Origin of the sequence: Xylophilus ampelinus (assembly GCF_003217575.1) — a bacterium.
Lineage (GTDB): Bacteria > Pseudomonadota > Gammaproteobacteria > Burkholderiales > Burkholderiaceae_C > Xylophilus > Xylophilus ampelinus.
On sequence record NZ_QJTC01000013.1, the window covers coordinates 55,649 to 108,885 of the forward strand.

Genomic DNA, 53,237 nt, shown 5'->3' on the forward strand with positions numbered 1-53,237 from the left:
TTTCAAAGCCAAGCGATCCTGGGTGATCAGCACCGCAGCAGAGATGACGCCAGCTTCGTGCCATGCCCGGTAGGCAGACAGATCGCGGTCAAGGTTTCCGTCTTTGGCATTCCATTCGACATCAAGCGCAACGCGCCCTTTGAAGTTGTCTACCAGGTAGCCCTCTTGTACAAGAGGCGGCAACTGCTCGATCACTTCCAGAGTGCGGGAGCGAAGCACGCCTTGCGTCACTAGGTCAACCCGGGTTTCGCGCCAACCACGCACCCCGAACATATGGTCGATGTCCTTAGCTATATCGCCACGATTGCCGCCCTTTTTGAGCCACCGTCCCGGATCGAGCGTAAACGAGGCCAGTACGTTGGTGATGTCGTCCCACTCCACAGGACATACCGACCGAAGTACCGCCGCCGCCGAACTGGTTTCAAGGAACGCCCACCGCGCGCGAACAGCGGGCGAAAGTACGACGGGATCCTGGTAAGTGTGGGTCTCGAACATGCTGAGAGCTTATGTGCTTAAGGGACCGACGCAGCTTCAGCTACTACACCAGCGCCACTGCTTAAACCGCGCCTCGCGCGTTCGAATTGCTATGAATCAAACCTGCTCCCGATAAAACAGTTCACGCACCGGCATCGCGGCCACCGCCTGGCCGATCGCGCCGATGTGGTCGGGCGTGGTGCCGCAGCAGCCGCCGACGATGTTGACCAGCCCTTCGGCCGCGAAGTCGTGCAGCAGCCGGGCGGTCACGTCGGGCGTCTCGTCGAAGCCGGTGTCGCTCATCGGGTTGGGCAGGCCGGCGTTGGGGTAGCAGCAGATGAACGTGTCGTCGGCCACCCGGTTGAGCTCCTGCACGTAGGGCCGCATCAGCGCGGCGCCGAGAGCGCAGTTCAGGCCGATCGCCAGCGGCCGCGCATGGCGCACGCTGTGCCAGAAGGCGGTGACGGTCTGGCCCGACAGGATGCGGCCCGACGCGTCGGTGACGGTGCCGCTGACGATCAGCGGCAGGCGCTCGCCGCTGGCCTCGAAGAATTCGTCCACCGCGAACAGCGCGGCCTTGGCGTTGAGGGTGTCGAAGATCGTCTCGACCAGGATCACGTCGGCGCCGCCCTCGACCAGCGCCGCGGTCTGCTCGTAGTAGGCGGCGCGCAGGCTCTCGAAATCGACGTTGCGGGCACCGGGGTCGTTCACGTCGGGGCTGATGCTGGCGGTCTTGGGCGTCGGGCCCAGGGCGCCGGCCACGAAGCGCGGCTTGTCGGGGGTGCTGTACTTGTCGCAGGCGGCGCGGGCGATGCGGGCCGACGCCAGGTTCATCTCGCGCGCCAGGTGCGCCATCTCGTAGTCGTCCTGGGCGATGGTGGTGGCGCCGAAGGTGTTGGTCTCGATCAGGTCGGCGCCCGAGGCGAGGTAGCGCTCGTGGATGTCGCGGATCACGTCGGGCCGGGTGAGCGACAGCAGCTCGTTGTTGCCCTTCACGTCCTTGTGCAAGCCGGCGAAGCGGTCGCCCGCGCCGCCGGGGCCGGCGTAGCCCGCGCCGCGGTACTGCGCCTCGTCCAGCTTGAAACGCTGGATCATGGTGCCCATCGCACCGTCGAGGATGGCGATGCGCTGTCCGAGGATCGCGGGCAGTTGCCGTGCGCGGGTGTAGGGGGGCTGGGTCATCCCGGAATTGTATAAAGCAGGCCTCGGGCCGTCGTCCACGACATGAGCGCCACGAGGATGCCCTATGATCGCGGCGTGACATTTAGAAACATATGGGCCGCTGCGGTTTCCCTGCACGGCCCCGCCGGCTGCACCGCCAGCCAAGTCACTCCCCCATCCCACGGAACCAAGAAGATGCCTTTCACACGACCCGCGTACTCCACGCTTTTGCTCCGCCTCCGGCCGCTCGGCCTGTGCATTTCCATCGCCTGCGGCAGTGCATACAGCGCGACCCCGTCACCCGAACTGCCGGCGGCGACGCCGGTGGAATCGCACGAGACGGCGCCGCAAGACGGCCACGAGTGGGGCTACACCGGCCCCGGCGGCACCGACCATTGGGCCGACCTGGCCAAGGAGAACGAGTTGTGCCGCAAGGGCCAGCAGAACAGCCCCGTCGATCTGGAAAACCCGATCCGGGCCGAGCTGGGCCCGCTGCGGCTCGACTACCGCGCGGTTCCGCTCGCGGTTCGCAACACCGGCCACTCGATACAGGTCGATTTGCCGGGCGGCGGCGGCATGCGGGTCGGTGGCCGGCAGTACGAGGCACTGCAGATCCACTTCCACCACCCCAGCGAACACCTGCTGAACGGCCGTCGGTTCCCGATGGAGGCACACATCGTCCACAAAGGTCCCGACGGCACCTTGGGCGTGTTGGCGATCTTCTTCGAAACCGGCACGCCCAACCGGGCGTTCCAGCGCGTGCTGGATGCGATGCCGCACAAGGCGGGCCAGACCCGGCCGGTCGAAAAGGCGACCGTGCGCGGCAGCGACTTCCTGCCCGTGCAGAAGGACCTCGCCTTCTACCGCTACGAAGGATCGCTGACCACGCCGCCGTGCACCGAGACCGTCGATTGGGTGGTGCTGAGCCAGCCGCTGCAGGTGTCCGCGGCGCAGATCGACGCCTTCGAGCAGGTCTACCCCTTCAACGCGCGCCCGCTGCAGGAACTGCATCGCCGGTTCTTGCTGAAAAGCCGCTGAGGCCAGCGCCCCGACGGGCCGGCGACGCCACGAAGCGCAAGGGCCGGCGGTGCGAGGCGTCGCGTCGGGCGATCAGCGTTGCAGCAGTCGGGCCAGCACCCGCGGCAGCTGCGCCGCATGCCGCAGAACCGCCGCGCCGCCGGGGCCGAACACCTGCGCCAGCGCGGCCGGGCGGGCCGGCGGCACCGCCAGACAGCGCACGGCGATGCCCTGCCCGGCCGCCTCCCGTACCGCGCGGGCCAGGTCGGCCTGCAGGTAGCCGGGCGTGTGCACGTCCACGTCGTGCGCCTCGCCGTCGGTCAGCAGCAGCACCAGCGGCCGGTGCTGCGCGGCGCCGGCGGCACCCTGCCGGCAGGCGGCCAGGCCGTGGCGCAGCACCGTGCCGAGCCGGGTGGAGCCGGCGCAGGCCAGCTCCGCTATCCGCGCCGCGACGGCCGGCGCGTCGACCGTGTCGGCCCAGGTCTGCAGGCAGGCGAGGTCGATCCGGTGCCGGCCCCGGGAGGCGAAGGACCACAGCGCTCCGCGGTGGCCGCGCAGGGCCAGGGCCTGCAGCGTGGCCAGCGCCACCGTGCCCAGCCGGTCGATCGGCCGGCCCCCGGGCACCGCGTCGCCGGTGGAGACGGAGGTGTCGAGCAGCACCGCGACCGCCAGCGGCCGGTGGTCGGGCTGCAGCCGGCGGTACGGGTCGGCCGCGGGCGTCTGGCGCAGGCGCTGGTGCAGGCGCGCCTCGACCAGGGCGGCGGCGTGGAAATCGTCGCCCCGGGCCGCGCGGCCGGCGGGGCGCAGCGCGCCGCCCGCCGGCAGGGCCTGGGCGCAACGAAGGGCCAGGGCAGACACGCCGGCAGCGGCATGCCGCAGCGCAGCCGGTGCCACAGGCCGCGGCGGATGCTCGTACACCTGGCACCAGCCCGGCCGGTAGCGGCCGATGCGCGCATCCCATTCGGCATAGGCGAACGGCGTGCCGCCACCGGGCCCTGCGCCTTCGCCCGGATCGCCCTCCTCCGCAGCGCGGGCGTCATCGGGCGGATCGGGCCGCTGCACCGCATCGGGCGCGGGCGCGGCCGACTCGCCGCTGCCGCCGCCCTCCAGCGGCGTGGCCGAGGGCGGCAGCGTGTCGTCGGGCTCCCATAGCCAGTGGTGGTCGTCGCGGTAGGCGGCATGCACCCGGTAGGTGGCGGCGTTGAAGGGCAGGCGCATCTGGCCGATGTCGTGGCCCAGCACCGATGCGGCCTGCCGCACCTCGGCCGTGGTGCGCAGCGCCAGGCCGCCCTGCGGGGTGAAGAAGACCGCCCGGGCCCGCGCCACCCAGGGGTGCGGATCGGCATGGGCCGGGTCGAGCAGGCAGCGCGAGAGGCGCGCCAGCAGCGCCTCGAACTGCAGGCCCTGCGGCGCGTCCGGCCCGGCGTGGAACGGCAGCCAGATGCCGCGCAGGCCGGGCAGTTCCTGCAGCGCCAGCCATTCGACCCGCGCATCCTCCAGCGCGCCGAAGAGCGCCTGCTGCACCGGCTTGAGCTTGGCGCGCGGCGCCGGCGGGCCGCCGAAGCGCCAGTGGGCCGCCGCATGGCTGGTGGCGGCCAAGGTCCACCCGGGTGGTGGCGGTTGGGGTGCGGGCGGCAGGTGCAGCACGGCGGGATCGGGCGCGCGGCCGGTCAGCACCGGGCGCGGGTCGGCGGCGGTGGCCGCCGTGCGCGTGGCCGGGGCCTCCAAAGGCGCCACCCGCGTGGGCAGGCCCCACAGCGCGAAGAGATACGCAGGCCAACGGCCGGCCGAAGGCAGGGCTGTCGAGCCCGGCAGTGACGACGCCACGCGCGTTGGATAGGCCTGCGCGGATGCCTGCCGCTTCGACTGCAATGGCGTCGTCGGAGACGGGGCCGTCGCCTGTGCGGCCGCCTGCGCGTGCGAATGCGGACGCGGCTGCAACACCGGCGCCCCCGCCTCAGGCGAAGGCCGCATGCACCAGATCGCGCAGCACCGCCCCGCGCTCCGCATCGTCGGCCAGCGGAGCCGCGACGGCCTGCAGGCAGGCGGCGCGCGGCGGCAGGCCGGCGCGCACCAGCTGGGCCGCATGCACCAGCAGCCGGGTCGAGGCGCCCTCCTCCAACCCCTGGTCCTGCAGCCGGCGGGTGCGGCCGGCCAGGGCCACCAGCCGGGCGGCCAGGTCGGCCGCCACGCCGCCCTCGGTCGCGACGATGGCCGCCTCGACATCGGCCGCCGGGTAGTCGAAGGCCAGCGCGGTGAAGCGCTGGCGGGTGGAGGGCTTCAGCGCCTTGTGCAGCCCGTGGTAGCCGGGGTTGTAGCTGGCGACCAGCAGGAAATCGGGATGCGCCGGCAGCAGCTCGCTGCGGCGGTCGAGCGGCAGCACCCGGCGGGCATCGGCCAGCGGGTGCAGCACCACCACCGCGTCGCTGCGCGCCTCGACCAGCTCGTCGAGGTAGCAGATGCCGCCGTGGCGCGCGGCCAGGGCCAGCGGGCCGTCCTGCCAGCGGGTGCCGTCGGCATCCAGCAGCCAGCGGCCGACCAGGTCGCCGGCGGTCAGGTCCTCGTGGCAGGCCACGGTGACCAGGGGCCGGCCCAGGCGCCAGGCCATGTGCTCGACGAAGCGGGTCTTGCCGCAGCCGGTGGGCCCGGTGAGCAGCACCGGCAGCCGCACCGCGGCGGCCGCCTCGAAAGCCGCCACCTCGCCCGCCACCGGCTGCCAGTGCGGCTCGGCGGGCAGGCGCCAGCCGTCGAGCGGGGACGCCGCCGCCGCCACGGCCTCCGTGGGCATGGTGGTGGTGGTGGTGGTCGTCGTCGCGGTCACCTCAGCGGTGGCCGGCGGTGGCGGGGTTGGGAATGCCCTCGATCGGGCACTCTTCGGTGCCCACCATCGGCCGGGTGATCGCCTCGACCGCCTTGCGGGTGCCCTCCGGGTCGTTCACCCAGCGGGTGTAGAAGTCGTACGGACAGGCGGCCACGCCCTGGTCGCCCTCTTGCGAATTGATCATGCCGGTGTAGCCGCGGTGCAGCAGCTTGAACAGATGGTTCTCGCTCTGGCCGTTCTTGCGGAAATCGCGGATCAGGCTGGTGGAGAGCGCGGCGTACTGCACGCCGTAGTCTTCCTCGCCGCATTCGCCCAGCGTGCGGCCGTCGAAGCCGATCAGCGCGCTGTGGCCGAAGTAGCTGTACACCCCGTCGAAGCCCGAAGCGTTGGCCACCGCCACGTAGGTGTTGTTGGCGAAGGCCATCGCCTTGCTCATCAGGATCTGCTGCTCCTTGGCCGGGTACATGTAGCCCTGGCAGCGCACGATGAGTTCCGCGCCCTTCATCGCGCAGTCGCGCCAGATCTCGGGGTAGTTGCCGTCGTCGCAGATGATCAGGCTGATCTTCAGGCCCTTGGGGCCTTCGCTCACGTAGGTGCAGTTGCCGGGGTACCAGCCCTCGACCGGCACCCACGGCATGATCTTGCGGTACTTCTGCACGATCTCGCCCTGGTCGTTCATCAGGATCAGGGTGTTGTAGGGCGCCTTGTACGGATGCTCCTCGTGCTGCTCGCCGGTGAGCGAGAACACGCCCCACACCTTGGCCTTGCGGCAGGCGGAGGCGAAGATCTCGGTCTCTTCGCCGGGCACGGTGGCGGCGGTGGCGTACATCTCCTGGGCGTCGTACATGATGCCGTGGGTGCTGTACTCGGGGAAGATCACCAGGTCCATGCCCGGCAGGCCCGATTTCATGCCGACCAGCATGTCGGCGATCTTGCGCGCGTTGCCCTGCACCTCGGCCTTGGTGTGCAGGCGGGGCATCTTGTAGTTGACGACGGCCACGCCCACCGTGTCCTTGCTGCTGGAGATATCGCCGTGGATCATGGTCTGCGCCTTCTGTGTCGGGGGTGGAAACCACCCGATTCTGGGAACGCGCGCCGCCGCTGCGAATACGTCGAACGACGTAGGCCGACGACCGTCAGGGGGCATCCCGGCCCCCCGCCTCCAGAAAGCGCGAAAATCGTCGGTCGACGATCCGTCCCCCCTCCCAAGGAACCCAAGCGCATGAGCACGACGCAACCGACCATCATCTACACGCTGACCGACGAGGCCCCCGCCCTGGCGACCGCCGCCTTCCTGCCGATCGTGCGGACCTTCGCCAAGCCTGCGGGCATCAACGTCGAGACCAGCGACATCTCGGTCGCCGGCCGCATCCTGGGCCAGTTCCCCGAGCGCCTCACCGAAGCCCAGCGCGTGCCCGACAACCTGGCCGCCCTCGGCAAGCTGACCCTCTCGCCCGACGCCAACATCATCAAGCTGCCCAACATCAGCGCATCGGTGTCGCAGCTGGTGGCGGCCATCAAGGAACTGCAGGGCAAGGGCTACGCGATTCCCGACTACCCCGAGAACCCGACCACCGACGAAGAGAAGGACATTCGCGCCCGCTACAACAAGTGCATCGGCAGCGCGGTGAACCCTGTATTGCGTGAAGGCAACTCCGACCGCCGCGCGCCCAAGGCCGTCAAGGAATACGCCCGCAAGAACCCGCACAGCATGGCCGAGTGGAGCCAGGCATCGCGCTCGCATGTCTCGCACATGCACCACGGCGACTTCTACCACGGCGAGAAATCGATGACGCTCGACAAGGCGCGCGACGTGAAGATGGAGCTGGTCGGCAAGAGCGGCAAGACCACGGTGCTCAAGCCCAAGGTGTCGCTGAAGGACGGCGAGATCATCGACAGCATGTTCATGAGCAAGACCGCACTGCTCGAGTTCTACGAGAAGGAAATCGAGGACGCGCACAAGACCGGCGTGATGCTCTCGCTGCACGTCAAGGCCACGATGATGAAGGTGTCGCACCCCATCGTCTTCGGCCACGCGGTGCGCATCTTCTACAAGGAAGCCTTCGCCAAGCACGCCAAGGTCTTCGAGGAACTGGGCGTCAACGTCAACAACGGCATGGTCGACCTGTACAACAAGATCGCCACCCTGCCGAGCGCCCGGCAGGACGAGATCAAGCGCGACCTGCACGCCTGCCACGAGCACCGCCCCGAGCTGGCGATGGTCGATTCGGCCAAGGGCATCACCAACTTCCACTCGCCCAACGACGTGATCGTCGATGCGTCGATGCCCGCCATGATCCGCAACGGCGGCAAGATGTGGGGCGCCGACGGCCGCCTGAAGGACACCAAGGCGGTGCTCCCCGAGAGCACCTTCGCCCGCATCTACCAGGAGATCATCAACTTCTGCAAATGGCACGGCGCCTTCGACCCGAAGACCATGGGCACCGTGCCCAACGTGGGCCTGATGGCCCAGCAGGCCGAAGAGTACGGCTCGCACGACAAGACCTTCGAGGTCCCCGAAGACGGCGTGGCCAATATCGTCGACCTGGCCACCGGCGAAGTGCTGCTGAGCCAGAACGTCGAGCAGGGCGACATCTGGCGCATGTGCCAGGTCAAGGACGCCCCGATCCGCGATTGGGTGAAGCTGGCCGTGACCCGCGCCCGCAACTCCGGCATGCCGGCGGTGTTCTGGCTGGACCCGTACCGCCCGCACGAGAACGAAGTCATCAAGAAGGTCAAGACCTACCTGAAGGAACACGACACCACCGGCCTGGACATCCAGATCATGAGCCAGGTGCGGGCGATGCGCTACACGCTGGAGCGGGTGATCCGCGGCCTGGACACCATCAGCGTCACCGGCAACATCCTGCGCGACTACCTGACCGATCTGTTCCCGATCATGGAGCTGGGCACCAGCGCCAAGATGCTGTCGGTCGTGCCCCTGATGGCCGGCGGCGGCATGTACGAAACCGGTGCCGGCGGCTCCGCGCCCAAGCACGTGCAGCAGCTGGTGGAAGAGAACCACCTGCGCTGGGATTCGCTGGGCGAGTTCCTGGCCCTGGCCGTGAGCCTGGAAGACCTGGGCCTGAAGACCGGCAACCAGCAGGCCACCCTGCTGGCCAAGACGCTGGACACCGCCACCGGCAAGCTGCTGGACAACAACAAGAACCCCAGCCCCAAGACCGGCCAGCTGGACAACCGCGGCAGCCAGTTCTACCTGGCCCTGTACTGGGCCCAGGAACTGGCCGCGCAGACCGAGGACACCGCCCTGGCGGGCAAGTTCGCGGAACTGGCGAAGACCCTGGCCGCCAACGAGCAGAAGATCGTGGGCGAGCTGGCGGATGTGCAGGGCAAGCCGGCGGACATCGGGGGGTACTACTTGACGGATCCGAAGAAAACGGAGGCGGTGATGCGGCCTAGTGGGACGTTGAATGCTGCACTGGACGCTGTGAAGGCCTGATAGCGAATGCCGGCCTGGCCAGGCTGGCTTGAATGACAAAAGCCACATCTGCCGAAACGGCGGGTGTGGCTTTTTTTGGACGTTGCTTGCGCCGATGGGTGTCATTGCGCATCTGACGCGCCGAATTGGCGCAACGGATGTCAGAAACCGGGCGAGACGCTGAAAAATAGGAATTTGTGGAAGGTTCGCCACCCCGGCCACTATGCACACCCTTGCACCAGTTTTTTTCAGGGTATAAACAGGCCAGTGCTGAGGGCGATCAAGCGCGGCTGCCAAACGATACAGCGCTCACTCGCCTGCAGGCAAGACCGATCCGGGAATTTTTAGGTTTGCCTAAACAGACATGTTGTGAAATTTCTGACCAGTGGCGTAGGGCGATTCTTCTTTAGCCGGCGCATAGCTGAGAAATGGGTGTCGTCTAAATCTCGTTAGGCCTCATACCCACGTCTATGCCAGTCACCGCCGTCGACCTCGCAACGCTCGTCACAGCTATCGCCGGCCTCGCGACCGCAACAGTCGCGCTGTGGAATGTTCGCGAACTTCGCCTGATGCGCGAGGTGTCTAGTTCCCCGGTGCTGATCGCCGAGAACGACAGATTTGCCGCTCTCTGTGGAGGCACGGATGAGGCTTATCTACCTGCCGGCTACATACCCGCGGTGCCTCTCGCAAACTTTGGCAACGGTCCTGCGCTAGAGGCCCGCGCGGTCTGGGTGATCAAGGACGACGAACTGGTCCAAGTTCTTCGATCCTACGATCCCCATGACAACCACAAGATTGGATTTGAGAAGTCACCCTTTGCCGACGATCCGTGCTTGCGTCTCTACTGGAATCACTTCGTCAAGCGTCAACTTCGGGAGGACCTGAACCCTATCGTACCTTTCAAGACAAACGAGAAGGTACGAGTCAAGCTTCCCCCGTACTATCTTCAGGCGTTTCACCTCTATGTCGCACTCGCAGTACATGCACGTAGCGACAGAAAGACGTACTTTCAGATCCGTCCCTTCCCGCCGGCCGCTCTCGAGATCTGCTATCGAGACCTTTCAAACGTGCAGATCCGCAAGAAGTACAAAGTCACTCTTGCGTATGAGCATAACGCGACCCACGCGCTGAACAATGACGACGCCTTTGCGTGCGCGCTGTACGTCTCTCCTCAAACCGACAATAATGCTTAACCCTTCATCTAGCGGACGTGCCACGGCAGGCTTCGCCTGCCGCGTCGCGCCGCTTATGTCGAGCGTAAGCCTTACGAGTATTTGGAATTTTGGGTTATCGAAATTCACGCCCACCGTCTGAAATTCATTCAGGCTCTCTTCAACGGTCATTGCACATGCTTAAGTCTTTGGTGTTTTCTGGCTCTGGCGTAGGGTGGGGCATGCGCGAGTAGCTCGCCTTTTCATAGCATTGCGGGTTTGTGCGGTTTTCCATTTTCAAGCGTCGCGTCTAACTCTGCGCTCAAGCGGACTTGCCTTCGGCAAGCTGCTTACCTTGGCCGTTAGAAATCTGAGGAGTAAAAATGAAACAATGGACTATCGAAGTTGAAGAAGACGTAGCTAACGAACTCGAATATTCACTCGATCAGGGTGGCATGCTTGACGATGACGATATTGATGAACTGCGGCGACTGGGTGTCGTCGTCGCACCTGGAGCGCAAAATCTATTAGAACATCTAGTAAGGCCTTCGGGTCAATTCAAAGTCCAGATATTCTCTGACGAACATCCGCCCCCTCATTTTTCTGTAACTTATTCCGGTGAAACCAATTGTTTTCGCATAGATGATTGCACTCCGATGTATCCACATTTGTTGGACAAGTATTATAAAAGAATTAGAAATTGGCATAGCAAAAATAAGCAGAATCTAATTGACACTTGGAACAACACACGCCCTACAGGCTGCACAGTTGGTGCTTATCGAACTCGCGTCTAACCTTCCAGTCAAGCGGACCCGCCTACGGCGGGCCGCTTACTTTGCCCGTTAGATGAGCTGAAAATATTGAGGTGTAACCAATGCCGGAATTAAAAAAAACGCCTGTTAGGTACTTCGCGAGACCAGGCGCCCGTAAGCTGGGTTATTCAGCAAACTGGATCTTATCTAATTGGTGAATTATTTGGCGGAAGTTATTACCGCGATTGCCTGAAAATGGCAAAAGCTATGGCCCCTCAGCATCGACCGGCTTTGACCGCCATCCACAACGCCCGTAATTCCGACGACGTCGATTTAGAGCGCATGGTTGCCAATCTGGAAGATATCAGTCGCTGGGCTGCAGAAGTTGAATCGGAAGATTTTCACATCGTTAATTCACATGCTTTCATCACATTGTGGGCTGCCCAAGAGGCGGGAATAGAAAACATATTAGCTGAAATCATTCGAACTTCCCATTATGCAGCCCAAATTTCAAGCAGCAAGTTTCCAGCAGACAGATACCCATTTTCAGATTGGCCCTGGTCCGAATCCATCTGCATCGAGATTGCTCAGAAACTGGATACAAAAGCAAAAAACGCCACAAAAGAAGGCGGTGATGATATAGCCGAGCGAATAGTGGCACTCTTTTCATGGTTTGATTTAGACGTTAAAACCGATGACTCTATCGCCAACAAATACAATGAGGCTTCAATGGTCAGAAACGTAATTCTGCATCGATACGGGCACCTCAATTCTCGAAATGTCGAAAAATTTCCGGAATTATCTCAGTGGATCGGCGAGATTTTGCCAATTACTACCGAACGTCTTAATAGCTACTACCATGCCGTAACGACGACGCATTTGGCGATCGCGCAAGCCGTATGGTCCAGCCAATATAAATAGGCTGCGCCTGTTTGCTAGCCCGCCGTTGCAGTTGTAGCTTATGCTTTAATAGCTTAGTGAGGTCTTTCCCCGATCGGGGGCTCAGTTCTAACTCGGCGTTGCAGTGGACGCCTTGGGCGCTCACTGAACTTGTTCGTTAGAGATCAAGTCACTCACGTTGCGATACAAATCAGGTAATGCGAAATTAATTCTAAGGAGAACTTTGATATGAATTCCAACGACGACCATCGCATGCGCGAAGAAGCCAGGCGACAGGACGAGATTCGGCGCGACGAGGAGCGGCGACGCGAAGATGCGCGTAGAGACGAGGAAAAGCGGCGAGATGAAGAACGCCGTGATGAAGCCCGCAGACAGGAAGAAAAGCGGCGCGATGACGAACGGCGCCGCGATGAGCAGAGAAGGGCTGACGAAGCCGCGAGGCGTCGTTGATGTTAGGCACGGTTCGAGCGCAGTGATCTCTCGGCACAAAAACCATGTCGTAATTGCCTCCACTCTAATTTGGGTGCCGCTCGCAATTGGCGGTGCAGCTGCAGGCGGAGCCGCCGGACTAGGTTCTGGGGACTATAGAATTTTCAAACTGCAGCGCAAGATCAGCGACACCGACGAGGGTGTTGAAGTCCATTTCACGAACGCCGATGCGAAAATTATTGAAGAATTTATATATCGCTTGAGCAAGAAACCGACATCGAATGCAGAAGCCTAACCTAGCGTTGAAGGAAAACGGCTCCGCCGCCGCTTAACTTCGTTTGTTAAGCGTCCAATGCGAATAGGGAAAACGTCGGCGTAGGGTAGCGGTGCACGACCGATAAACCAGCCGTCAGCATGTGCTGGCGTAACTCCGACGGCTGCCACCTCAATGGCTGATCATCCAGGGCCTTTTCGTAGGAAACGCCTTCGCCCCATTAGCCCCCGTCACCGTAGCCCCCCGCTTCCCCGCCGCAGTACTGCAGCACCCGCACCCCGCAGGATGCCGCATCCGCCCATAACTCCCCTGCTCGGTATTGCGGGACGACCGCGGCGCATGCTGCGCCCGCTCGTTGGTGTCGAACGCGCGGCGCTGGTCGGGGCTGATGCAGGCCAGCCGTGGGGCGCTGGCGAACACGCGGGGGGATGCCGCGCTGCAGCCGGGGCAGGCGGCGGGCTCGTTGCGCAGGGCCAGGCTGCGAATGGCGTCGAAGCCGCCGCAGGCGGCGCACTGGTAGTCGTAGGTGGGCATGGTGCGGGGCTTCTCTTGCTTCGTGCGTTGCTGCGGGGTCAGACCAAGTCGTGCGAGAGCGGCATCTGGATGCTGCCGTCGATGAACTTGGTCGGGCCGTCGGCGTTCGGGTTGATATCGAAGTCGAAAATACCGGTGGGCAGCCACAGCGTGGCGCACGAATTGGGCACATCGACCACGCCGCTGATGTGGCCCTGGACCGGGGCGGTACCCAGGATGGAATAGGCCTGCGCGCCGCTGTAGCCGAACTTCTTCAAGTACTCGATCGCGTTCAGGCAGGCCTGGCGGTACGCGACGTTCACGTCCAGGTAGTACTGCTTGCCTGCCTCGTCGACCGAGATGCCTTCGAAGATCAGATAGTCGTTGTACTGGGGCGCGATCACGCTGGGCTTGAAGATCGGGTTCTTGATGCCGTACTTGGCCATGCCGCCCTTGATCAGGGTCACCTTCATGTGCACCCAGCCGGCCATCTCGATGGCGCCGCAGAAGGTGATTTCGCCGTCGCCCTGGCTGAAGTGCAGGTCGCCGACCGACAGGCCCGCGCCGTCCACGTAGACGGGGAAGAACACCTTCGATCCGCGCGACAAATCCTTGATGTCGCAGTTGCCGCCGTGCTCGCGCGGCGGCACGGTGCGGGCGCCTTCCGCGGCCGCCCTGTCGCGGGCCTCGCCCTTCAGGCGGCCCATGTGGGCGGTGCCGGCCGAGGGCGGGTTGGCCAGGCCGGCGGTGGGGTCGGTGTCGATCAGCTTCTGCTCGCGCTCGTTCCACAGGTCCAGCATCTTCTTGTCGGGCAGGCAGCCGATCAAACCGGGGTGGATCAGTCCGGCGAAGTTGACGCCCGGGATGTGGCGCGAGCTGGTGAACATGCCCTTGAAGTCCCAGATCGATTTCTGCGCTTCGGGGAAATGCTCGGTCAAGAAGCCGCCGCCGTTCTTCTTGCTGAAGAAGCCGTTGAAGCCCCACAGGCTGTCCTGCTTGGCCCCGATGTCGAGCAGATCGACCACCAGCAAATCGCCCGGCTCCGCGCCCTTCACGCCCACCGGGCCCGAGAGGTAATGGACCGTGGTCAGGTCGATGTCGCGCACGTCGTCGGCGCTGTCGTTGTTCTTGATGAAGCCGCCGGTCCAGTCGAAGGTTTCCAGGATGAAATCGTCGCCCGGGTTCACCCAGCAGGCCATCGGAATGTCCGGGTGCCAGCGGTTGTGGATGTTCTCGTTCTCGGTGGGCGATTTCGTCAAATCGACCTTGATGAGGGTGTCGGTCACGGCGGGCTCCTTTGGGGGTTGAATGGAAACGTGAAACGTGCAGGCGCGGTTAGCGACGGGAAGCGGCACTCTCCGCGAAACACCGCGGAACCGGCTTTGCCGGGCCGCCGGTGTTGCCCCCGGCAGGGGGTTGGCGGCCACACGCAGTGGGCAAGCCTGGGGGCGAGCTCATAGCTTCAGACCGATAGGTACGACTTGATTCGCTGCTGGTCGGTGTTGGCGCGGGTGGTCTCGTGCACCAGGCGGCCGCCCTCGATGACGAACAGCCGGTCGGCCACGTCCATCGCGAAGCTCAGCACCTGCTCCGAGACGACGATGGTCAGCTTGCGCATCTTGCGGATCTCGTTCAGGGCCTTTGCGATGTCCTTGATGATCGAGGGCTGGATGCCCTCGGTGGGCTCGTCGAGCAGCAGGACTTTCGGATCGGTGACCAATGCGCGGGCGATGGCCAGCTGCTGCTGCTGCCCGCCGGACAGGTTGCCGCCCTTGCGCCGGCGCATGTCCCACAGCACCGGGAACAGCGCGAAGATTTCTTCGGGAATGATCTTGTGCTTGGCGTTCTCCAGGCCGGTCTGGATGTTCTCCTCGACCGTCAGCGTGGGGAAGATCATCCGGCCCTGGGGCACGTAGGCGATGCCCTTGGCGACGCGGCGGAAGCTCTCGTCCTTCGACACGTCCTGGCCCGCCACCTCGATGCGGCCGCTCTTGGTGGGCAGCACGCCCATCAGGCTCTTGAACAGCGTGGTCTTGCCCATGCCGTTGCGGCCCATGATGGCGACGGTCTCGTTGGCGTTGCCTTCGAACGAGATGCCGTGCAGTGCCTCGCTCTGGCCGTAGGCGACGTGGAGGTCTGTGACTTTCAGCATGGGCGGGCTCCTGTCGCTGGGTGGTGGTGCGTTTGGGCGCGCTGGGCGGGTGCGGGAGCCGTGATCGCCGGGTGGTCCCCTCCGCGAATGTCCCCCGGCCTGCGGCCTCCTCCTTGATTTCGCTGCGGGGACCACCCGACACTCCCGGCTCTGGCGCGCGGGCGCTCTGCGGGGCATTCGGGTCGTGTGGGCTGTTGCGAGGTCGCTGCCATGTCAATGCCCCAGGTACACGTCGATGACCTTCGGATCGGCCTGCACCTTGTCCATGGGGCCTTCGGCCAGGATCTTTCCCTGGTGCATCACGGTGACCTTGTGGGCGATGCGCTTGACGAACTCCATGTCGTGCTCGATCACGATCACCGCGCGGTTCTTGCAGATGCGCTGCAGCAGCTCGCAGGTCAGCTCGCGCTCGCGGGCGCTCATGCCGGCGATGGGTTCGTCCAGCATCAGCAGCTCGGGCTCCTGCATCAGCAGCATGCCGATCTCCAGCCACTGCTTCTGGCCGTGGGAGAGCAGGCCGGCCTCGGTGTCCAACTTGTCGTGCAGGCCGATGTCTTCGGCGACCAGGCGCACCCGGCTCTTCACCTCGTCGGTGCACTGAAAGGCCAGCGCGCCGAAAACGCTGCGGCCCGCCGGGTACGACACCTCCAGGTTCTGGAAGACGCTCAGGTTCTCGTAGATCGAGGGCGTCTGGAACTTGCGGCCGATGCCCAGGCGCACCCGCTTGTGCTCGGCCATGCGGGTCAGCTCGGTGTTCTTGAACTTGATGCTGCCGGTGCTGGCCTTGGTCTTGCCGCAGATCAGGTCGAGCAGCGTGGTCTTGCCGGCGCCGTTGGGGCCGATGATCACCCGCAGCTCGTTCTTGTCGATGTAGAGCGTCAGCGCGTCGATGGCCTTGAAGCCGTCGAACGAGACCGTCAGGTCTTCCACGGCGAGGGCGAAGTCGGTGTTGCTCATGGGGCGGTCCTGCGGGTGGCGGAATGGGTGGCGTGTCGGCGCGTGCGGTGTTGCGGCGGGCCCGGGTCTCAGACGCCCTGGCTACGCACGCCGTCGGACAGGGTCGGGGCCGATGCGGCGGGAGCAGCCGGCTTGGCGGGCGCATCCGGCCCGCGGGTTGCGGAGTCCGCCGCAGAGGCCGTGCGTGCGGCACCGCCGCGGCCACCACGGCGGTTTTTCCAGCGGGGCACCACGTGCTCTTCCCACACGCCGGCCAGGCCCATCGGGAACGCCATCGTCACGCCGATGAACAGGCCCGCCATCAGGAACAGCCACAGGTCGGGGAAGCTCTCCGAGAAGTAGGTCTTGCCGGCGTTGACCAGCAGGGTGCCGTACACCGCGCCGACCAGGCTCATGCGGCCGCCGACGGCGGCGTAGATCACCATCTCGATCGAGGGCACGATGCCGACGAAGCTGGGCGACATGAAGCCCACCTGCAGGGTGAACAGCGCGCCGCCGATGCCCGAGAGCGCGGCCGCCAGGCAGAAGGTGAAGACCTTGAAGTTGGCGACGTCGTAGCCCGAGAAGCGCACCCGGTCTTCCTTGTCGCGCATCGCCAGCAGCAGGGTGCCGAACTTGCTGGTCTGGATCCAGCGGCAGAGCAGCATCGCGCCGATCAAGAGGCCGACGCAGACGTAGTAGAGGATGTACTTGGCGCTGTCGGTGCGGGTGTCCCAGCCCAGGATCGTCTTCAGGTCGGTCATGCCGTTGACGCCGCCGGTGTAGCCCTGTTGGCCGATGATCAGCACGGTGACGATCAGCGCCACCGCCTGGGTGATGATGGCGAAGTACACGCCGCCCACTCGGCGCTTGAACATCGCGTAACTCACGATCCAGGCCAGCAGCGTGGGCACCACGATCACCGCGGCCAGGGAGAACGGCAGGCTCTTGAACGGCACCCAGAAGTGGGGGAGCTCGGTGATCTGGTTCCAATCCATGAAGTCGGGGATGCCGGGGGTCGACTGGATCTTGGTGGTCTCGGGGTCGGAGGCTTCCAGCTTCAGGAACATGGCCATCGCGTAGCCGCCCAGGCCGAAGAACACGCCCTGCCCCAGGCTCAGCACGCCGCCGTAGCCCCACACCATCACCAGGCCGATGGCGACGAAGGCGTAGCTCAGGTACTTGCCCACCAGGTTGAGCCGGAAGATGTCGAGCGACAGCGGCAGCACCACCGCCAGCAGCACGGTCAGGATGAGCATGCTGGCGAGCTGGTAGCGCAGGATCCAGGATTTGACGAGGTTCATGCAGGACTCCGGAGCGACGCGGGCGCAGGGACGGTTTCGAACTTCCAGGAACACCGTGGAACCGGCTTCGCCGGGCCACCGGTGTTGCCCCCGGCGAGGGGGTCGGCGGCCACACGCAGTGGACAAGCCTGGGGGAGAGCGGCTTTCATCGTCGGACCTTGGATGCGAACAGGCCTTGCGGGCGGATCATCAGGATCAGCACGATCATCGAGAGCGTGATCACCTTGGCCATCGAGCCGGCCAGGAAGAACTCGGTGATCGACTGGGTCTGGGCGATGCCGAAGGCCGAGACCACGGTGCCCAGCAGGCTGGCGGCGCCGCCGAAGGTGACGACCAGGAACGCGTCGACGATGTAGAGCGAGCCCGAGGTCGGCCCGGTGGAGCCGATGGTGGTGAACGCGGCGCCGGCGATGCCCGCGATGCCGCAGCCGATGGCGAAGGTCAGGCGGTCGGTCTTCTTGGTGTCGATGCCGATCGCGTTGGCCATCACCCGGTTGCTGACGGTGGCGCGCACCCGCAGGCCCCAGCGGCTCTTGTGCAGCGCGATCAGCACACCGGCGGTGACGACGGCGGTGAGCGCCAGCACGAACATGCCGTTGATCGGGATGTCGAGCCCCTCGGCCGGCGCCCAGGTGCCCAGCAGCCAGTCGGGCAGCGTGGGGCTGACTTCCTTCGGCCCGATGAAGGAGCGGAACGACTGCTGCATCGCCAGGCTGATGCCCCAGGTGGCCAGCAGCGTGTCGAGCGGGCGCTTGTACAGGTGCCGGATCAGGCCCCACTCCACCAGCCAGCCGGCGGCGAAAGCGATGAAAAAGGCCGCGACGATCGCGACCGGGAAGTAGTAGGGCGTCCACTGCGGCGCATGGGTGGCCGTGAGGGTGGAGCCCAGGTAGATGGTGTAGGCGCCGATGGTCATGAACTCGCCATGCGCCATGTTGATCACGCCCATCTGGCCGAAGATGATCGCCAGCCCCAGACCCATCAGCAGCAGCACCGCGAACAGGCTCAGCCCCGCGAAGCCCTGCATCAGGCCGATGTTCATCATTTCGGGAATGGTCATGGAAAGGCTCCGGAGAAAGCGACGCAGGCGCTTCTGGCTGTCATGTCTTGCCCCCTCTCCCGCACGCGGGAGAGGGCTGGGGTGAGGGCGCGTGCACGGGCAACCGGCTCCCCCTCACCCCTCCCTCTCCCGCAGGCGGGAGAGGGCGATCGGTCGCGCGGGGCTCTGGCGGGGTGGCCCGAAAGAAGCCGGCACGGCCATCGTCTGCTTACTGGTAACCCTTGGGGAACGGATCGGGTTTGATCAATTCCGGCGATTCGGAGACGACCTTGAAGCTCGCATCAGCCTGGCCCTGCGCGATGCGCGACTTGCTCCACAGGTGGTGGTTCGCGTCGATCTTCACGTAGCCTTCGGGCGCGGTCTTGAGCTCGATGCCCGGCGACGCGGCGACCACCTTGTCGACGTCGAAGCTCTTGGCCTTCTCGACCGCGGCCTTCCACAGCCAGGGGCCGAGGTAGCCGGCCTGGGTCACGTCGCCGATCACCGCGTTGGCGCCGTACTTGGCCTTGAAGGCGGCGACGAACTTCTTGTTGTTCTCGTTCTCCAGGGTCTGGAAGTACTTCATCGACGAGTAGAAGCCCTTGAAGTTCTCGCCGCCCACGCCGGTCATCTCGTCCTCGGTCACCGCCAGGGTCACCAGCAGTTGCTTGTCGCCGGTGATGCCCGCGGCCTTGAGCGCCTTGTAGAAGGCCACGTTGGAGCCGCCGACCACCGCGACGTAGATGCAGTCGGGCTTCTGCACCTTGATCTTGTTCATCAGCGAGCCGAAGTTGGTGCTGCCCAGCGGGTAGTACTCCTCGCCGACGACCTTGCCCTTCTGCATGTTCTCGATGTGCTTGCGCGCGATCTTCATCGAGGTGCGCGGCCAGATGTAGTCGGAGCCGATCAGGAAGAAGGTCTTGGCGTTCTTCTCCTTCTTGGCCCAGTCGAGGCTGTAGAGGATCTGCTGGGTGGCTTCCTGGCCAGTGTAGATCACGTTCTTCGACTGCTCCAGGCCTTCGTAGAAGGTGGGGTAGTACAGCAGGCCGTTCTCTTTCTCGAACACCGGCAGCACCGCCTTGCGCGAGGCGCTGGTCCAGCAGCCGAAGACGGCGGCGCAGTGGTCGCTGATCAGCAGCTTCTTGGCCTTCTCGGCGAAGGTCGGCCAGTCCGATGCACCGTCTTCCTTGATCACCTTGATCTTGCGGCCCAGGATGCCGCCCATGGCGTTGATCTCGTCGATCGCCAGCTGCTCGGCCTGGATCGATCCGGTCTCCGAAATCGCCATCGTGCCGGTGGCCGAGTGCAGCTGGCCCACGGTGACTTCGGTGTCGGTCACCGCCAGCTTGGTGGTGTTGACCTGCGCCGTCGGCTGCGCGTGGCCCCAGGCCGGCAGGCCCGCGACCGAGGCGGCGCCGAACGCCTGCAGCAACCGGCGGCGGCCGGAGTCCGCGGCGGTGGAAAGTGGGGCGTTGGCGTCGGGTTGGTGCTTCATGATGAAAGGCGCTCCTTGCAGCAGGCGGTGGGGAATGTCGGCAGAGGTGCCGCGCTGCTCGGAAGATTAGGGAAGACCCTGCGTGCGGCCCATACGTCAAACGACGTACGCATGCGTAGCCGCCGGTAACCTGCCGGTGTGCGCCCCACCCGTTGCTATGTTTTCGATAGCTGTCGGTCTTCTATCCGCGCTGGCTGCAGGCTGTTTTTCCTGCAGAATGCCGCACCGGCGCCCGTCGCGCCGCCCCGCGCACGCCCGCTTCTTGCTTGACGGCGCCCATGCCTTCCGCCCCCCGCCCGCTGCTGCAGCCCGCACCGCAGACCATCTTCAAGTTCCGGCGCGAATACAACGCCTGGGTGGCCGACGAGACGATGGAGGACTACGCCCTGCGCTACACGCCGAAGAACTTTCGGCGCTGGAGCGAGTTCCGCGTGGCCAACACCGCCTTCGGCTCGCTCTCCTTCCTGGTGCTGGAGGCGATCGGCGGAGCGATCGCCCTCAACTACGGCTTCGCCAACGCGATGTGGGCGATCCTGGCGGTGGGGCTGGTCATCTTCCTCACCGGCCTGCCGATCACCTACTACGCGGCCCGCTACGGCCTCGACATGGACCTGCTGACCCGCGGCGCCGGCTTCGGCTACCTGGGCTCGACCATCACCTCGCTGATCTACGCGGTCTTCACCTTCATCTTCTTCGCGCTGGAGGCGGCGATCATGGCGCTGGCGCTTCAGATGGTGGTGAGCTGGCCGATCGAGTGGTGCTACGTCGCCTCGTCGCTGGTGGTGCTGCCGCTGGCGATGCGGGGCATCACCCTCATCTCGCGGCTGCAGGCCTGGACGCAGCCGCTGTGGCTCTTCCTGCTGCTGCTGCCCTTCGTCTGGATCGCGCTGTCGCAGCCGCGGCTCTACCGCGATTTCGCGGGGCTCTCGGGCATCAAGAGCGGCAGCAACGGCTTCGATCCGCTGATGTTCGGCGCGGCGGCGGCGGTGATCTTCTCGCTGGTGGTGCAGATCGGCGAGCAGGTCGACATCCTGCGCTTCCTGCCCGAGCGCACCCGCGCCAACCGGGGCCGCTGGTGGGCCGCGGTGCTGGTCGCGGGGCCGGGCTGGATCGTGATGGGCATGCTGAAGATGGCGGCCGGCGCGTTCCTGGCCTTCGCGGCGCTGCAGTTCGAGGTGGGCGTGCACCGCGCGGCCGAGCCGACGCAGATGTTCCTGGCGGGCTTCCAGCAGGTGACGCAGGGCCTGGGGCTGCCCGGCCTGGCGGTGGCGCTCACCGTGGTCTTCGTGGTGGTGTCGCAGGTCAAGATCAACCTGACCAACGCCTATGCCGGCTCGCTGGCCTGGTCCAACTTCTTCGCGCGGGTCACCCGCAGCCATCCGGGGCGGGTGGTGTGGCTGGTGTTCAACGTGGGCATCGCCACGCTGCTGATGGCCCTCGGCGTGTTCGAGGCGCTGGAGAAGGTGCTGGCCATCTACAGCAGCGTGGCCATCGCCTGGGTGGGCGCTCTGGTGGCCGACCTCGTGATCAACAAGCCGCTGGGCCTCTCGCCCAAGGGCATCGAGTTCCGCCGCGCGCACCTCTACGACTTCAACCCGGTGGGCCTGGGCGCGATGCTGATGGCCGCGGTGGTGGCCAGCGCCGCGCACGCCGGCCTGCTGGGGGTGACGGCGGCGGCGTTCTCGCCCTTCATCGCGCTGGCGCTGTCGATGGCGCTCTCGCCGCTGCTGGCCTGGGCCACCAAGGGCCGCTACTACCTGGCGCGATCGCCCGACACCGGCTGGAAGCCCGGCGAGATCGTGCGCTGCGCGGTGTGCCAGAACCGGTTCGAGTCGGAGGACATGGCCCGCTGCCCCGCCTATGCGGCGCCGATCTGCTCGCTGTGCTGCTCGCTGGAGTCGCGCTGCCACGACCGCTGCAAGACCGGCTCGCGCGCGTCCGACCAGCTGCGGGCGGTGGTGGCCTGGCTGCTGCCGCGCACCTGGGCGCTCAAGTTCAACTTCCGCCTGGGGCAGTACCTGGTGGTGCTGGTGTCGCTGGGCGCGGTGATGGCCTTCATGGTGGGCGTGGTGTACGTGCAGGAGGGGCTGGACACGCCCGCGCAGTTCCTGCGGATGCCGTTCCTGAAGGTGTTCGCGCTGCTCGCCCTGCTGGCCGCCGTCTGCGCCTGGTGGGTGGTGCTCTCCACCGACAGCCGCCGCATGGCGCAGGACGAGTCCGAGCGCCAGACCCAGCTGCTGCTGCAGGAGATCGAGGCCCACAAGCGCACCGATGCCGAGCTGCAGGCCGCCAAGGACATCGCCGATGCGGCCAACCAGGCCAAGACCCGCTACGTGGCCGGCATGACGCACGAGCTGCGCTCGCCGCTCAACAGCATCCTGGGCTATGCGCAGATATTGCTGAAGAACCCGCAGGTCGACGGCTGGCTGCGCGAGACGCTGGCCACGATGCAGCACAGCGGCCAGCACATGCACGCGCTGATCGACGGATCGCTGGAGCTGGCCCGCATCGAGGCCGGGCGCCTGCGGCTCGACCCGGCGCCGATACCGCTGGCCGAGCTGCTCGACGACGTCGAACGCATGATGCGGCCCCAGGCCGAGGCCAAGGGCCTGCGTTTCGCGGTCCAGACCGAGGGCACCGCGCCCGAGTGGATACGGGTCGATGCCAAGCGGCTGCGGCAGATCCTGATCAACCTGCTGGCCAACGCGGTGCGCTTCACCGAGCAGGGCACGGTGACGCTGCGGCTCGACTTCAGCCACCACGTCGCGCGGATCGAGGTGGTCGACACCGGCATCGGCATCGCGCCGCTCGACCAGGAGCGCATCTTCCTGCCGTTCGAGCGCGGCAGCGCCGGCCGCCGTGCCAGCGAGACCGGCACCGGCCTGGGCCTGACCATCACCCACCTGCTGACCGAGCTGATGGGCGGCCAGCTCACCGTGCGCAGCGTGCCCGGCGCCGGCAGCACCTTCACCGTGCGGCTGTACCTGCCCGGCATCGCCGCCGAGGCGGCCCGGCCGCTGCGCCGCGCCGCCACCCTGCGCCCGGCCATCGGCTACCTCGCCCCGCGCCGCACCCTGCTGGTGGTCGACGACCAGCCGCTGCAGCGCCAGCTGCTGGCCGCCCTGCTGGTGCCGCTGGGCTTCACCGTGCGCGAGGCCGCGAGCGGCCGCGAATGCCTGGAGATCGTCCAGCACACCCCGCCCGACATGGTGCTGCTCGACCTGAGCATGGACGACCTGGACGGTTGGCAGACCGCCGCCCTGCTGCGCGCGCTGCGGCCCGCGTCGGAGCTGCCGATCGTCTTCGTCTCGGCCAACCTGTTCGACTACCGGCCCGAGCGGCTCACCGCGCTCGACCTGCAGGGCTTCGTCGGCAAGCCGGTGATCGAGTCGGAACTGCTGGCCGCGCTGGAGCGCGCGCTGCAGCTGGAGTGGGTGCACGACAATGCACCCCTGGCGCCGGCCGGCACGCCGAAGGTCGCGCCGCCGGGCGAGGGCGCGGGGGACGCCGCCGCCAGCCCCCCGCCCCTGCCCGACGACCTGCGCGAAGACCTGCAGCGGCTGGCCCGCCAGGGCAACGCCGCGGTGCTGCGCGAGCGGCTGCGCGAGGCGCGCAAGGCCCACCCCGTGCACGCCGCGATGCTGCAGCGCCTGCAGGTGCACTGCGACCGATTCGACTTCCAGGCCCTGGCCGACGAACTGAGAGAACCCGACCATGTGCCCCCCGCCTGACGCCGCGCCACCGCCCGTACCCGCCGTTGCCCCGCGGCCGGTGGGCGCGGTGACCGCGCCGGTCCCCGCCGCCACACCCCAGCGGGTGGTGCTGGTGGTGGACGACGCCCTCGACACCCTGCGCATGCTCTGCGACGCGCTGGCCGCCGAGGGCTACGTGGTGCTGGTGGCGCGCGACGCGCAGGAGGCCCTGCAGCGCTTCGAGATCGCGGTGCCCGACGGCGTGCTGCTGGATGCGGTGATGCCCGGCATCGACGGCTTCGCCCTGTGCCGCCAGCTCAAGGCCACGCCGCCCTGGTCGCACGTGCCCATCCTCTTCATGACCGGCCTGTCGGAGACCGAGCAGATCCTGCAGGGTTTCGACAGCGGCGGGGTGGACTACGTCGTCAAGCCGCTGCGCATCCCCGAGGTGCTGGCCCGCCTGGCCACCCATGTGCGCAACGCCCAGGCCACCCGGCTGGCGCGCGAGGCGGTCGACGTGGTCGGCATGGGCGCGGTGGTGCTCGACGGCCAGGGCCGCGTCGCCTGGCGCTCACCCCAGGCCACCCGCTGGCTCGACGGCGCCTTCGCCGCGCGGCCCCCCGAGGACGGCGCCACCTGGCTGCAGTCGGTGCCCGCCGGCGGCGAGGCCTCCACCCCGCTGCCCGACGGCCGCCGGCTGGTCGCCCGCCACATGGGCCGGAGCGGGTTTTCCGAATCGATGCTGCTGCTGCACCTCGCCGCCGCCGGCACCGCCGCCGCCCCGCGCCAGCCCGAAGTGCCCCTGACCCCGCGCGAATCCGAGGTGCTCTCCTGGCTGGCCAAGGGCAAGACCAACCGCGACATCGCCGACATCCTGGGCATGAGCCCGCGCACGGTGAACAAGCACCTGGAGCACATCTTCGAGAAGCTCGGCGTGGAAACACGCACCGCCGCCGCTGCGCTCGCGGGGCAGATGCTGCCCGTCGGGTAGACACGCGATTTCGGAAGAAAAGTAGCCGGGGCCGGCGTCTTTCGCCGACTTCTAGCTACAAATTTCATAGCACAAGCCGCCGACCGGTCCGGCGCCGGCCTGTCCCTACACTCTCCGCATGGCACTCCTGCGCATCCTCGTCCTCGGCGGCTACGGCTTCTTCGGCCAGCGGCTGGTGCGCCGGCTGGCGGCGCGGGAGGGCTGCACCGTGCTGGTGGCGGGGCGGTCGCGGGCCTCGGCCGCGGCGCTGGTCGAGGCGCTGCGCGGCACGGCGTCGGCGGCGCTGGAGGCGGTGGCGCTCGACCTGGACCGGCCCGGCCTCGTGGACGCCCTGCACGCGCTGCGCATCGATGCGCTGGTGCACACCGCCGGCCCGTTCCAGGGACAGGACTACCGGGTGGCCCGGGCCTGCATCTCGGCCGGCGTGCACTACCTCGACCTGGCCGACGGGCGCGACTTCGTCGTCGGCATCGGCGCGCTGGACGCGGCGGCGCGGCGGGCGGGGGTGGCGGTGGTCGCGGGCGCCAGCTCGGTGCCGGCGCTCTCGGGCGCGGCGGCGGACCGGCTGGCGCGGGGGCTGACCACGGTGCGGCGCATCGACATCGGCATCAGCCCCGGCAACCGCACCGAGCGGGGGCTGTCCACAGTGCGCGGCATCCTGGGCTACTGCGGACAGCCGATCGGCCCGGGCGGCGCGCACGGCCATGGCTGGAGCGGCCGGTGGCGGCATCGGTACGCGGCGCCGGTCGGCCCGCGGCTGCTCTCGCCCTGCGACGTGCCCGACCTGGCCCTGCTGCCGGCCCGCTACCCCGGCACGCCCGCGGTGCGCTTCGGCGCGGGGCTGGAACTGCGGCTGCTGCACGGGAGAATGAACCTGATGGCCGCGATGGCCCGCCGCGGATGGGTACGCGACTGGTCGGCCCACGCGGGACCGCTGAAGGCGGCGTCGGACCTGTTCCGGCACCTGGGCAGCGATGCGGGCGCGATGCATGTGGAGGTCCAGGGGGCGGACGCCGCCGGCGACCCGGTGCTGCGCCGCTGGGAGCTGCTGGCCGCGCGCGGCGACGGCCCGTACGTGCCCACGCTGGCCGCCGCCGCGCTGCTGCGGCGCCTGGCGTCCGGCACGTTGCCGGTGGGCGCGCAGCCGTGCATCGGGCTGCTGACGCTGGACGATTTCGCGGCCGAGGCGCGGGGCCTGGCCATCGCTTTCGGAGAACTCGCGGCATGACATCCTCCACCGCCGGCCACCGTACGCCGGCACGGGCACAGGCGGCGCAGGGCACCGGTCCGTCGACCGCGCCGGCGGACGGCACGACGGCGGCCGACGCAGGGCCGGCCGACACGACGGCCGGCCCTGCGTACACCGTGGCGCCCGGGCCGTCGATGTACCGCAGCGCACTCGGCCCAGCCGCATTCGCACAGCTGCACCCTGCCCTGCAACGCTTCCATGCGCTGCAGGGCCATGTCGGGCTGCACGGCCAGGTGACCACCACGCCGCCGGCCGGCCTCGCCGCGCGCCTGCTGGGCCGGTGGCTGGGCACGCCGCTGGCGGCGCGCACCGGGCCGGTGGCGTTCGTGCTGCAGGCCGGCCCGCGGGAAGAGCACTGGACGCGCCACTTCCCCGGCCGCACGATGCGCTCGCGCCTGCGGCTGCAGCCCGACGGCCGCATCGTGGAACGGCTGGGCCCGGCGCGGCTGGTGTTCCGGCTGCAGGAGGCGGGCGGCGGGCTCTCCCTGCACCTGCAGTCGCTGCATTTCTTCGGCATTCCGTGCCCGGGCCGGCTGCGGCCGCGGGTGGTGGCCGAAGAGCGGGGCACCGACGCCGCCGGGGCCGACGGCGCACGGCTGCATTTCGACGTGCGGGCGGCGGTGCCGCTGCTGGGCATGGTGGCGCGCTACCACGGCTGGCTGGACCTGGCGACGGCCGAGGCGCTGCCGTGATCGTCGTCTTCGACGGCCGGTGCCTGCTCTGCAACCGCTGGGTGCAGTTCCTGCTGCGGCACGACCGGCGCGGCCGCATCCGCTATGCGTCGATGCAGGGCGCCACCGGCAGCGCCCTGCTGCGCGACGCGGGCCTGCCCACCGAGAACCTGGAGACGCTGCTGGTGGTCGACGACGCCGGCCGCCGCTGGCGGCACACCGGCGCGATCCTGCGGCTGCTGCATGCCCTCGGCGGGCCGTGGCGCCTGGCCTGGGCCGCGTGGCTGGTGCCGGCGCCGCTGCGCGACGCGGCCTACCGGCTGCTGGCGCGCAACCGCTACCGGGTCTTCGGCCGCGCCGACGCCTGCATGCCGCCGCCGCCGGGCACGGCCGGACGCTTCCTCGATTGAAAAGCTGCCGGGGCATCCGCCCGCCCGGACCGCCGCGCCGCGCCCCGCGCGCACAATGGGCCATGAGAGCACCTCCCCGCCTGAAAGCCCTGGTCGACGAAGGCCTGATCGACTCCGTCGTGCGCCAGCTCATGAGCGGCAAGGAGGCGATGGTCTACGTGGTGCGCTGCGGCGACGACACCCGCTGCGCCAAGATCTACAAGGACGCCACCCAGCGCAGCTTCCGGCAGGCGGTGGATTACACCGAGAACCGCCGCGTGAAGAACAGCCGCCAGGCCCGCGCCATGGCCAAGGGCACCCGCTTCGGCCGCCAGGCCGCCGAGGCCGCGTGGCAGAGCGCCGAGGTCGATGCGCTCTACCGGCTGGCCGCCGCCGGCGTGCGGGTGCCGACGCCCTACAACTTCCACGAGGGCGTGCTGCTGATGGAGCTGGTGACCGATGCGCACGGCGACGCCGCGCCCCGGCTCAACGACGTCGTGTTCTCGCCCGAGGACGCCCGGCGCCGCCATGCCAGCCTGCTGGTCGAGGTGGTGCGGATGCTGGCGGCCGGCGTGGTGCACGGCGACCTGTCGGAGTTCAACATCCTGCTGGCGGCCGACGGTCCGGTGGTGATCGACCTGCCCCAGGCGGTCGACGCCGCCGGCAACAACCACGCCGGCCGGATGCTGCTGCGCGACGTGGGCAACCTGCGCCAGTTCTTCGGCCAGTTCGCGCCCGAACTGCTGCACACCCGCTACGGCGAAGAGATCTGGTCGCTCTACCAGAGCGGCACCCTCACGCCGCGGACCCCGCTCACCGGCCGCTTCGACAGGCCCGACGGCCCGGTGGACCTGCAGGGCGTGCTGCGCGAGGTGGACGACGCCCGGGCCGAAGAGGCGGCGCGGGTGCTGCGCATGGGGTCGTAGCCCTCCTGCGCGAGCTTCGGGAGGTGCGAAAGCCCCGCTTTTCAGCCCCCGTGGAGGCGCGCGGCCCAGTAGGTGGCGCCGGTGCTGCCGTAGCGCTCGGCATGCGGCTCGTCGCGGTCGAGGGCGAAGCGGTCGCCGGGTTGCAGGTGGCGCCGTGCCGGGTGAGCCACATCTCGCCCTGCACCACCGGGGCCTGCACCGCGAACGGGTGGCCGTGGTCCTCGACCACGGTGCCGGGCTGCCACACGCGCTCGGCCACCTCGTCGAAGCCCTGGCGCAGGGCGGCCTGTTCGAAATCGGCGAAGGTGGGCAACGTCATCGGGGGCTCCGGGGTGGGTGGGCCTTGCGGCGGAACGCCCTCTGGGGGGCGCGGGCCGCCAGGTTCGCACAGGCGGCCGTGCGCCGCAAGCGGCGCGTCTCGATCGCCGCGATAGCTTGACGCAGGGCCGGCGGAAGGCGCAGGCCGCCGCGTGCGGCACGGTGCGCAGGATCTCGCCCAGCGCCAGCACGAAGCGGGTGTTGTCGGCCTGCAGGCCCACCGTCATCCGCAGGCAGTGGGTCCGGCCCGTCCCCTTGCCCGCGCCGCGGCGTCGACGTCGAAGGGCGTGCGCACCCGGTCGAGCATCTGCACCGGCACCGCGTCGGACGCGATGCCGTAGCCCACCACGCAGGCCCGCCGGGCCCCAGGCCTCGGAGAAGGTGCGCAGCATGATCCAGGGCCGGGCCTGGGCGCGCAGCACCGCCAGCGCGTGCCCGCCGGCACCGCATCGGCGCCGGCCGCGTCGGCCAGGGCCTGCAGGAAGGCTGCGGCGCCGGTCATGCGTCCTGCACCGCGGGCGATTCGACGTAGGCCAGCAGCGCCTCGACCATGCGGCGCACCGTGGGCTGCACCCGCGCGGCCTTCTCGGGCAGGTAGTCGAAGGGCAGGGCCTCCTGCATGTAGCTGCTCTGGGTCATCTCCAGCTGCACCGCCTGCACCTTCTGCGCGGGGTCGCCGTGGTGGCGGGTGATGTAGCCGCCGGTGAAGCGGCCGTTGAGCACCGCGGTGGTGCCGGGCGCGCCGGCGGCGATGCCGAGCAGCCGGTCGGCGATGGCCGCGTCGCAGCTGATGCCCTGGCCGTTGCCCAGGTTCAGGTCGGGCAGCGTGCCCGCGAAGAAGCGGGGCAGCACCGAGCGGATCGAATGCGCGTCCCACAGCGCCGCGGCGCCGTGCCGCGCCTTCAGCCGGGCCAGCTCCTGGGTGAGCCGGGCGTGGTAGGGCTGCCAGATCGCCTCGCGGCGCCGGGCGATCTCGGCATCGTCGGGCGCGGCGCCGGGCAGGTAGAGCGGCGTGTCGTCGAAGGTGTCGACCGGGCACAGGCCGGTGACGCTCTGGCCGGGGTACAGGCTGGCGCCGTCGGGTGCGCGGTTGAGGTCGATCACGTAGCGCGAATGGGTGGCGACGAGCACCGACGCGCCGATGGCGTCGGCGAAGTCGTAGAGCCGCTCCAGGTGCCAGTCGGTGTCGGGCACGTGGCGCGCCTCGTCGGTGAAGCGCGCGGCCAGCGCCGTCGGCACGTGGGTGCCGACGTGGGGCATCGAGATCAGCAGCGGGCGGGTGCCCTGGCGGAAGCGGAAGGCGGGTTCGGTGGTCGAGAAAGGCATCGCATTAGTCCTGGAGAAGCTGGGTGCGGGCCGCGACGAAAGCGGCCGCGGCGCCGTGGTGCAAGGGGTGCCGGCCGCCGGTGACGCGGGCGCGGCCCGCCACCCGGACGCTGTCGATGGCCGAACTGCGGTGGCTGGCGAAGACGTTGGCCGAGAGCATGTCGGCCGCCGGCAGGCCCTGCAGCGCGGGCCGCGCGGCATCGAGCACCACCAGATCGGCCTGCTGGCCCACCGCCAGGCCGCCGACCGCGCGGCCGGCCGCCTGCGCGCCGCCCTGCACCGCCTGCAGCGTGAGCGCGGTGGCGACGTGCGGCTGCGCCGCGCTGGCGCCGACGTTGCGCTGGCGGCGCGCCAGGCGCTGGCCGTATTCGAGCATGAGCAGCTCTTCGGCCGCGTTGACGCAGGCATGACTGTCGGAGCCGACGCCCCAGGCGCCGCCGTGGTCGCGCCAGCGCGGCAGGTCGAAGATGCCGTCGCCCAGGTTGGCCTCGGTGGTGGGGCACAGGCCCGCCACCGCGCCGCTGCGGGCGGCCGCGGCGTACTCGGCATCACTCATGTGGGTGGCGTGCACCAGGCACCAGCGGGCATCGACCGGCGCATGGTCGAGCAGCCACGCCACCGGGCGCTGGCCGCTCCAGGCGATGCAGTCGTCGACCTCCCGGGTCTGCTCGGCGATGTGGATGTGGATGGGCGCGCCGGGGTCGAGCGCATAGAGGCCGGCCAGCACCGCCTCCAGCCCGTCGGGCGGCACCGCCCGCAGCGAATGCGGCGCCAGGCCCAGCCGCGCGCCCTGCGCGGCGCAGGCGGGGCCGAGCGCCTCCAGCAGGCGCAGCATCGAGTCTGTCGAGCGGACGAAGCGGCGCTGCCCGTCGGTGGGCGGCAGGCTGCCGAAGCCGCTGGTCTGGTAGAGCACAGGCAGCAGGGTGAAGCCGATGCCGGTGGCCTGCGCGGCGCGCAGCAGCGCGCGGCTGAGCGTGGCGTCGTCGGCATAGGCGCGGCCGTCGGCGCCGTGGTGCACGTACTGGAACTCGCAGACGCCGGTGTAGCCGGCCTCCAGCATCTCGGCATAGAGCCAGGTGGCGATCGCCTCCATCTGCTCGGGGCCCAGGCGCGCGGCGAAGCGGTACATCAGGGTGCGCCAGCTCCAGAAGCTGTCCTGCTCGGCCGAGCGGTGCTCGGTGAGGCCGGCGAAGCCGCGCTGGAAGGCGTGGGAATGCAGGTTGGGCATGCCGGGCAGCACCGGACCGGCGGCCACCGGCGTGCCGGCCGGCGGCGATGCGCCGGGCGCGACCCGGGTGAAGCGGCCCGCGTCGTCCCAGGCCAGCAGCACGTCCTTCGCCCAGCCCGCGGGCAGCAGCGCATCGGCGGCGAACAGGGTGCGGCTCATGCGGCGGCTCCCACGGCGATGCGGCCCTGCCGCACCACGGTGCGCACCGGGCGCTGGCCGAACCAGTAGGCCAGCTCGGCCGGCTCCTGCAGGTTCCACAGCACGAAGTCGGCGGGCCGGCCCGCGCCGATGCTGCCGTGCGTGTCCTGCAGGCCCAGCGCGCGGGCCGCGTGCCGGGTGACGCCGGCCAGCGCCTCGGGCACCGTCAGGCGGAACAGGGTGCAGGCCATGTTGACCATCAGCAGCAGGCTGAGCGCGGGCGAGGTGCCCGGGTTGTGGTCGGTGGAGACGGCCATCGGCACGCCGGCCGCGCGCAGCGCCGCGATCGGCGGCAAGTGGGTGTCGCGCAGCGTGTAGTAGGCGCCGGGCAGCAGCACCGCCACCGTGCCGGCGGCGCGCATCGCGGCGATGCCCTCGGCCGAGAGATGCTCGACGTGGTCGCACGACAGCGCGCCGTAGCGCGCCGCCAGCGCCGCGCCGCCCATGTCCGAGAGCTGCTCGGCATGCAGCTTGACCGGCAGGCCCAGCGCCTGCGCGGCGCCAAACACCTGCTCGGTCTCGGCCAGGGTGAAGGCGATGCGCTCGCAGAACACGTCGACCGCGTCGACCAGCCCTTCGGCCGCCAGCGCGGGGAGCATCTCGTGGCAGACGAGGTCTATGTAGTCCTGGTTGCGGCCGGCGTACTCGGGCGGCAGCGCATGGGCGCCGAGGAAGCTGGTGCGCACGGTGACGCCGTGGGCCTCGCCCAGCCGGCGGGCCACGCGCAGTTGCTTGGCCTCGTGTTCCAGGGACAGGCCGTAGCCCGACTTGATCTCGATGGCGCAGACGCCCTCGGCCAGCAGCGGCTCCAGCCGCGCGGCGGCCTGGGCGAAGAGCGTGTCCTCGTCGGCCGCACGGGTGGCGCGCACCGACGCCACGATGCCGCCGCCGGCCGCGGCCACTTCCTCGTAGCTGGCGCCGGCCAGACGCATCGCGAACTCGTTGGCACGCTGGCCGCCGTAGACCAGGTGGGTGTGGCAATCGACCAGGCCCGGCGTGGCCAGCGCGCCGCCGCCGTGGTGCATCGGCAGGCCGGCGCAGGCGGCGGCGATCCCGGCCGGCACGGCGGACGCATCGCCCACCCACAACACCGTGCCGCCGCGCACCGCCAGCGCGGCGGCGCCGCCTTCGGGCAGATCGGTGCCGGGCGCGGCGCCGGGGGCGAGGCGCAGGCCGGTCCACAGGCCGTCGGCAGAGGGATGCCTGCTCTGCGTGAAAGAGGAAGGAGTCATGGGCTGCCTGCTATCGAATTGATATCTAGAGGTCGTTGCCGGTCGCCGGCTACAGGCTTTTTCGGCTCGAAAAGTTTTCTTCGGGACCGCACAGGACGACCGCCAGCCGCGCATCGCTGGAACGGGGTGCCACGGCGAAGGCGGGGCGCTCGCCGGTCCACCACAGGCCCTCGTCCGCCGCGAGCACGGAGGCATCGCCTTCCACGCCCGCGGCGCACGCACAGGTGCCCCGCAGGGCCAGCACCATGCCGCCGCGGGAGGCCGGCAGCGCCCGTGCCGCGTCCAGCACCTGCAGCGACGCGGTGCAGCGGGCCGGGTCGAACATCAGGTTGAAATCGGTCGAGGTGCCGCCCAGCAGCGTGCATTGCACCGCCGCGTCGCCCGCGAATTCGAAGGGCACGTGCGGCGCCGCCAGCCGGTGGTCGAAGCCCGGCGCCTGCAGCCGCACGCCGTCGCCCGCCAGCAGCATGATCACCCGCCGCTTGCCGCCGAACACCGAGAACGGCCCGCCGGCCGCGATGGTGGCGATGCTCACCCGCCAGGCGAACCCGTCGGCGCCGGCGCCCGCCGGGTGGCGGACGATCTCGCGGGTGGTGCCGCCACCGTTCTTCCACGGCGTGACCGGCAGGGTGGCGGTATCGAAGAAGGTGCGCGTCATGGCGGGGCCGTGCGGTGCCGCTGCATCGGGGCGGCTCAGCCGGCCTTCGCCATCGGCAGCTTCAGGCCCTGCTTCTTCGCCGTCGCGACGGCGATGTCGTAGCCCGCATCGGCATGGCGCATCACGCCGGAGCCGCTGTCGTTGACCAGCACCCGCGCCAGCCGCTCGGCCGCGGCGTCGGTGCCGTCGGCCACGATCACCATGCCGGCGTGCTGCGAATAGCCCATGCCGACGCCGCCGCCGTGGTGCAGGCTGACCCAGGTGGCGCCGCCGGCGGTGTTGAGCAGCGCGTTGAGCAGCGGCCAGTCGGAAACCGCGTCGGTGCCGTCCTGCATGCCTTCGGTCTCGCGGTTGGGGCTGGCGACCGAGCCGGTGTCGAGGTGGTCGCGGCCGATGACGATCGGGCCTTTCAGCTCGCCGTTCTTCACCATCTCGTTGAAGGCCAGGCCGGCGCGGTCGCGCTCGCCCAGGCCCAGCCAGCAGATGCGGGCGGGCAGGCCCTGGAAGGCGATGCGCTCGCGGGCCATGTCGAGCCAGCGGTGGGTGTGGTGGTTGTCGGGGAACAGCGCCTTGATCTTGGCGTCGGTCTTGTAGATGTCCTCCGGATCGCCCGAGAGCGCCACCCAGCGGAACGGCCCCTTGCCCTCGCAGAACATCGGGCGGATGTAGGCGGGCACGAAGCCGGGGAAGTCGAACGCGTTCCGCACGCCCTGGTCGAACGCCACCTGGCGGATGTTGTTGCCGTAGTCCACCGTGGGAATGCCCAGCGTCTGGAAGTCGAGCATCGCCTGCACGTGCGTGGCGCACGAGGCGGCGGCGGCCGCCACCAGGCGCGGATGCTGGGCCGGGTCCTGCTGCGCGGCCTTCCACTCGGCCACCGTCCAGCCGGCCGGCAGGTAGCCGTGGACCAGGTCGTGGGCCGAGGTCTGGTCGGTCACCAGGTCGGGCCGCACCGCACCGGCGCGCACCCGCCCCAGCAGCACCGGCAGCACCTCGGCCGCGTTGCCCAGCAGGGCGATGGAGACGGCCTCCTTCTTCGCGGTGTGGTGGGCGATCAGGGCCAGGGCCTCGTCCAGGTCCTTGGCCTGCTTGTCGACGTAGCGGGTGCGCAGCCGGAAGTCGATGCCGCTCTGCTGGCATTCGATGGCCAGCACGCAGGCGCCGGCCAGCACGCCGGCCAGCGGCTGGGCGCCGCCCATGCCGCCCAGGCCGCCGGTCAAAATCCAGCGGCCGGCGAGATCGTTGCCGTAATGCTGGCGGCCGGCCTCGACGAAGGTCTCGAAGGTGCCCTGCACGATGCCCTGCGCGCCGATGTAGATCCAGCTGCCGGCGGTCATCTGGCCGTACATGAACAGGCCCTTGCGGTCGAGTTCGTGGAAGTGCTCCCAGTTCGCCCACTTGGGCACCAGGTTGGAGTTGGCGATCAGCACCCGCGGCGCGTTCGGGTGGGTCTTGAACACGCCCACCGGCTTGCCCGACTGCACCAGCAGCGATTCGTCGTCCTCCAGTTCGCGCAACGAGGCGAGGATCTGGTCGAAGCATTCCCAGTTGCGCGCGGCCCGGCCGATGCCGCCGTAGACCACCAAAGACTGCGGGTTCTCGGCCACCTCGGGGTCGAGGTTGTTCTGGATCATCCGGTAGGCGGCCTCGGTCAGCCAGCTCTTGCACGACAGGGTGCTGCCGCGCGGCGCGCGGACGACGCGGTCGGCCGAGCGGGTGTCGGCCGGGGCGGCGGGTGTTGCGGCGGTGGTCGAGGCGGTGGTGGTGAAGGCGTCGGGGGCGTTCATGGTCGGGGCTCCGAAGAAGGGCGGTCGAAGAGTCGAAAGATCGGGATGTCAGGCGGTGGTGCCGGGCGCGGCGGCGTCGGCATGGCTCGGCAGCAGGCGCAGCAGCGCGTCGGGCCAGGTGTCGCGGCCGGCCCAGAGGCGCATCGCCTCGACGTCGGGCGCGAGGAAGCGGTCCTGGTCCAGGAAGGCGACGCGGCTGCGCAGGTCGGCGAAGGTGGCTTCGAGCAGCGGCGAGCTGCGCAGGCCGCGCTTGAGTTCGATGCCCTGCGCCGCGCCCATCGCCTCGATGCCGACGACCACCGCCGTGTTGTCGGCCATATCGGCGAGGCGCCGGGCGCCGAAGGTGGCCATCGAGACATGGTCCTCCTGGTTGGCCGAGGTGGGCAGGCTGTCGACGCTGGCCGGATGGGCGAGCGACTTGTTCTCCGACGCCAGCGCGGCCGCGGTGACCTGCGCGATCATGAAGCCCGAGTTGACGCCGCCGTCGCGCACCAGAAAAGGCGGCAGGCCCGACAGGCCCGAGTCGAGCAGCAGCGCCAGCCGGCGCTCGGAGATCGCACCGATCTCGGCGATGGCCAGCGCCAGGATGTCGGCGGCGAAGGCCACCGGCTCGGCGTGGAAGTTGCCGCCGGAGATCACCTCGTCGTCGCCTTCGTCGCCGCCGGCGCCGGAGAAGACCAGCGGGTTGTCGGAGGCGGCGTTGGCCTCGATCTGCAGCACCCGGGCGGCGTGGCGGATGTTGTCGAGGCAGGCGCCCATCACCTGCGGCACGCAGCGGATCGAGTACGGGTCCTGCACCCGGCCGCAGTCGGGATGCGAGGGCACGATCTCGCTGCCGTCGAGCAATGCGCGTACCGCGGCGGCGACGTCGATCTGCCCCGGCTGGCCGCGTGCCGCGTGGATGCGGGCGTCGAACGGCTTGATCGAGCCCTGGATCGCCTCCAGCGACAGGGCGCCCGCCACCAGGCCGGCGGCGAAGACGTTCTCGGCCTGGAACAGCCCGGCCAACGCCAGCGCGGTCGAGACCTGGGTGCCGTTGAGCAGCGCCAGGCCCTCCTTGGGGCCGAGCACGAAGGGCGCGAAGCCGGCGCGGCGCATCGCCTCGGCGCCGGGGATCACCGTGCCCTCGGGCGTCGAGGCCTCGCCCTCGCCGATCAGCACGCAGGCCAGGTGGGCCAGCGGCGCCAGGTCGCCCGATGCGCCCACCGAGCCCTTGGCGGGAATGCGCGGCAGCAGGCCGGCGTTGGCCAGCGCCAGCAGCGCCTCGACGATCTCGGGCCGCACACCCGAGTGGCCGCGCGCCAGGCTCACCGCCTTGGTCGCCAGCACCAGCCGCACCACCGCGGCGGGCAGCGGCTGGCCGGTGCCCACGCTGTGCGACAGCACCAGATTGCGCTGCAGCTCGGCCAGCCGCTCCCGCGGGATCCGGGTGCTGGCCAGCTTGCCGAAGCCGGTGTTGATGCCGTAGACCACCTCGCCGCCATCGACGATGCGCTGCACCGCGGCCTGCGCGGCGCGCAGGGCCTGCCGAGCATCGGCATGCATCTGCAGCGACACGCCGCCGGCGTGGATGCGGCGCAGCTGGGCGAGCACCACCCGGCCCGGGTCGAGCATCAGCACGCCCTCGCCCAGCACGGGCACAGGGTGGGCGGGGGCGGCGTCGGGAGTAAGCATGTGCATGTCTATACAGGTTGTGTGAAACGAAGACAGGTCGATGGCCGGGCGCCGCCGCTCAGCGGGCGTTGCCGTCGGTACGGAAGCGGCTGCCCAGCCGGTAGCGACTGGCGGGGTGCAGGAAGCGGGCGAAGGTCACCGGCACGCCCTGCATCCAGGTGCGGCGGGTCAGCAGCAGGCAGGGCTCGGCGGTGGGCATCGCCAGCTGCAGCGCCTGTTCGGCGGTGGGCATCACCGCATCGACCACGTGCTCCATCTCGTCGTAGGGCGCGGTGCGCACCAGGTACTCCGACGGCTGCTGGCGCGAGAAATCCTGGTGGATGAAATCGGGCGAGACCCGCGGGTTGACGAAGCGGTCTTCCAGCTGCACCGGCAGGCCGTTCTCCAGGTGCACGCAGACGGCGCGGAACACCGATTCGCCGGTGCGCAGGCCGAAGAGCGCCGCCGTCTCCATCGAGGCCGACACCCGCTCGACCAGCAGCACCTTGCAGGCGTAGTCGTGGCCGCGGAGGTGCACGTCGTCGGCCAGGTTGGCGATCTGCAGCAGGGTGGACTGGGGCTTGTCCTCGGCCACGAAGCTGCCGACGCCCGGCACCCGCACCACCCGGCCCTGGCCGGCCAGCTCGCGCAGCGCGCGGTTGACCGTCATGCGCGACATGCCGAACTGCGCGACCAGCGCGTGCTCCGACGGCAGGCGCGTGCCGGCGGGCCAGCTGCCGTCCTGGATCTTGCGCGAGATGAAATCCTTGACCTGCTGGTAGAGCGCGAGCGCGCCAGGGCCGTCGTTGGCGGCGAGCGCCGCGCCCACGGCCGGCGTCTGCGGCGGCACGGGCGCGCCGTTCCTGGGCAGGGGACGGGCGGTGCGGGCGGTCATGCGGCGGTCGATGCAGGCGGATGCGCGCAAGCAGCTCGGTGCGCCGCGGCCACGGACTCGGCGCGGATTTCTTCGGTGACCCGCGCCTTCAGGTCCATGAATTCGGGCGAGGTCTTGATCGTGTAGTGGCGCGGATGCGGGAAATCCACCGCCAGCTCGGTCTTGATGCTGCCCGGCCGGGCACTGAACACCGCCACCCGGTTGGCCATGAAGATCGCCTCGTCGATGTCGTGGGTGACGAAGAGCACCGTCTTGCGGGCCGACTCCCAGATACCCAGCAGCAGCTCCTGCATCAGCACCCGGGTCTGGTTGTCGAGCGCGCCGAAGGGCTCGTCGAGCAGCAGGATCTTGGGGTCGTTGGCCAGCGCACGGGCGATGGCGGTGCGCTGCTGCATGCCGCCCGAGAGCTGCTTGGGAAAGTGGTTCTCGAAGCCGCGCAGCCCCACCTTGGCGATGAAGTAGTCGGCGCGCTCTTTCTGCTGCGCCTCGGGCAGGCCGCGCTCGCGCAGGCCGAAACGGATGTTCTGCGCGATGGTGAGCCAGGGGAACAGGGTGTAGCTCTGGAACACCACGCCGCGGTCGGCGCCCGGCCCCTCCACCGGGCGGCCGTCGAGCATCACCTGGCCGGTGGTCGGGTAGTCGAGCCCGGCGACGATGCGCAGCAGGGTCGACTTGCCGCAGCCCGAGGGGCCGAGAATGGTGACGAAGTCGTTCTCGCGCACCTCGAAATCGACCGGCAGCAGTGCCTGGGTGCTCCGGCCCTCGCTGCCCTGGAAGATGCGCGACACGCCGCGCACGGAAAGATGGTCGCTCACAGCGTGCTCCAGGCGAAGAGGCGGCGGTTGGCCGCCTTGAAGGCGAAGTCGGACACCAGCCCGATGATGCCGATCACGATGATGCCGAAGCTGATCTGCCCGGTGTTGAGCAGCGCCTGGCTGTCGGTGATCATGTGGCCGATGCCCGAGGACGAGCCGATCAGCTCGGCCACGATCACGTAGGTCCAGGCCCAGCCCAGCACCAGGCGCAGCGTCTCGGCGATGCCCGGCGCGGCGCCCGGGATCACCACCCGGGCGATGACGCCGCGGTCGCCGGCGCCCAGGGTGTAGGCGGCCTCGACCAGGTCGCGGCGGGCGCTGCCGACGGTGACCGCCACCATCAGCACCACCTGGAAGAAGGAGCCGATGAAGATCACCAGCAGCTTCTGCGTCTCGCCGATGCCGGCCCACAGGATCAGCAGCGGGATGAAGGCCGAGGCCGGCAGGTAGCGGCAGAAGGACACGAAGGGCTCGAAGAAGGCCTCGACGCCCTTGTACGCGCCCATCGCGATGCCCAGCGGCACCGCCAGCACGCTGGCCAGGGCGAAGCCGCCCACCACCCGCCAGACGGTCATGCCGATGTCGTGGATGAAGTTGTATTCGGTGAACAGCAGCCAGCCTTCGCGCACCATCGTCACCGGACTGGCCAGGAAGGTGGGCGACACGAAGCCGCCCAGGGTGAAGAACGCCCACACCGCCACGAACAGCACGAAGAAGCCCAGGCCCAGCATCCAGCGCGCGGTGCCGCCGACAGGCTCCAGCGGCGCCAGCGCCCGGCGCCGGCGCGCGGAAACCGGCGCGGCGATCGGCGGCAGGGCCGCGGGTGCGGCGGCCCCGGGCGAGGCGACGGAAGGAACGGGTGCGACGGACGCGGCGGCGGCGGGCACGGCGGACATGGGCGGCGGATTACTTGATGAAGCGGTCGTCGAAGGTCACGGCCAGGTCGGCCGGCGCCTTGCGGATCACGCCGGCGTCGAGCAGGATCTTCTGGGCTTCCTGCATGAAGGCGGTCAGCTCGCCGGCGAAGAACTTCTGGTTGGCCGCCTTGTCCTGCCAGCGCAGGTAGGCCGACGACTTGGCGAACTGCTCGCCCGACTGCTTGACCGCCGCGCCCATGATCTCGTTGGACTTGGCCGGGTCGGCCTTGATCATGTCGAGCGCCTGGAAGTAGGAATCGGCCAGCGACTGCGCCGCCTTCGAGTTGGCCTTGAGCCACTCGGGCGCGCAGCCCACCGTGTCCATCACCATCGGGTAGTCGAGCGTGGTCGCCAGGATCTTGCCGGCGGCGGGGTTGTCGCGCACGGTGGAGAGGTAGGGCTCGTAGGTCATGGCGGCGTCGTTCTGGCCGGCCACGAAGGCCTGCGCCGCGGCCTGCGGCGTCATGGTGACGGTCTTCACGTCCTTCAACGTCATGCCGTTCTTGCCGAGCATCCAGGCCAGGCCGAAGTAGGGCGCGGTGCCGGGCGCGTCGACGCCGACGGTCTTGCCCTTCAGGTCGGCGAAGCTCTTGACGTCGCCCCGCACCGCGATGCCGTCGGCACCGTAGGACTTGTCCATCTGGAAGATCTGCACGATCGGCACGCCGTTGGCGTTCCAGGCGACGTGCGTCTCGACGGTGGTGGCGGCGCACTGGATCGCGCCCGAGGCCAGCGCCAGGTGGCGGTCCTTCTGCGGAATCATCTTGATCTCCACGTCGAGGCCGTTCTTCTTGAAGATGCCGGCCTTGTCGGCCAGCGTGAGCGGCGCGAAGCCGGTCCAGCCCGACATGCCCAGCACGATCCTCGTGTCCTGCGCTGCCGAGCCGAACGCCAGCGCTGCCGCGCCGAACGCCAGCGCTGCCGCGCACACGCCGGCCGCCGCACGGACCGCCGACTTGACCATGGAACGCTTGCTCATCGATCTACCTCTTTGCGATTGAAGGAAAACGGGGTGGCCCGCCCCAAGGTGGCCGCAGGGAACCGAAGACAGGTCGGGCGCCGATTGTCAAGAATGCACCAGACCTGTACATACAGGCTCAACCGTAACCGTCCCGGTGCATTCCATGGCCGCATGGCGCCCGATAGGCCGGGAAACGGCACGATCTCCGTGCGCATCTGCCCGAGCCGGGCCCAGGTTGACTAGACAAGCACGACACATGCCAGACCGCAAAGGCCGCAAAATCGCGGGCTCACCCGAAAACGCGCCATGCCAGACTCTCTCTCCGCCGATCCGCTGCACATCCTTCACGAGGTTTTCGGGTACGACCGCTTCCGCGGCCCCCAGGCGGACATCGTCGACCATGTCAGCGCCGGCGGCGACGCGCTTGTGTTGATGCCGACCGGCGGCGGCAAGTCGCTCTGCTACCAGATCCCGGCGATCGCGCGGCAGCGGGCGGGGCACGGCATCACCATCGTCGTCTCGCCGCTGATCGCGCTGATGCACGACCAGGTGGGCGCGCTGCACGAGGCCGGGGTGGACGCGGCCTTCCTCAACTCGACGCTCGACTGGCAGGAGACGCTGGAGGTCGAGCGCCGCATGTCGCGCGGCGAGATCACCCTGCTCTACGCCGCGCCCGAGCGGCTGACGACGCCGCGCTTCCTGGAACTGCTCGACGGCCTGCTGCAGGGCGGACAGTTGGCGCTGTTCGCGATCGACGAGGCGCACTGCGTGAGCCAGTGGGGCCACGACTTCCGGCCCGAGTACCGGGCGCTGTCGATCTTGCACGAGCGCTATGCCGGCGTGCCGCGCATCGCGCTCACCGCCACCGCCGACGCGCTGACCCGGGCCGACATCGTCGAGCGGCTGCAGCTGCAGGACGCGGGCCAGTTCGTCAGCAGCTTCGACCGGCCCAACATCCGCTACCAGATCGTCGAGAAGAAGGACGCCACCACCCAGCTGCTGCGCTTCATCGAGCGCGAGCATCCGGGCGATGCGGGCGTGGTCTATTGCCAGTCCAGGAAGCGGGTCGAGGACCTGGCGGCCACGCTGTCGGCCGCCGGCATCAACGCCCTGCCCTACCACGCCGGCCTGGACGCCAAGGTGCGGCAGCAGCACCAGGACCGCTTCCTGCGCGAGGAAGGCATCGTGATGGTGGCCACCATCGCCTTCGGCATGGGCATCGACAAGCCCGACGTGCGCTTCGTCGGCCATGTGGACATGCCGAAGAACATCGAGGGCTACTACCAGGAGACCGGCCGCGCCGGCCGCGACGGCGCGCCGGCCGACGCCTGGATGGCCTACGGCCTGCAGGACGTGGTGAACCAGCGCCGCATGATCGACGAAAGCCCTGCGGGCGAGCAGTTCAAGCAGGCGCTGGTCGGCAAGCTGGAGGCGCTGCTGGCCCTGGCCGAAGCGACCGATTGCCGCCGGGTGCGGCTGCTGTCGTACTTCGGCGAAGCCTACGGCGCCGCAGGACCGCTCCAAGGCGGCCGTGCCGCCCCCTCTGGGGGTGGCGAAGCACACGAAGTGGCAAGCCGGGGGGCTCCCAGGTACACGTGCAGCAACTGCGACAACTGCCTGAACCCGCCCGAGCTGTGGGACGGCACCGAGGCGGCGCAGATACTGCTCTCGACCATCTACTGGATCCGCAAGCAGCAGGGCATCGGCTTCGGCGCCGGCCACATCATGGACATCGTGCGGGGCAAGGAGACCGACAAGACCCGGCAGCACGGCCACGACGGGCTCTCGACCTTCGGCCGCGGATCGGCGTTCAGCGAGGCGCAGCTGCGCGGCGTGCTGCGCCAACTGATCGCGACCGGCGCGCTGCATGTCGATGCCGAGGCCTACAACACGCTGCAGCTGATGCCCGGCGCCCGGGCGGTGCTCAAGGGCGAGGTGCCGGTGCGGCTGCGCGCCTCGATCTCGGCGCCGGCCGAGCGCAAGCCGCGCCGCGAGCGCAGCGGCACCGGCAGGACCGCGTCGCCCGCCGCCGCCGCCCTCGATGCGGACGGGCAGACGCGCTTCGCCGCGCTCAAGGCCTGGCGCGCCGAGGTGGCGCGCGAGCACAACCTGCCGGCCTACGTGATCTTCCACGACGCGACGTTGGCCGCCATCGCCGAGCGGGCGCCGCGCTCGCAGGACGACCTGCACGGCATCACCGGCATCGGCGCCAAGAAGCTGGAGGCCTACGGCGACGAGGTGCTACGGGTGTCTATGGGGGCGTGAAATCCCCCGGACGGCGAACCGCCGCGCAGCGGCATCCGGCCGCTAAAATCGCGGGCTGCACCGAAGCCCCTCCCGAAGGAAGCCCCATGCCCCTGCCCGTCAATGCCGCCACCAACACGCCCGAGCCGGACAACTCCCACGATCCGCGTGCGCACATCGCGGCCGAGCACGAGAAGGACGCGGTCGAGCAGGTGGTGCATCTGATGCCGATCGTGCTGCCGATCGTCGGCGGCGTGCTGATGTTCCTGCTGGCCTTCATCGCGATCTACATGGCCTGACCGGGCGGCGGGCCGGCCCGGCCTGCATCGGTCGCCTCGGGCGACCCCCGTTTTCCCTTCTCAAAAGCCGCGCTCGACGCGGCTTTTTGCCGTCCAGGCATCGCCACTCGCAGCATAACCCCATGCTTTGTTTGCATGAAATTACAGGGTAATCCGGTTTCGCTTCCGGCACGGATTCATAAAATCGTCATCCGCCCCCGCCGAAACCGGCTTGCGCCGCACCCCGGGGTGCCTGCAGCAAGGCCCATCGGTCGCCCGGAGCCGCCTTCTCCAAGCCCACCCGCGCACGCACGCGGTCTTAGACAAGACGGTTTTCAAACTCAGGAGCTCGACCGATGAACGCCCCCACCCAAGGACTGCCCGTACAGGCCCCTTCCTACGTCAAGAACGCCCGGCTGATCGCCTGGGTGTCCGAGATGGCCGCCCTCTGCAAGCCGCAGGACATCGTCTGGTGCGACGGCAGCGACGAGGAATACGCCCGCTTCTGCCAGCAACTGGTCGATGCCGGCACCTTCAAGCGCCTCAACCCGGCCAAGCGCGCCAACAGCTTCCTGGCCTGCTCCGACCCGAGCGACGTGGCCCGGGTGGAGGACCGCACCTTCATCTGCTCCGAGAAGCAGGAAGACGCCGGCCCGACCAACAACTGGAAGGCCCCGGCCGAGATGCGCGGCATCCTACAGCCGCTGTTCGACGGCTGCATGGCCGGCCGCACGATGTACGTGGTGCCGTTCTCGATGGGCCCGCTCGGCAGCGACATCGCCCACATCGGCGTCGAGCTGTCCGACAGCGCCTATGTGGCGGTGAACATGAAGCTGATGACCCGCATGGGCCGTGCGGTGCTCGACGTGCTGGGCGACGACGGCGAATTCGTGCCCTGCCTGCACACCGTCGGCGCGCCCCTGGCCGCCGGCCAGCAGGACGTGGCCTGGCCGTGCAACCCGACCACCAAGTACATCGTGCATTTTCCCGAGACGCGCGAGATCTGGTCGTACGGCTCGGGCTACGGCGGCAACGCGCTGCTGGGCAAGAAATGCCTGGCGCTGCGCATCGCCTCGGCCATGGGCCGCGCCGAAGCGACCGACACGGCCACCGGCTGGCTGGCCGAGCACATGCTGATCCTGGGCGTGACCTCGCCCGCCGGCAAGAAGTACCACGTGGCGGCGGCGTTCCCGTCGGCCTGCGGCAAGACCAACTTCTCGATGCTGGTGCCGCCACCGGCCCTCGACGGCTGGAAGGTCACCACCATCGGCGACGACATCGCCTGGATCAAGCCGGCGGCCGACGGCAAGCTGTATGCGATCAACCCCGAGGCCGGCTACTTCGGCGTGGCCCCCGGCACCAACATGCTGACCAACCCCAACTGCATGAAGAGCCTGGACCGGGACGTGATCTTCACCAACGTGGCGCTCACCGACGACGGCGACGTCTGGTGGGAAGGCATGGAGCAGGACGCACCCGGCAAGGCGCTGCCGGCGCACCTGATCGACTGGCAAGGCAAGGACTGGACGCCGCAGATCGCCGAGGAGACCGGTGCCAAGGCCGCGCACCCCAATTCGCGCTTCACCGTGGCCGCCACCAACAACCCGGCGCTCGACAGCGCCTGGGACGATCCGGCCGGCGTGCCGATCGACGCCTTCCTGTTCGGCGGCCGCCGCTCCACCACGGTGCCGCTGGTGACCGAGGCCCGCAACTGGAACGAAGGCGTCTACATGGCCGCCACCATGGGCTCCGAGACCACCGCCGCCGCCTTCGGCCAGCAGGGCGTGGTGCGCCGCGACCCGTTCGCGATGCTGCCGTTCGCCGGCTACAACATGATCGAATACTTCCAGCACTGGATCGACCTGGGCGCCAAGCTGCAGGCCCAGGGCGCGAAGCTGCCGAAGATCTACCAGACCAACTGGTTCCGCAAGGGCGAAGACGGCAAGTTCGCCTGGCCAGGCTACGGCGAGAACATGCGCGTGCTGAAGTGGATGATCGACCGCATCGAAAGTACGGCCGGCGTCGGCGTCGAGCACCTCACCGGCACCAGCCCCGCCTACGCAGACCTGAACTGGACCGGCCTGGACTTCACGCCCGCGCAGTTCGACACGGTGACCCGCACCGACGATGCCGCCTGGGGGGCCGAGCTGGCGCTGCACGACGAGCTGTTCGCCCAGCTGGCGCGCGGCCTGCCGCAGGAGCTGAAGGACATCCGCGCCGCGCTGGAAGCGCGGCTCAAGGGCTGATCGCCGGCCGCGCACCGCCTGCGGTGCGCCGGTTCCGGCCTCGCATCCGTCGATCGCCCATGAGAAAGCCGCTGGCCCCTTTCGGGACCAGCGGCTTTTTCGCGGCCGGGGCGCCTGCGCGCCCGGTGCCGATCAGAAGTAGTTGCGGACGTCGCGGGCGGCACCCACGCTCATCGCGCGGCTGATGTCGGCCATCACGCGGGCATCGGTCATGGCCACGCGCATCATCTGGCGGTCCTGCTCGGCGGCGATCTGGCGCTCGTTCCAGGCGACGACGGTGGCGCGCAGGGTGATCGCGGCGCGGCGCAGCGGGCCGGCCAGCAGGGCCAGGGCGGCGAAGGCGATGGCCCAGAGCACGGCCCAGGCGGTCAACAGGTGGCCTTCGGACCAGGTGTCGACCACCTGGTTGGCGACGACGAGGACGGCCGACACGACGGCGGCCAGCAACAGCGAAACACCGCCACGGGCACCCTGGACGAGGCCGGAGACATGCTCGACGGTGCGGACCGCGCGGTTGGCACCGACGTGCCGGGAAGAGAATTGAGGTCGTACGAAGCTGGTCATGGTGATCTCCTGCGGGTAGCGCCGGAAGAGAATTTCAGCGCCTGGGCGAATACTAGGGTTTACCCCCGCATTCCCCAAATTTATTTTTGTGATGCTTGGCATTCATCATGGTGATGGCCTATCTTTCGGTGCATGGCGTCCACCAACTTTCGCGCCCTCGATCTCAACCTGCTGCGGGTGTTCGACGAGGTGATGGCCGAGCGCAACCTCACCCGCGCGGCCCACAACCTGTCGATCACCCAACCGGCCGTCAGCAACGCCCTGCGGCGCCTGCGCAAGGTGCTGGGCGACGAGTTGCTTCGGCGCAACGGTGCGGCGATGGAGCCGACCGCGCGCGCCGCGGCGATCTGGCCCGACGTGCGCGAGGCGCTGCGGCAGCTGCAGCGGTCGCTGGCGCCCGACGTGTTCGTGCCGGCCGAGGCGTCCACCGCCTTCGTGCTGGCGATGGCCGACGCGACCGCGGCGGTGGTGATGCCGGCCCTGGTGAACCTCGTGGAAGCGGAAGCGCCGGGCATCCAGGTGCGGGTGGTGCCGCTGGCCACCCGCGACCCGCGCCGGCTGCTGGCGGACGAAGAGGCCGACATGGCGGTCGGCTACTTCCCTGCGGTGATGGCCGACCTGACCGCCCGTAGCCAGGCCGGCGAGGTGGAGAGCTTCGCCCACCACCGGCTCTACGACGGCCAGTACGTCTGCGTGATGCGGCGCGGCCATCCGCTGTCGGAGCTGTCGCAAGACGCGTTCACCATAGACCGCTTCTGCGCGGCGCGCCACATGCTGGTGAGTTTCTCGGGCCGGCCCTACGGCTTCATAGACGAGGCGCTGTCCCTGCTGGGCCGCACCCGCCATGTGGCGGTGACGGTAAACCAGTTCTTCACCGCCGGCCGGGTGGTGGCCCAGTCCGACATGCTGACCATACTGCCCCGCCATTTCGTCGGCGCGACCGGCCTGGCCGAACACATCGTCTGGCGCCCCCTGCCCTTCCCGGTGCCGACCGTGCACGTGGACGCCCTCTGGCACCGGCGCCAGCAACCGTCGTCCGCCCATGAATGGCTGCGCAACGCGGTCGAGCGCTCGGCCGTGCTGCATCCGCTGTTGTGAGCGGATAGGAGTTTCTAGAACGATTGAGGCCACCGGCCGGCTCAGGACGTCGGCCTATCGCTATGAAAACAATAGCGCATGCAGTTGGTTTTCAGGTATTCCAACGCAACGCGGAAGATGTGAAAGAACCGTAGCGAGCGGTCCGAGTGTGCGTCGAGGACCGGAGCCGTACTTTCGTATGGTGAGGACCGCAGACACGCAATCGGGCGCGCAGCAGGTTCTCTCACATCTTCGTCAGCGGATGACGCTGAGATAGGCGCGTGCGGCCTGGCGGAGTTCGTGGGCGTGGTGGGGGTCCTGGCCGGCGCGGGCTTCGGCGCTCTCCAGCAGGCGGTTGGCAATGCCGGCCGGCGGTGCCATCTCACGGGCGGCATGGGCGGAACTCGAAAAGAGGCGGGCGATCAGCGTGAACATGGCGTTTTGCACTTCGTGGGTGCATCAAAAGTGGCGATACGGGTAGATTAAGGGTTTTCCCTAGCCTCGCCCACCCTTCTTCATGCCGAACGTGCATAACCTATTCCACCGTGGTGCGCAACGCACGCCAACGGTGAGCGCCGCCTCGCCGCACAATGACCGCATGCAGTTACAGCTCGTATCCGATCTACACCTGGAAGTGCAACCCGATTTCACCGTCTCGCCCACGCCCGGTGCCGACCTGCTGGTGCTGGCGGGCGACATCGGCTCCCACCATCCGTCCTCGCACCTGCCGGGCGACGATTTCGGCCTGGCCCGCTTTTCGCCGCTGCCCCAGTTCGGCGGCTGGCCGCAACCGGTGCTGTTCGTGCCGGGCAACCACGAATACGACGGCCAGGATGTCGACGCCGCCCGACTCCGCCTGCGGCGGCTCTGCGACCGGCTCGGCATCGGCTGGCTCGACCGCGAAACCGTCACGGTCGACGGCGTGCGTTTCCTGGGCAGTACGCTGTGGGCCGATTTCGAGGCCCTGATCCCTGCCAACGCCCCACCGGCCGCCGCGCTGGAGGCCCGCGGCAAGGCGATGCGCGCCGCCGATTTCTACCTGAGAAAGACCGGCACCACCCGCCATGGCGCGCCCTGGCTGTCCGAGGGCGTGCGGGAGGAGGCACTGGCCTGCCAGCAGTGGCTGGCCGGTGCGCTGGCCGAGTCCTTCGACGGCCCGACGGTGGTCGTCACCCACTTCGCGCCCAGCCTGGGCAGTGCCGATCCGCGCTACGGCTTGGTGCCCGGCACCGCCGGCTTCTGCAACGCGCTCGACCCTCTGCTGCCCCGGGCGCAACTCTGGCTGCACGGCCACCTGCACGCGCCCAGCGACTACCGGCAGGCCGGCTGCCGGGTGGTGGCGAACCCGCTGGGCTACGCAGGCAAGGGCGAGCAGGCGACGTTCCGGCCGCACTGGCTGGTCGACGTGCCGATGCTATAAAAATCATAGCTTCATGTCGGCGATCTGCGCCGGCTGCAGGCCGTTTGCATCCGCAATACCGTCCGGGCGCCGCGGCGGGGCGCACACCGGCGGGCGCCCCGCAAGCGGACAGCTCCGCCGCGCCGCGGAGCCGGGCAAGCGGCCTACACCGTGTGCGGGGCCGCGCGGGTTACGCTCGGGTCTACAAGGCGCGGCACGACAGCTGCGTTTTTTTTCGTTCCGACCCTGGGCGTCTGCGCGGCACCCGTTCCGTCCCCACGTCCCGACCCATGAAACTCAAAGCCCGCTGCTCGATGACCGTGACCGCCTATGCCGACAGCCCGGTCGTCGCCGTGCTGCGGCCCCGCAGCGGCCGGGCGCAGTGGATGATGAGCGAGCGCTACGAGCTCTCGCCGCTGGTGCCCACCTCGGAGATGGTCGATCCCTACGGCAACCTGTGCCAGCGCTTCACCGTGCCGCAGGGCACGATGCGCATCGAGGTCGAGATGGTGCTGCAGGCCGAGGACCACATCGCGGTGCAGCACGACGCCCACTACACCCCGGTGGCGCTGCTGCCCGACGACGTGCTGCACTACCTGCTGCCGAGCCGCTACTGCCCGTCGGACAAGATGCAGGGCCAGGCCCTGTCGCTGGTGCAGGGCCATGCGCCGGGCTATGCGCAGGTGGAGGCGATCCGCGCCTGGATCCACGCCAACATCGAATACCGCTACGGCGTCAGCACGCCCAACACCGACGCGCTCGACACGCTGATCCAAGGCGCGGGCGTCTGCCGCGATTTCTCGCACGTGGGCATCGCCCTCTGCCGGGCGCTGAAAATCCCGGCGCGGGTGGTCGTGGGCTACCTCTGGCAGCTGGACCCGATGGACATGCATGCGTGGTTCGAGGCCTTCGTCGGCGGCCGCTGGTACACCTTCGACGCCACCCAGTCGGAGCCGCGCGGCGGCCGCATCGTGGTGGCCTACGGCCGCGACGCCGCCGACGTCTCCTTCATCAGCGACTACGGGGCGGTGCCGCTGCAGATGGGCGAGATGCACACCACCGTCACCCGGCTCGACCTGCCCGGGTCGGCGTCGGAGCAGGCGCAGCCGACGCCCGCCGGCTGACCGCCGCCGTCAGGCCCGCACCGCGCGCGGCGCGCCGGGCCACATCCTCACCGCCAGCGCGGCCGCGGCGGCCAGGGTGGCCATGGCGCACACCGCCGTCCAGCCGCCGTGGGCCAGCACCACGCTGCCGAGCGCCGCGCCGCTGGCCATGCCGATGAACATGGCGGTGAACAGCACCGCATTGAGGCGGCTGCGCGCCGCGGGCTCGATGCCGAAAACGATGGTCTGGTGCGCCACCAGCGTGGCCTGCATGCCCAGGTCGAAACCCACCGCGCTGACCGCGATCAGCCACAGGCGGTCGGGCCCCACCGCCATCGCCAAAAACGACAGCGCCACCAGCCCGGCGCCCAGCCGCGCGACCAGCTCCGGCCCCTTGCGGTCCGCGATGCGGCCGGCCAGCGGTGCGGCCAGCGCGCCCACCGCGCCCGCCAAGCCGAAGGCGCCGGCGGCGGTGCTGCCCAGGTGGAACGGCGCGCCGTGCAGCATCACCGCCAGCGTCGACCAGAAGGCGCTGAAGCCGACTCTCAGCAGCGCCTGGGCCAGCGCGGCGCGGCGCAGCGCCGGGTGGCTCCGCCAGAGCGTGCAGAGCGAGGCCAGCAACGCGCCGTAGGGCAGCTGCGTGGTGGGCGCGAAGCGCGGCAGCCCGCGCCAGGCCGCCACCGCCAGCAGGCCGATGCCGAGGGCCGCGGCGCCGTACATCGTGCGCCAGCCGAAGTACTCGGCCACGAAGCCGCTCACCACCCGCGACAGCAGCACGCCCAGCAGCAGCCCGGTCATCACCTTGCCCACGGTGCGGCCACGGCTGGCGGCGGGCGCCAGGGTGGCGGCGGCCGGCACCAGGTCCTGCGCCAGGGTGGCGGCCAACCCGATCGCCAGGCTGCCCGCCAGCAGAACGCCGAGCGACGGCGCCAGCGCGCAGAGCAGCAGCGCCAGGCACAGCACGCCGGCCTTGGCCAGGATGATCCGCCGCCGGTCGAACCGGTCGCCCAGCGGCGCCAGGGTCAGGATGCCGAGCGCGTAGCCCAGCTGCGTCAGCGTCGGCACCAGGCCGATGGTGGTGGCGCCCACTCGCAGGTCGGGGCCGAGCACCCCGAGCATCGGTTGGCTGTAGTAGAGCGACGCCACCGCCAGGCCGGCACCGACGGCCAGCAACAGCACGAGCGCGCCGGGAACGTCGGCCTGCGGCGAAGGAGAGTAGGTCGTCATGCATTCGCCCGGGTCGTGGAAACCCGACATTCTGCGGGCCGCGCCCTCCACGACGCCGTGGGCCGCCCGAAAAGCCGGACGCGGCCGCGCACCATCCGCCGCCCTCACCCCCCGGCTCGGCCCAGGTGCTCGTACAAAATGGTGCAGCCGATCCCGATCAGCACCACGCCGCCGACGATCTCGGCGCGCTTGCCCACGACGCGACCCAGTACCCGGCCGACCATCACCCCGGCGGTCACCATCAGCGTGGTCGCCAGGCCGATGGCCAAGGCAGTGGGGAGGATGTCCACGTCGACGAAGGCCAGGCCCACGCCGACGGCCATCGCGTCGATGCTGGTGCCCACGCCGGTCAGCACCAGCACCCAGAATGCGTTGCGCTGCGGACGGTCTTCCTCGGCCTCGGGCGCCGACAGGCCCGAGCGGATCATCCGCAAGCCCAATACGCTGAGCAACACCAGGGCGATCCAGTGGTCCCAGGCCTTGACGTAACTGGCTGCGGCCAGGCCCGCGGCCCAGCCGATGACGGGGGTGATGGCCTCGATGGTGCCGAAGATGAGGCCGGTGCGCAGCGCCTCGCGAAAGCGGGGCTTGTGCAGCGCCGCGCCCTTGCCGACGGCCGCGGCGAAGGCGTCGGTCGACATGGCGAAGGCCAGGAACAGGGTGGAGGCGAGATTCATGGGAGCACAGAAGCAGCCGGTTGCAAGACACCGCGGCGCACCACCACCCGGCTGTCCCGTGTCGGTACACCGCTGGTCTCGCCAACCTTCCGGCTGCCCGCACCACGGCACGCGCGGTGCCGAGTCTGTTGACGCGGGCGCTGCCGACATCCGGCAGCAGGCTACTCCCCAAAGGAAGCGCGATTCTAGAGCGTGTTATGCACGTCGACGTACCCGCGCAGGCCGGGGAGCAGCCCGGCGGCAAGGCGCAAGACGCGCCGCGGTGTGGATACCGCAAGCGGACGGCAACGCGGCACCCGGGCCTCTCCCCGTCTTTCCCGAAGGGTGGGTCCCATCCAAAGTATGTCGAAGTGCATAACACGGCTCCATCAACGGCACGCGGCCGGCCGCGGCGGCCGCCCTACGCGGAGCAGGGCAGGGCGGATGCAAAAGGCCTGCGCAGGACTGGAGAAATTGCCCAACAAAAAGGCAATCCGTAGGTCTTTTCCTACCATGCGGGACCGCGCGCCGCAGGCGTTGGCGCCTGCCGCGGGGTCCCACCGCATGAAACAGAACCTGCTCCGCTTCGTTAAAACCTACCGCCTGGCCGTCGGCGGCGTCGTTCTCGCCCTGCTCGCTGCCTTGACGATCGGTCTCTGGCCGGGCCTCTCGGTGCCCGTCGGTGCCCTGCCCGCGGGCGCCGCCGGCCAGCAGATGGCCGCCGATCCGGGCCGCTGGGGTGCGACCCAGCGCGACGGCTCGGCCTTGCTGGCCGACCTGCGCGGCGGCAGTATCGCGGCGGTGGGCGTCACGCCCCACGCGCTGCTGGTCACCACCACCGGCGGCGAGCGCTACTACGTGGTCGACGGCCGCGGCGCCTTCGCCGGGCTGGTGGTGCAGCAGGCGCAGAGTGCCGCCACGCCGGCTTTCGAGCTGGCGATGCTGCCGCAGGTGCGCGTCGGCGCCGACATCTCGCAGGGCTGGGACCGCGGTATGGAGCTGTTCCGCGCGCTGATCGGCCTGCTGCTGCCGCTCCTGCTGATCGGCGCGATGTTCTACCTGATGCGCCGCGACGTCACCTCGCTCTCGAAGCTGGTGGAGAAGCCCACCGGCGTCTCGTTCTCCTCGGTGGTGGGCGCGGGCGAGGCCAAGTCGGCACTGGCCGACGTGGTGCAGTTCCTGCACCAGCCGGCGCGCTACGCCGCCCTCGGCGCACGGGCGCCGCGCGGCATCCTGATGCTGGGCGGCCCGGGCGTCGGCAAGACGCTGCTGGCCAAGGCGATGGCGGGCGAGGCCGGCGTCAACTTCATCGCCACCAACGGCAGCGAGTTCAGTTCCAAGTTCTACGGCGTGGGTGTCGCGAAGGTCAAGCAGCTCTTCGCCACCGCCCGCAAGAACGCGCCGTGCATCCTGTTCATCGACGAGATCGACGGCCTGTCCAAGCGCAGCGCGGGCACCGGCGCGGCCGAGAGCGAGAGCGAGAGCAACCGCATCATCAACCAGGTGCTGGTCGAGATGGACGGCTTCGCCGACAACGAGGGCGTGATCGTCATCGGCGCTACCAACCTGGCCGACAACCTCGACGAGGCGCTGCTGCGCGAGGGCCGCTTCGACCGCCGGGTGAACGTGAAGCTGCCCGACGTGCGCGACCGCGCCGACATCCTGCGCCTCTACGCCGCCAGGCTGCCGACGATGCCCGAGGCCGACTTCGACCAGCTGGCCCGCATGACCAACGGCCTGGCGCCGGCGGCGCTGGCCCACATCGTCAACCACGCGGCGCTGGTCGCGGCCCGCCGGGATGCGCAGTGGGTCACCATGGCCCACATGATGGAATCGGTCGAGACCACGCGGATCGGCGAACTCAACGGCGGCCGGCGCGCGCTGTCGGAGGGCGAACTGCGGCGCGTCGCGGTGCACGAGGCGGGCCATGCGGTGGTGGCCTCGGCGCTGCGCTCGGGCAAGGTCGAGAAGGTCACCATCCTGCCGCGCGGCGGCGCCCTGGGCGTGACGCTGGTGACGCAGGAAGAGGACACAGTGCTCTATCCCAAGAGCTTCATCGAGGCGCGCATCCAGATGCTGCTGGCCGGCCGTGGTGCCGAACTGATGCTGCTGGGAGAGGCTTCGAGCGGCGCGGCGCAGGACCTCCATGAAGCCTCGCGCCTGGCGCTCGACATGGTCGGCCGCTTCGGCCTGTCGCCCGAGGCCGGCCTGTTCAGCCTGGCCGCCGTGCCAGAGGCCCATGCCGGCTCGGCGGTGGGCGATGCGGTGCGCCAGGCCAACAGCTTGCTGGTGGCGCTGGAAGCCCGTTGCACCGAGGTGCTGGAAGCCCACCTGCCCGCCCTGAAGGCGCTGACCGCCGAGCTGCTGGAGCAGGAAGAGGTGGAGGGCGATCGGGTGGAAGAGCTGGTGCATTCGCCGCTGCGGCGCGCGGCGTGAAAAAAGCCGGCCGCATCGCGCGGCCGGCTGGCGGCGCGGAACTGCGGCCTATGGGTTTTTACCGGCGCCCGGCGGTCCACGCGCATCGGTGCGTGCGTGCCGCAGCGGCGTCGCCATGTGTGCCTGACGGCCCGAGGGTCCAGCCTAGGCTTAGAGCGGCTAACAAAACGTTGTCAATGATCGTAAGCAGATGGCACAGCATCCCAAGGAGAGCCAGGCGACATGAATGTCGATGCGACGCCCA

At 69.0% G+C, this 53,237-nt stretch carries 48 protein-coding genes (1 of these 48 cut by a window edge); 20 read left to right on the top strand and 28 right to left on the bottom strand.

What is annotated here, in order from left to right; all coding sequences use genetic code 11:
* Together DFQ15_RS09980 and DFQ15_RS09985 are read right to left on the bottom strand one after the other, a co-directional pair.
* Positions 1-495 carry the 5' portion of a BglII/BstYI family type II restriction endonuclease gene (locus DFQ15_RS09980; protein WP_110465843.1) on the bottom strand. Its footprint begins 207 nt before the window's first position, so only the first 495 of its 702 coding nucleotides appear in the window; its start codon is at positions 493-495; its stop codon lies beyond the left edge, outside the window.
* A 96-nt stretch (positions 496-591) separates the two neighbouring features.
* On the bottom strand, positions 592-1,656 hold the full coding sequence (locus tag DFQ15_RS09985) for a homocysteine S-methyltransferase family protein (protein WP_110465844.1): 1,065 nt from the start codon (positions 1,654-1,656) through the stop codon (positions 592-594).
* Positions 1,657-1,830: 174 nt separating this feature from the next.
* On the opposite strand from DFQ15_RS09985, the gene DFQ15_RS09990 reads away from it, so the two are divergent.
* Entirely contained in the window at positions 1,831-2,673 is an 843-nt protein-coding gene (locus DFQ15_RS09990; protein WP_110465845.1) for a carbonic anhydrase, read from the top strand.
* 72 nt (positions 2,674-2,745) lie between these two features.
* Here the strand turns inward: DFQ15_RS09990 and DFQ15_RS09995 are convergent, their stop codons facing one another.
* The 3 genes from DFQ15_RS09995 to DFQ15_RS10005 form a co-directional block, all read right to left on the bottom strand.
* Positions 2,746-4,479 carry a nitric oxide reductase activation protein NorD gene (locus DFQ15_RS09995; RefSeq protein ID WP_110465846.1) on the bottom strand — a complete coding sequence of 578 codons (1,734 nt, stop codon included), beginning with the start codon at positions 4,477-4,479 and terminating at the stop codon, positions 2,746-2,748.
* A 130-nt stretch (positions 4,480-4,609) separates the two neighbouring features.
* Complete coding sequence (locus DFQ15_RS10000; RefSeq protein WP_110465882.1) at positions 4,610-5,440, bottom strand: CbbQ/NirQ/NorQ/GpvN family protein; 831 nt, start codon at positions 5,438-5,440, stop codon at positions 4,610-4,612.
* Positions 5,441-5,474: 34 nt separating this feature from the next.
* Positions 5,475-6,515 (bottom strand): aliphatic amidase, encoded by a 1,041-nt coding sequence (locus DFQ15_RS10005; protein ID WP_110465847.1) that lies wholly within the window; start codon positions 6,513-6,515, stop codon positions 5,475-5,477.
* Between the two features lie 180 nt (positions 6,516-6,695).
* Here DFQ15_RS10005 and DFQ15_RS10010 point away from each other — a divergent pair, with 180 nt between their 5' ends.
* From DFQ15_RS10010 to DFQ15_RS17120, 6 genes are all read left to right on the top strand, one after another.
* Positions 6,696-8,933 carry an NADP-dependent isocitrate dehydrogenase gene (locus DFQ15_RS10010; protein WP_110465848.1) on the top strand — a complete coding sequence of 746 codons (2,238 nt, stop codon included), beginning with the start codon at positions 6,696-6,698 and terminating at the stop codon, positions 8,931-8,933.
* 449 nt (positions 8,934-9,382) lie between these two features.
* Positions 9,383-10,105 (top strand): hypothetical protein, encoded by a 723-nt coding sequence (locus tag DFQ15_RS10015; RefSeq protein WP_110465849.1) that lies wholly within the window; start codon positions 9,383-9,385, stop codon positions 10,103-10,105.
* Between the two features lie 341 nt (positions 10,106-10,446).
* The gene (locus tag DFQ15_RS10020) at positions 10,447-10,857 is read left to right on the top strand and encodes a DUF4160 domain-containing protein (protein WP_110465850.1); all 411 of its coding nucleotides are present in this window, start codon (positions 10,447-10,449) and stop codon (positions 10,855-10,857) included.
* Positions 10,835-10,909 (top strand): hypothetical protein, encoded by a 75-nt coding sequence (locus DFQ15_RS18200; RefSeq protein WP_374941021.1) that lies wholly within the window; start codon positions 10,835-10,837, stop codon positions 10,907-10,909. The genes DFQ15_RS10020 and DFQ15_RS18200 overlap by 23 nt, the downstream gene beginning before the upstream one ends.
* Before the next feature lie 161 nt (positions 10,910-11,070).
* Positions 11,071-11,736: a hypothetical protein gene (locus DFQ15_RS17115; RefSeq protein WP_146228715.1), complete on the top strand. Its 666-nt coding sequence runs from the start codon at positions 11,071-11,073 to the stop codon at positions 11,734-11,736.
* A 322-nt stretch (positions 11,737-12,058) separates the two neighbouring features.
* Complete coding sequence (locus DFQ15_RS17120; protein ID WP_146228716.1) at positions 12,059-12,439, top strand: hypothetical protein; 381 nt, start codon at positions 12,059-12,061, stop codon at positions 12,437-12,439.
* Between the two features lie 150 nt (positions 12,440-12,589).
* Here the strand turns inward: DFQ15_RS17120 and DFQ15_RS10030 are convergent, their stop codons facing one another.
* The 7 genes from DFQ15_RS10030 to urtA all read right to left on the bottom strand — a co-directional run bounded on the left by DFQ15_RS10030 (position 12,590) and on the right by urtA (position 19,857).
* The gene (locus DFQ15_RS10030; RefSeq protein ID WP_110465852.1) at positions 12,590-12,952 is read right to left on the bottom strand and encodes a zinc ribbon domain-containing protein; all 363 of its coding nucleotides are present in this window, start codon (positions 12,950-12,952) and stop codon (positions 12,590-12,592) included.
* A gap of 38 nt (positions 12,953-12,990) precedes the next feature.
* On the bottom strand, positions 12,991-14,217 hold the full coding sequence (fmdA, locus tag DFQ15_RS10035) for a formamidase (protein WP_110465853.1): 1,227 nt from the start codon (positions 14,215-14,217) through the stop codon (positions 12,991-12,993).
* A gap of 176 nt (positions 14,218-14,393) precedes the next feature.
* Positions 14,394-15,083, bottom strand: coding sequence for an urea ABC transporter ATP-binding subunit UrtE (gene urtE / locus DFQ15_RS10040; protein ID WP_055835717.1), 690 nt, complete (start codon positions 15,081-15,083; stop codon positions 14,394-14,396).
* Between the two features lie 213 nt (positions 15,084-15,296).
* A complete protein-coding gene (urtD, locus tag DFQ15_RS10045) occupies positions 15,297-16,040 on the bottom strand; it encodes an urea ABC transporter ATP-binding protein UrtD (protein WP_110465854.1) in 744 nt (247 codons plus the stop codon).
* Between the two features lie 68 nt (positions 16,041-16,108).
* Positions 16,109-17,323, bottom strand: coding sequence for an urea ABC transporter permease subunit UrtC (gene urtC, locus DFQ15_RS10050; RefSeq protein WP_110465855.1), 1,215 nt, complete (start codon positions 17,321-17,323; stop codon positions 16,109-16,111).
* Between the two features lie 145 nt (positions 17,324-17,468).
* Entirely contained in the window at positions 17,469-18,383 is a 915-nt protein-coding gene (gene urtB, locus DFQ15_RS10055; RefSeq protein WP_110465856.1) for an urea ABC transporter permease subunit UrtB, read from the bottom strand.
* 208 nt (positions 18,384-18,591) lie between these two features.
* A complete protein-coding gene (urtA, locus tag DFQ15_RS10060; protein WP_110465857.1) occupies positions 18,592-19,857 on the bottom strand; it encodes an urea ABC transporter substrate-binding protein in 1,266 nt (421 codons plus the stop codon).
* Between the two features lie 278 nt (positions 19,858-20,135).
* Between urtA and DFQ15_RS10065 the strand changes: the two genes are divergently transcribed.
* The 6 genes from DFQ15_RS10065 to DFQ15_RS10090 all read left to right on the top strand — a co-directional run bounded on the left by DFQ15_RS10065 (position 20,136) and on the right by DFQ15_RS10090 (position 27,775).
* Positions 20,136-23,588: a hybrid sensor histidine kinase/response regulator gene (locus DFQ15_RS10065; RefSeq protein ID WP_110465858.1), complete on the top strand. Its 3,453-nt coding sequence runs from the start codon at positions 20,136-20,138 to the stop codon at positions 23,586-23,588.
* The gene (locus DFQ15_RS10070) at positions 23,572-24,540 is read left to right on the top strand and encodes a response regulator transcription factor (protein ID WP_110465859.1); all 969 of its coding nucleotides are present in this window, start codon (positions 23,572-23,574) and stop codon (positions 24,538-24,540) included. The genes DFQ15_RS10065 and DFQ15_RS10070 overlap by 17 nt, the downstream gene beginning before the upstream one ends.
* Positions 24,541-24,658: 118 nt before the next feature.
* Positions 24,659-25,768 (top strand): saccharopine dehydrogenase NADP-binding domain-containing protein, encoded by a 1,110-nt coding sequence (locus tag DFQ15_RS10075; RefSeq protein WP_110465860.1) that lies wholly within the window; start codon positions 24,659-24,661, stop codon positions 25,766-25,768.
* A 155-nt stretch (positions 25,769-25,923) separates the two neighbouring features.
* Positions 25,924-26,481: a DUF4166 domain-containing protein gene (locus DFQ15_RS10080; RefSeq protein WP_110465883.1), complete on the top strand. Its 558-nt coding sequence runs from the start codon at positions 25,924-25,926 to the stop codon at positions 26,479-26,481.
* Positions 26,478-26,870, top strand: coding sequence for a thiol-disulfide oxidoreductase DCC family protein (locus DFQ15_RS10085; RefSeq protein WP_110465861.1), 393 nt, complete (start codon positions 26,478-26,480; stop codon positions 26,868-26,870). The genes DFQ15_RS10080 and DFQ15_RS10085 overlap by 4 nt, the downstream gene beginning before the upstream one ends.
* Positions 26,871-26,932: 62 nt before the next feature.
* Positions 26,933-27,775, top strand: a complete 843-nt coding sequence (locus DFQ15_RS10090) for a PA4780 family RIO1-like protein kinase (RefSeq protein ID WP_110465862.1) — start codon at positions 26,933-26,935, stop codon at positions 27,773-27,775.
* A 41-nt stretch (positions 27,776-27,816) separates the two neighbouring features.
* On the opposite strand, the gene DFQ15_RS18055 is transcribed toward DFQ15_RS10090, so the two are convergent.
* The 12 genes from DFQ15_RS18055 to DFQ15_RS10150 all read right to left on the bottom strand — a co-directional run bounded on the left by DFQ15_RS18055 (position 27,817) and on the right by DFQ15_RS10150 (position 39,781).
* A complete protein-coding gene (locus DFQ15_RS18055; protein WP_259292645.1) occupies positions 27,817-27,945 on the bottom strand; it encodes a hypothetical protein in 129 nt (42 codons plus the stop codon).
* Positions 27,946-28,316: 371 nt separating this feature from the next.
* Complete coding sequence (locus tag DFQ15_RS18205) at positions 28,317-28,595, bottom strand: hypothetical protein (protein WP_374941020.1); 279 nt, start codon at positions 28,593-28,595, stop codon at positions 28,317-28,319.
* Positions 28,592-29,419 (bottom strand): N-formylglutamate deformylase, encoded by an 828-nt coding sequence (gene hutG, locus DFQ15_RS10105; RefSeq protein ID WP_110465863.1) that lies wholly within the window; start codon positions 29,417-29,419, stop codon positions 28,592-28,594. The genes DFQ15_RS18205 and hutG overlap by 4 nt, the downstream gene beginning before the upstream one ends.
* Before the next feature lie 4 nt (positions 29,420-29,423).
* Positions 29,424-30,806 (bottom strand): formimidoylglutamate deiminase, encoded by a 1,383-nt coding sequence (locus DFQ15_RS10110; protein WP_110465864.1) that lies wholly within the window; start codon positions 30,804-30,806, stop codon positions 29,424-29,426.
* A complete protein-coding gene (gene hutI / locus DFQ15_RS10115; protein WP_110465865.1) occupies positions 30,803-32,077 on the bottom strand; it encodes an imidazolonepropionase in 1,275 nt (424 codons plus the stop codon). Before hutI ends, DFQ15_RS10110 begins: the two co-directional genes overlap by 4 nt.
* Before the next feature lie 49 nt (positions 32,078-32,126).
* The gene (locus tag DFQ15_RS10120; protein ID WP_110465866.1) at positions 32,127-32,735 is read right to left on the bottom strand and encodes a HutD/Ves family protein; all 609 of its coding nucleotides are present in this window, start codon (positions 32,733-32,735) and stop codon (positions 32,127-32,129) included.
* Between the two features lie 35 nt (positions 32,736-32,770).
* Positions 32,771-34,522, bottom strand: coding sequence for a urocanate hydratase (hutU, locus tag DFQ15_RS10125; RefSeq protein WP_110465867.1), 1,752 nt, complete (start codon positions 34,520-34,522; stop codon positions 32,771-32,773).
* A gap of 48 nt (positions 34,523-34,570) precedes the next feature.
* Entirely contained in the window at positions 34,571-36,196 is a 1,626-nt protein-coding gene (hutH, locus tag DFQ15_RS10130) for a histidine ammonia-lyase (protein WP_110465884.1), read from the bottom strand.
* A gap of 58 nt (positions 36,197-36,254) precedes the next feature.
* Positions 36,255-37,070, bottom strand: coding sequence for a histidine utilization repressor (hutC, locus tag DFQ15_RS10135; protein WP_110465885.1), 816 nt, complete (start codon positions 37,068-37,070; stop codon positions 36,255-36,257).
* Positions 37,067-37,885, bottom strand: a complete 819-nt coding sequence (locus DFQ15_RS10140; protein WP_110465868.1) for an ABC transporter ATP-binding protein — start codon at positions 37,883-37,885, stop codon at positions 37,067-37,069. Before DFQ15_RS10140 ends, hutC begins: the two co-directional genes overlap by 4 nt.
* Positions 37,882-38,781: an ABC transporter permease gene (locus tag DFQ15_RS10145; protein ID WP_110465869.1), complete on the bottom strand. Its 900-nt coding sequence runs from the start codon at positions 38,779-38,781 to the stop codon at positions 37,882-37,884. Before DFQ15_RS10145 ends, DFQ15_RS10140 begins: the two co-directional genes overlap by 4 nt.
* 10 nt (positions 38,782-38,791) lie before the next feature.
* Complete coding sequence (locus DFQ15_RS10150; RefSeq protein ID WP_110465870.1) at positions 38,792-39,781, bottom strand: ABC transporter substrate-binding protein; 990 nt, start codon at positions 39,779-39,781, stop codon at positions 38,792-38,794.
* Positions 39,782-40,069: 288 nt separating this feature from the next.
* Here DFQ15_RS10150 and DFQ15_RS10155 point away from each other — a divergent pair, with 288 nt between their 5' ends.
* From DFQ15_RS10155 to DFQ15_RS10165, 3 genes are all read left to right on the top strand, one after another.
* Positions 40,070-42,028, top strand: a complete 1,959-nt coding sequence (locus DFQ15_RS10155) for a RecQ family ATP-dependent DNA helicase (protein ID WP_110465871.1) — start codon at positions 40,070-40,072, stop codon at positions 42,026-42,028.
* An 86-nt stretch (positions 42,029-42,114) separates the two neighbouring features.
* Positions 42,115-42,306 carry a hypothetical protein gene (locus tag DFQ15_RS10160; RefSeq protein WP_055835787.1) on the top strand — a complete coding sequence of 64 codons (192 nt, stop codon included), beginning with the start codon at positions 42,115-42,117 and terminating at the stop codon, positions 42,304-42,306.
* Between the two features lie 335 nt (positions 42,307-42,641).
* Complete coding sequence (locus DFQ15_RS10165) at positions 42,642-44,531, top strand: phosphoenolpyruvate carboxykinase (GTP) (protein ID WP_110465872.1); 1,890 nt, start codon at positions 42,642-42,644, stop codon at positions 44,529-44,531.
* Positions 44,532-44,663: 132 nt separating this feature from the next.
* On the opposite strand, the gene DFQ15_RS10170 is transcribed toward DFQ15_RS10165, so the two are convergent.
* Entirely contained in the window at positions 44,664-45,095 is a 432-nt protein-coding gene (locus DFQ15_RS10170) for a hypothetical protein (protein WP_110465873.1), read from the bottom strand.
* Positions 45,096-45,227: 132 nt separating this feature from the next.
* On the opposite strand from DFQ15_RS10170, the gene DFQ15_RS10175 reads away from it, so the two are divergent.
* Positions 45,228-46,193, top strand: a complete 966-nt coding sequence (locus DFQ15_RS10175) for a LysR family transcriptional regulator (RefSeq protein WP_110465874.1) — start codon at positions 45,228-45,230, stop codon at positions 46,191-46,193.
* 234 nt (positions 46,194-46,427) lie between these two features.
* Here the strand turns inward: DFQ15_RS10175 and DFQ15_RS10180 are convergent, their stop codons facing one another.
* On the bottom strand, positions 46,428-46,607 hold the full coding sequence (locus DFQ15_RS10180) for a hypothetical protein (RefSeq protein WP_110465875.1): 180 nt from the start codon (positions 46,605-46,607) through the stop codon (positions 46,428-46,430).
* 163 nt (positions 46,608-46,770) lie between these two features.
* On the opposite strand from DFQ15_RS10180, the gene DFQ15_RS10185 reads away from it, so the two are divergent.
* Both DFQ15_RS10185 and DFQ15_RS10190 read left to right on the top strand, forming a co-directional pair.
* Positions 46,771-47,592 carry a metallophosphoesterase gene (locus tag DFQ15_RS10185; RefSeq protein WP_110465886.1) on the top strand — a complete coding sequence of 274 codons (822 nt, stop codon included), beginning with the start codon at positions 46,771-46,773 and terminating at the stop codon, positions 47,590-47,592.
* A gap of 269 nt (positions 47,593-47,861) precedes the next feature.
* Positions 47,862-48,695 (top strand): transglutaminase domain-containing protein, encoded by an 834-nt coding sequence (locus DFQ15_RS10190; protein WP_110465876.1) that lies wholly within the window; start codon positions 47,862-47,864, stop codon positions 48,693-48,695.
* 9 nt (positions 48,696-48,704) lie between these two features.
* On the opposite strand, the gene DFQ15_RS10195 is transcribed toward DFQ15_RS10190, so the two are convergent.
* Positions 48,705-49,901 carry an MFS transporter gene (locus tag DFQ15_RS10195; RefSeq protein ID WP_110465877.1) on the bottom strand — a complete coding sequence of 399 codons (1,197 nt, stop codon included), beginning with the start codon at positions 49,899-49,901 and terminating at the stop codon, positions 48,705-48,707.
* A 104-nt stretch (positions 49,902-50,005) separates the two neighbouring features.
* Positions 50,006-50,578, bottom strand: a complete 573-nt coding sequence (gene mntP / locus DFQ15_RS10200) for a manganese efflux pump MntP (RefSeq protein WP_110465878.1) — start codon at positions 50,576-50,578, stop codon at positions 50,006-50,008.
* Between the two features lie 543 nt (positions 50,579-51,121).
* Here mntP and DFQ15_RS10205 point away from each other — a divergent pair.
* Positions 51,122-52,993: an AAA family ATPase gene (locus DFQ15_RS10205; protein ID WP_110465887.1), complete on the top strand. Its 1,872-nt coding sequence runs from the start codon at positions 51,122-51,124 to the stop codon at positions 52,991-52,993.
* The last annotated feature ends 244 nt before the right edge of the window (positions 52,994-53,237 follow it).

Coding starts and splice junctions, on each gene's coding strand:
- DFQ15_RS10000 (WP_110465882.1), bottom strand. CDS start 5,440: ATGCCCACGGAGGCCGTGGCGGCGGCGGCGTCCCCGCTCGACGGCTGG.
- DFQ15_RS10160 (WP_055835787.1), top strand. CDS start 42,115: ATGCCCCTGCCCGTCAATGCCGCCACCAACACGCCCGAGCCGGACAAC.
- urtD (WP_110465854.1), bottom strand. CDS start 16,040: ATGAGCAACACCGACTTCGCCCTCGCCGTGGAAGACCTGACGGTCTCG.
- DFQ15_RS10070 (WP_110465859.1), top strand. CDS start 23,572: ATGTGCCCCCCGCCTGACGCCGCGCCACCGCCCGTACCCGCCGTTGCC.
- DFQ15_RS09990 (WP_110465845.1), top strand. CDS start 1,831: ATGCCTTTCACACGACCCGCGTACTCCACGCTTTTGCTCCGCCTCCGG.
- urtE (WP_055835717.1), bottom strand. CDS start 15,083: ATGCTGAAAGTCACAGACCTCCACGTCGCCTACGGCCAGAGCGAGGCA.
- hutC (WP_110465885.1), bottom strand. CDS start 37,070: ATGACCGCCCGCACCGCCCGTCCCCTGCCCAGGAACGGCGCGCCCGTG.
- DFQ15_RS10150 (WP_110465870.1), bottom strand. CDS start 39,781: ATGAGCAAGCGTTCCATGGTCAAGTCGGCGGTCCGTGCGGCGGCCGGC.
- DFQ15_RS10175 (WP_110465874.1), top strand. CDS start 45,228: ATGGCGTCCACCAACTTTCGCGCCCTCGATCTCAACCTGCTGCGGGTG.
- urtB (WP_110465856.1), bottom strand. CDS start 18,383: ATGACCATTCCCGAAATGATGAACATCGGCCTGATGCAGGGCTTCGCG.
- DFQ15_RS10015 (WP_110465849.1), top strand. CDS start 9,383: ATGCCAGTCACCGCCGTCGACCTCGCAACGCTCGTCACAGCTATCGCC.
- DFQ15_RS10090 (WP_110465862.1), top strand. CDS start 26,933: ATGAGAGCACCTCCCCGCCTGAAAGCCCTGGTCGACGAAGGCCTGATC.
- DFQ15_RS10020 (WP_110465850.1), top strand. CDS start 10,447: ATGAAACAATGGACTATCGAAGTTGAAGAAGACGTAGCTAACGAACTC.
- hutI (WP_110465865.1), bottom strand. CDS start 32,077: ATGACTCCTTCCTCTTTCACGCAGAGCAGGCATCCCTCTGCCGACGGC.
- DFQ15_RS17115 (WP_146228715.1), top strand. CDS start 11,071: ATGGCAAAAGCTATGGCCCCTCAGCATCGACCGGCTTTGACCGCCATC.
- DFQ15_RS10205 (WP_110465887.1), top strand. CDS start 51,122: ATGAAACAGAACCTGCTCCGCTTCGTTAAAACCTACCGCCTGGCCGTC.
- DFQ15_RS10165 (WP_110465872.1), top strand. CDS start 42,642: ATGAACGCCCCCACCCAAGGACTGCCCGTACAGGCCCCTTCCTACGTC.
- DFQ15_RS10170 (WP_110465873.1), bottom strand. CDS start 45,095: ATGACCAGCTTCGTACGACCTCAATTCTCTTCCCGGCACGTCGGTGCC.
- DFQ15_RS10120 (WP_110465866.1), bottom strand. CDS start 32,735: ATGACGCGCACCTTCTTCGATACCGCCACCCTGCCGGTCACGCCGTGG.
- DFQ15_RS17120 (WP_146228716.1), top strand. CDS start 12,059: ATGAAGAACGCCGTGATGAAGCCCGCAGACAGGAAGAAAAGCGGCGCG.
- DFQ15_RS10155 (WP_110465871.1), top strand. CDS start 40,070: ATGCCAGACTCTCTCTCCGCCGATCCGCTGCACATCCTTCACGAGGTT.
- DFQ15_RS10145 (WP_110465869.1), bottom strand. CDS start 38,781: ATGTCCGCCGTGCCCGCCGCCGCCGCGTCCGTCGCACCCGTTCCTTCC.
- DFQ15_RS10005 (WP_110465847.1), bottom strand. CDS start 6,515: ATGATCCACGGCGATATCTCCAGCAGCAAGGACACGGTGGGCGTGGCC.
- urtA (WP_110465857.1), bottom strand. CDS start 19,857: ATGAAGCACCAACCCGACGCCAACGCCCCACTTTCCACCGCCGCGGAC.
- DFQ15_RS10110 (WP_110465864.1), bottom strand. CDS start 30,806: ATGAGCCGCACCCTGTTCGCCGCCGATGCGCTGCTGCCCGCGGGCTGG.
- DFQ15_RS10185 (WP_110465886.1), top strand. CDS start 46,771: ATGCAGTTACAGCTCGTATCCGATCTACACCTGGAAGTGCAACCCGAT.
- hutG (WP_110465863.1), bottom strand. CDS start 29,419: ATGCCTTTCTCGACCACCGAACCCGCCTTCCGCTTCCGCCAGGGCACC.
- DFQ15_RS10080 (WP_110465883.1), top strand. CDS start 25,924: ATGTACCGCAGCGCACTCGGCCCAGCCGCATTCGCACAGCTGCACCCT.
- urtC (WP_110465855.1), bottom strand. CDS start 17,323: ATGAACCTCGTCAAATCCTGGATCCTGCGCTACCAGCTCGCCAGCATG.
- DFQ15_RS10065 (WP_110465858.1), top strand. CDS start 20,136: ATGCCTTCCGCCCCCCGCCCGCTGCTGCAGCCCGCACCGCAGACCATC.
- mntP (WP_110465878.1), bottom strand. CDS start 50,578: ATGAATCTCGCCTCCACCCTGTTCCTGGCCTTCGCCATGTCGACCGAC.
- DFQ15_RS10030 (WP_110465852.1), bottom strand. CDS start 12,952: ATGCCCACCTACGACTACCAGTGCGCCGCCTGCGGCGGCTTCGACGCC.
- DFQ15_RS10195 (WP_110465877.1), bottom strand. CDS start 49,901: ATGACGACCTACTCTCCTTCGCCGCAGGCCGACGTTCCCGGCGCGCTC.
- hutH (WP_110465884.1), bottom strand. CDS start 36,196: ATGCTTACTCCCGACGCCGCCCCCGCCCACCCTGTGCCCGTGCTGGGC.
- DFQ15_RS09985 (WP_110465844.1), bottom strand. CDS start 1,656: ATGACCCAGCCCCCCTACACCCGCGCACGGCAACTGCCCGCGATCCTC.
- DFQ15_RS10180 (WP_110465875.1), bottom strand. CDS start 46,607: ATGTTCACGCTGATCGCCCGCCTCTTTTCGAGTTCCGCCCATGCCGCC.
- DFQ15_RS10010 (WP_110465848.1), top strand. CDS start 6,696: ATGAGCACGACGCAACCGACCATCATCTACACGCTGACCGACGAGGCC.
- DFQ15_RS10075 (WP_110465860.1), top strand. CDS start 24,659: ATGGCACTCCTGCGCATCCTCGTCCTCGGCGGCTACGGCTTCTTCGGC.
- hutU (WP_110465867.1), bottom strand. CDS start 34,522: ATGAACGCCCCCGACGCCTTCACCACCACCGCCTCGACCACCGCCGCA.
- DFQ15_RS18205 (WP_374941020.1), bottom strand. CDS start 28,595: ATGACCGGCGCCGCAGCCTTCCTGCAGGCCCTGGCCGACGCGGCCGGC.
- DFQ15_RS10190 (WP_110465876.1), top strand. CDS start 47,862: ATGAAACTCAAAGCCCGCTGCTCGATGACCGTGACCGCCTATGCCGAC.